General features: G+C 64.4%; 50 protein-coding genes and 1 pseudogene (2 of these 51 only partly in view). 30 read left to right on the top strand and 21 right to left on the bottom strand.

What is annotated here, in order from left to right; translation table 11 throughout:
* Positions 1–527: pseudogene (locus X268_RS29145) on the bottom strand (ABC transporter ATP-binding protein); its annotated part reaches 169 nt to the left of the window's first position; the annotation flags it as partial.
* A gap of 330 nt (positions 528–857) precedes the next feature.
* Between X268_RS29145 and X268_RS29140 the strand changes: the two are divergent.
* The 6 genes from X268_RS29140 (at position 858) to X268_RS29115 (ending at position 7650) form a co-directional block, all read left to right on the top strand.
* The gene (locus X268_RS29140; protein ID WP_128928130.1) at positions 858–1733 is read left to right on the top strand and encodes a branched-chain amino acid ABC transporter permease; all 876 of its coding nucleotides are present in this window, start codon (positions 858–860) and stop codon (positions 1731–1733) included.
* 5 nt (positions 1734–1738) lie between these two features.
* Positions 1739–2890: a branched-chain amino acid ABC transporter permease gene (locus X268_RS29135; RefSeq protein WP_128928129.1), complete on the top strand. Its 1152-nt coding sequence runs from the start codon at positions 1739–1741 to the stop codon at positions 2888–2890.
* Positions 2887–3645, top strand: coding sequence for an ABC transporter ATP-binding protein (locus tag X268_RS29130; protein WP_128928128.1), 759 nt, complete (start codon positions 2887–2889; stop codon positions 3643–3645). The genes X268_RS29135 and X268_RS29130 overlap by 4 nt, the downstream gene beginning before the upstream one ends.
* Positions 3646–3649: 4 nt before the next feature.
* Positions 3650–4438, top strand: coding sequence for an ABC transporter ATP-binding protein (locus X268_RS29125; protein ID WP_128928127.1), 789 nt, complete (start codon positions 3650–3652; stop codon positions 4436–4438).
* Positions 4439–4532: 94 nt separating this feature from the next.
* Positions 4533–6371 (top strand): AMP-dependent synthetase/ligase, encoded by a 1839-nt coding sequence (locus X268_RS29120; RefSeq protein WP_128928126.1) that lies wholly within the window; start codon positions 4533–4535, stop codon positions 6369–6371.
* Between the two features lie 79 nt (positions 6372–6450).
* Positions 6451–7650, top strand: coding sequence for an ABC transporter substrate-binding protein (locus tag X268_RS29115; protein WP_128928125.1), 1200 nt, complete (start codon positions 6451–6453; stop codon positions 7648–7650).
* 182 nt (positions 7651–7832) lie between these two features.
* Here the strand turns inward: X268_RS29115 and X268_RS29110 are convergent, their stop codons facing one another.
* Together X268_RS29110 and X268_RS29105 are read right to left on the bottom strand one after the other, a co-directional pair.
* Positions 7833–8951, bottom strand: coding sequence for a lysozyme inhibitor LprI family protein (locus X268_RS29110; protein WP_128928124.1), 1119 nt, complete (start codon positions 8949–8951; stop codon positions 7833–7835).
* A gap of 280 nt (positions 8952–9231) precedes the next feature.
* A complete protein-coding gene (locus tag X268_RS29105; RefSeq protein ID WP_128928123.1) occupies positions 9232–9960 on the bottom strand; it encodes a transglutaminase-like cysteine peptidase in 729 nt (242 codons plus the stop codon).
* A 737-nt stretch (positions 9961–10697) separates the two neighbouring features.
* Here X268_RS29105 and X268_RS29100 point away from each other — a divergent pair.
* Together X268_RS29100 and X268_RS29095 are read left to right on the top strand one after the other, a co-directional pair.
* The gene (locus tag X268_RS29100) at positions 10698–15650 is read left to right on the top strand and encodes a VCBS domain-containing protein (RefSeq protein WP_245477696.1); all 4953 of its coding nucleotides are present in this window, start codon (positions 10698–10700) and stop codon (positions 15648–15650) included.
* Positions 15651–15728: 78 nt separating this feature from the next.
* A complete protein-coding gene (locus tag X268_RS29095; RefSeq protein WP_128928121.1) occupies positions 15729–17960 on the top strand; it encodes a CHASE2 domain-containing protein in 2232 nt (743 codons plus the stop codon).
* A gap of 125 nt (positions 17961–18085) precedes the next feature.
* Here X268_RS29095 and X268_RS29090 read toward each other — a convergent pair whose 3' ends face one another.
* Entirely contained in the window at positions 18086–19681 is a 1596-nt protein-coding gene (locus tag X268_RS29090; protein ID WP_128928120.1) for an ABC transporter substrate-binding protein, read from the bottom strand.
* 199 nt (positions 19682–19880) lie between these two features.
* On the opposite strand from X268_RS29090, the gene X268_RS29085 reads away from it, so the two are divergent.
* The 13 genes from X268_RS29085 to X268_RS29020 all read left to right on the top strand — a co-directional run bounded on the left by X268_RS29085 (position 19881) and on the right by X268_RS29020 (position 33761).
* Positions 19881–21542, top strand: a complete 1662-nt coding sequence (locus X268_RS29085; RefSeq protein ID WP_128928119.1) for an ABC transporter substrate-binding protein — start codon at positions 19881–19883, stop codon at positions 21540–21542.
* Positions 21543–21729: 187 nt separating this feature from the next.
* Positions 21730–22683, top strand: a complete 954-nt coding sequence (locus tag X268_RS29080; protein ID WP_128928118.1) for an ABC transporter permease — start codon at positions 21730–21732, stop codon at positions 22681–22683.
* A gap of 3 nt (positions 22684–22686) precedes the next feature.
* Positions 22687–23589 carry an ABC transporter permease gene (locus tag X268_RS29075; RefSeq protein ID WP_128928117.1) on the top strand — a complete coding sequence of 301 codons (903 nt, stop codon included), beginning with the start codon at positions 22687–22689 and terminating at the stop codon, positions 23587–23589.
* A gap of 3 nt (positions 23590–23592) precedes the next feature.
* Positions 23593–24654, top strand: a complete 1062-nt coding sequence (locus tag X268_RS29070) for an ABC transporter ATP-binding protein (protein ID WP_164937979.1) — start codon at positions 23593–23595, stop codon at positions 24652–24654.
* Positions 24651–24848, top strand: coding sequence for a hypothetical protein (locus tag X268_RS29065; RefSeq protein WP_128928116.1), 198 nt, complete (start codon positions 24651–24653; stop codon positions 24846–24848). Before X268_RS29070 ends, X268_RS29065 begins: the two co-directional genes overlap by 4 nt.
* Positions 24845–26260, top strand: a complete 1416-nt coding sequence (locus X268_RS29060) for an amidase (protein WP_128928115.1) — start codon at positions 24845–24847, stop codon at positions 26258–26260. Before X268_RS29065 ends, X268_RS29060 begins: the two co-directional genes overlap by 4 nt.
* The gene (locus tag X268_RS29055) at positions 26257–27234 is read left to right on the top strand and encodes an ABC transporter ATP-binding protein (protein ID WP_128928114.1); all 978 of its coding nucleotides are present in this window, start codon (positions 26257–26259) and stop codon (positions 27232–27234) included. The genes X268_RS29060 and X268_RS29055 overlap by 4 nt, the downstream gene beginning before the upstream one ends.
* A gap of 108 nt (positions 27235–27342) precedes the next feature.
* Complete coding sequence (locus X268_RS29050; protein WP_128922300.1) at positions 27343–27612, top strand: GlsB/YeaQ/YmgE family stress response membrane protein; 270 nt, start codon at positions 27343–27345, stop codon at positions 27610–27612.
* Between the two features lie 363 nt (positions 27613–27975).
* Positions 27976–29724 (top strand): type I secretion system permease/ATPase, encoded by a 1749-nt coding sequence (locus X268_RS29040; protein WP_128928112.1) that lies wholly within the window; start codon positions 27976–27978, stop codon positions 29722–29724.
* Positions 29721–31055: an HlyD family type I secretion periplasmic adaptor subunit gene (locus X268_RS29035; protein WP_128928111.1), complete on the top strand. Its 1335-nt coding sequence runs from the start codon at positions 29721–29723 to the stop codon at positions 31053–31055. The genes X268_RS29040 and X268_RS29035 overlap by 4 nt, the downstream gene beginning before the upstream one ends.
* Positions 31056–31146: 91 nt before the next feature.
* Complete coding sequence (locus tag X268_RS29030) at positions 31147–32616, top strand: AMP nucleosidase (RefSeq protein WP_164937978.1); 1470 nt, start codon at positions 31147–31149, stop codon at positions 32614–32616.
* A gap of 118 nt (positions 32617–32734) precedes the next feature.
* Positions 32735–33349 carry a tetratricopeptide repeat protein gene (locus tag X268_RS29025; RefSeq protein WP_128928109.1) on the top strand — a complete coding sequence of 205 codons (615 nt, stop codon included), beginning with the start codon at positions 32735–32737 and terminating at the stop codon, positions 33347–33349.
* Positions 33350–33479: 130 nt separating this feature from the next.
* A complete protein-coding gene (locus X268_RS29020) occupies positions 33480–33761 on the top strand; it encodes a DUF1488 family protein (protein ID WP_128928108.1) in 282 nt (93 codons plus the stop codon).
* A 158-nt stretch (positions 33762–33919) separates the two neighbouring features.
* On the opposite strand, the gene X268_RS29015 is transcribed toward X268_RS29020, so the two are convergent.
* Positions 33920–34402, bottom strand: coding sequence for a CinA family protein (locus X268_RS29015; RefSeq protein ID WP_128928107.1), 483 nt, complete (start codon positions 34400–34402; stop codon positions 33920–33922).
* 142 nt (positions 34403–34544) lie between these two features.
* Between X268_RS29015 and X268_RS29010 the strand changes: the two genes are divergently transcribed.
* The 3 genes from X268_RS29010 to X268_RS29000 are packed head-to-tail and all read left to right on the top strand — an operon-like array spanning position 34545 to position 37151.
* Positions 34545–35603: an amidohydrolase family protein gene (locus X268_RS29010; RefSeq protein WP_128928106.1), complete on the top strand. Its 1059-nt coding sequence runs from the start codon at positions 34545–34547 to the stop codon at positions 35601–35603.
* A 25-nt stretch (positions 35604–35628) separates the two neighbouring features.
* Positions 35629–36738 (top strand): amidohydrolase family protein, encoded by a 1110-nt coding sequence (locus X268_RS29005; protein ID WP_128928105.1) that lies wholly within the window; start codon positions 35629–35631, stop codon positions 36736–36738.
* Positions 36738–37151 (top strand): Rieske (2Fe-2S) protein, encoded by a 414-nt coding sequence (locus X268_RS29000; protein ID WP_128928104.1) that lies wholly within the window; start codon positions 36738–36740, stop codon positions 37149–37151. Before X268_RS29005 ends, X268_RS29000 begins: the two co-directional genes overlap by 1 nt.
* 55 nt (positions 37152–37206) lie before the next feature.
* On the opposite strand, the gene tcuC is transcribed toward X268_RS29000, so the two are convergent.
* Entirely contained in the window at positions 37207–38556 is a 1350-nt protein-coding gene (gene tcuC / locus X268_RS28995; RefSeq protein ID WP_128928103.1) for an MFS transporter, read from the bottom strand.
* A 142-nt stretch (positions 38557–38698) separates the two neighbouring features.
* Positions 38699–39598, bottom strand: a complete 900-nt coding sequence (locus X268_RS28990; protein ID WP_128928102.1) for a transcriptional regulator GcvA — start codon at positions 39596–39598, stop codon at positions 38699–38701.
* Between the two features lie 110 nt (positions 39599–39708).
* Here X268_RS28990 and X268_RS28985 point away from each other — a divergent pair, with 110 nt between their 5' ends.
* A complete protein-coding gene (locus X268_RS28985) occupies positions 39709–39912 on the top strand; it encodes a DUF1127 domain-containing protein (protein WP_128928101.1) in 204 nt (67 codons plus the stop codon).
* A 67-nt stretch (positions 39913–39979) separates the two neighbouring features.
* Entirely contained in the window at positions 39980–40603 is a 624-nt protein-coding gene (locus X268_RS28980) for a GNAT family N-acetyltransferase (RefSeq protein ID WP_128928100.1), read from the top strand.
* Between the two features lie 73 nt (positions 40604–40676).
* On the opposite strand, the gene X268_RS28975 is transcribed toward X268_RS28980, so the two are convergent.
* From X268_RS28975 to X268_RS28960, 3 genes are all read right to left on the bottom strand, one after another.
* Positions 40677–41507, bottom strand: a complete 831-nt coding sequence (locus X268_RS28975) for an enoyl-CoA hydratase (RefSeq protein WP_128928099.1) — start codon at positions 41505–41507, stop codon at positions 40677–40679.
* 129 nt (positions 41508–41636) lie between these two features.
* Entirely contained in the window at positions 41637–42338 is a 702-nt protein-coding gene (locus X268_RS28965) for an SDR family NAD(P)-dependent oxidoreductase (RefSeq protein ID WP_128928098.1), read from the bottom strand.
* Between the two features lie 42 nt (positions 42339–42380).
* Positions 42381–42569 (bottom strand): hypothetical protein, encoded by a 189-nt coding sequence (locus tag X268_RS28960; protein WP_128928097.1) that lies wholly within the window; start codon positions 42567–42569, stop codon positions 42381–42383.
* Here X268_RS28960 and X268_RS28955 point away from each other — a divergent pair.
* Both X268_RS28955 and X268_RS28950 read left to right on the top strand, forming a co-directional pair.
* A complete protein-coding gene (locus tag X268_RS28955) occupies positions 42568–44352 on the top strand; it encodes an acyl-CoA dehydrogenase family protein (RefSeq protein WP_128928096.1) in 1785 nt (594 codons plus the stop codon). The two genes, X268_RS28960 and X268_RS28955, sit on opposite strands and share 2 nt — an antisense overlap.
* A gap of 75 nt (positions 44353–44427) precedes the next feature.
* Positions 44428–45516, top strand: coding sequence for a Zn-dependent alcohol dehydrogenase (locus X268_RS28950; RefSeq protein WP_128928095.1), 1089 nt, complete (start codon positions 44428–44430; stop codon positions 45514–45516).
* Positions 45517–45525: 9 nt separating this feature from the next.
* Here the strand turns inward: X268_RS28950 and X268_RS28945 are convergent, their stop codons facing one another.
* From X268_RS28945 to X268_RS28905, 9 genes are all read right to left on the bottom strand, one after another.
* Entirely contained in the window at positions 45526–46902 is a 1377-nt protein-coding gene (locus X268_RS28945) for a hypothetical protein (RefSeq protein ID WP_128928094.1), read from the bottom strand.
* A 316-nt stretch (positions 46903–47218) separates the two neighbouring features.
* Positions 47219–47572, bottom strand: a complete 354-nt coding sequence (locus X268_RS28940) for a nuclear transport factor 2 family protein (RefSeq protein WP_128928093.1) — start codon at positions 47570–47572, stop codon at positions 47219–47221.
* Positions 47573–47590: 18 nt separating this feature from the next.
* Complete coding sequence (locus tag X268_RS28935; RefSeq protein WP_128928092.1) at positions 47591–49063, bottom strand: amidase; 1473 nt, start codon at positions 49061–49063, stop codon at positions 47591–47593.
* Between the two features lie 253 nt (positions 49064–49316).
* Positions 49317–50288: an iron exporter MbfA gene (mbfA, locus tag X268_RS28930; protein ID WP_128928091.1), complete on the bottom strand. Its 972-nt coding sequence runs from the start codon at positions 50286–50288 to the stop codon at positions 49317–49319.
* Between the two features lie 67 nt (positions 50289–50355).
* On the bottom strand, positions 50356–51504 hold the full coding sequence (locus tag X268_RS28925; protein WP_128928090.1) for an alpha/beta hydrolase: 1149 nt from the start codon (positions 51502–51504) through the stop codon (positions 50356–50358).
* Positions 51505–51574: 70 nt separating this feature from the next.
* Positions 51575–52444, bottom strand: a complete 870-nt coding sequence (locus X268_RS28920) for an MBL fold metallo-hydrolase (RefSeq protein WP_128928089.1) — start codon at positions 52442–52444, stop codon at positions 51575–51577.
* A gap of 100 nt (positions 52445–52544) precedes the next feature.
* The gene (locus X268_RS28915; protein WP_128928088.1) at positions 52545–53156 is read right to left on the bottom strand and encodes a glutathione S-transferase family protein; all 612 of its coding nucleotides are present in this window, start codon (positions 53154–53156) and stop codon (positions 52545–52547) included.
* Positions 53157–53288: 132 nt separating this feature from the next.
* A complete protein-coding gene (locus X268_RS28910) occupies positions 53289–54131 on the bottom strand; it encodes a fumarylacetoacetate hydrolase family protein (protein ID WP_128928087.1) in 843 nt (280 codons plus the stop codon).
* An 84-nt stretch (positions 54132–54215) separates the two neighbouring features.
* Positions 54216–55064: an MBL fold metallo-hydrolase gene (locus X268_RS28905; RefSeq protein WP_164938199.1), complete on the bottom strand. Its 849-nt coding sequence runs from the start codon at positions 55062–55064 to the stop codon at positions 54216–54218.
* Positions 55065–55178: 114 nt separating this feature from the next.
* Between X268_RS28905 and X268_RS28900 the strand changes: the two genes are divergently transcribed.
* Complete coding sequence (locus X268_RS28900) at positions 55179–55655, top strand: DUF3775 domain-containing protein (RefSeq protein ID WP_128928086.1); 477 nt, start codon at positions 55179–55181, stop codon at positions 55653–55655.
* A gap of 44 nt (positions 55656–55699) precedes the next feature.
* On the opposite strand, the gene X268_RS28895 is transcribed toward X268_RS28900, so the two are convergent.
* Both X268_RS28895 and X268_RS28890 read right to left on the bottom strand, forming a co-directional pair.
* The gene (locus X268_RS28895; RefSeq protein ID WP_128928085.1) at positions 55700–56482 is read right to left on the bottom strand and encodes an SDR family oxidoreductase; all 783 of its coding nucleotides are present in this window, start codon (positions 56480–56482) and stop codon (positions 55700–55702) included.
* Between the two features lie 132 nt (positions 56483–56614).
* Complete coding sequence (locus X268_RS28890; RefSeq protein WP_128928084.1) at positions 56615–57127, bottom strand: CvpA family protein; 513 nt, start codon at positions 57125–57127, stop codon at positions 56615–56617.
* A gap of 108 nt (positions 57128–57235) precedes the next feature.
* On the opposite strand from X268_RS28890, the gene X268_RS28885 reads away from it, so the two are divergent.
* Positions 57236–57353, top strand: the 5' portion of a protein-coding gene (locus tag X268_RS28885) for an SDR family oxidoreductase (RefSeq protein ID WP_128928083.1). Its footprint extends 644 nt past the window's final position; only the first 118 of its 762 coding nucleotides appear in the window; the start codon lies at positions 57236–57238; the stop codon falls past the right edge of the window.

Below are 57353 nucleotides of genomic sequence, written 5' to 3'. Positions count from 1 at the left end.
GTGGTCATGATGACGGTGCCGCCGGCGCGGACCCGCTCGCCAAGCAGGCCCTTCACATGGCGGGCCGAGACGGCATCGAGCCCGGTCAGCGGCTCCTCGAGGATGATGAGGCGGGGATCGTGCACCAGCGCGCCGGCGAGCGCCACTTTCTGGCGCATGCCCTTGGAAAAGCCCTCGCAGCGCTCGTGCCGGTGCGGTGCGAGGCCGAGCGAATCGAGTAGGTCCTGCGCGGCCGGCTCCGAGACCGACGGCGCGATGCCCCACAAGCCGGCGACGAATTCGAGATATTCGAGCGGGGTCAGCTTGTCGTAGATCATCGGCTCGTCGGACACCCACGCCATCACCTGCTTGGCGGCGACCGGGTCTTGCAGCGCATCGATGCCGAAGATCGAGACGCTGCCGGCATCGGGGCGCAGCAGGCCCGCAACCATGCGCAAGCTGGTGGTCTTGCCGGCGCCGTTGGGACCCACCAGCGCGTAGAATTCGCCGGCGTGGATGGTGAGATCGAGGCTGTCGACCGCCAGACGGTCAAAACGCTTCGTTAACCCCTTAACTTCCAGCGCCGAGCTGTCCGGCTTCATGACGGTCACACCATCCGGTTTTGCATCGCCCTGCGACCATGACCCGAAGATGTTTCGGCACCGTGAATCGCGCTGGCGCAAATCCCGTCATCCGGATTGGACTAAAGGCAAGTCACCTTAACAAGTCACCGTTTGTTGACAGCGCTGGGCGGTTCAGGCTGAATTGGTTCCGGACAAATGGCGCTAACGCGGCGAAACGACTGCGTAGCGACTGGACACAAGATACGGCAAGGCGGTCGAAAAGAACCGCCGGTTGTATCGGGAGGACGCGCGTCAATGCTGGATTTCGTTCAGCAGCTGGTCAGCGGTGTCGCGCTCGGCTGCGTCTACGGCCTGATCGCGCTCGGCTTCGTGCTCGTCTACAAGGCCACCGAGGTCGTCAATTTCGCCCAGGGCGATCTGATGATGCTCGGCGGCTTCTTCGCCTTCACCTTCATCGGCATGATGGGTCTGAACTACTGGGTCGGCTTTGCCGGCGCGGTGACCGCGATGGCGCTGTTCGGCATGCTGGCGGAACGCGTGGTGGTGCGGCCGATCCTCGGCTATCCGCAATTCTCCGTCATCATGGCGACCATCGGCCTCGGTTATTTCCTGCGCTCGATCGCCGGCATGATCTGGGGCACCGACGATCTGAAGATCGAGACGCCGTTCAGCCAGGGCGTGCTCCGCATCGGGTCGCTGGTGCTCGCCTACGACAAGCTGTCGGTGATCGCGGCGACGATGATCCTGTGCACACTGCTCTGGCTGTTCTTCAACAAGACCACGCTCGGCACTGCGATGCGCGCCAGCTCCGAGAACATGCTCGCCGCCTATTACATGGGCATTCCGGTCAAGCGCGTGGTGTCGGTCGTCTGGGCGATCAGCGCGGCGGTCGCGACCTGTGCCGGCGTGCTGCTGGCGCCGATCACCTTCATTCATTCCAATGTCGGTCTCGTGCTTGGCCTGAAGGCGTTTCCGGCCGCGGTGCTCGGCGGCTTCGGCTCGATCCCGGGCGCCGTGGTCGGAGGCGTTCTGATCGGCGTGATCGAGAGCATGGCCGGCTTCTACCTGCCCGAGGGCTGGAAGGACGTCGCGCCCTATATCGTGCTGCTCACCGTGTTGCTGCTGAAGCCCGAAGGCCTGTTCGGCCACCACGTCCGCAAGAAGGTCTGAACGCCATGCGCTTCCTGTTCAAGACCGACTACGAGGACGACATCAAGCTGTTCCCGCATTCGGGCTATCTGGTCTCGTACGGCATCCTGCTCGCGCTGCTGCTGATCGCGCCCTATGTGCTCTCCAGCTATCTGATGAGCCAGCTGGTCTTCGTCTGCATCTATGCGACCGTCGGCGTCGCGCTGCTGATCCTCACGGGCTTTACCGGCCAGGCCTCCCTCGGGCATGCCGCGTTCCTCGCCATCGGCGCCTACACGGCGGCGTATTTGCAGAAATACAATGTGCCGTTCCCGGTCTACTTCCTCGCCGCCGGCGTCTTGACCGGCATCATCGGCGCGATGGTCGGCTTTCCCGCCCTGCGGCTGACCGGCATCTACCTCGTCATCGCCACCATCTCCTTTGCCCTGATCGTCGAGGAGATCCTGGCGCGCTGGGAGAGCGTCACCAACGGCAACGAGGGCATGCGGGTCAAGACGCTGTCGCTGCTCGGCGTCACGGTGCCGCGCGACAGCCCGACCTTCTATTATCTCTGCCTTGCCGTGCTGGTGCTGACCATCGTCGGCACGCTCAATCTGCTGCGCTCGCCGACCGGACGGGCCTTCGTCGCGATCCGCGACAGCGAGACCGCGGCGCGCAGCATGGGCGTCAACGTGGCGCTCTACAAGGTGAAGTCCTTTGCGATCTCGGCGGCGATCACCGGCTTTGCCGGCGTGCTGTTCGCGCACAAGCTCTCCTTCATCTCGCCGGAGATGTTCACGCTGCAGCTCTCGATCGAGTTCATCATCGTGATCCTGATCGGCGGCACGTTCAGCCTGCACGGTGCGGTGCTGGGCGCGATCTTCATCGTGATGATCGATCCGTTCTTGACCTATCTGAAGGACGACATGCCCGGCATGATCGCCGGTGTCGCGTCGACCTTCGGTGCCGGCCCGGCCGCCGCAGGAAGCATCAAGTCGAGCGTCGCGGCCTTCGCTTCGCTCAACGGCCTCAAGGGCGCGATCTACGGCATCATCATCGTGCTGTTCGTGCTGTTGGAGCCGCTCGGGCTGTACGGCCGCTGGCTCAAGATCAAGCTCTTCTTCCAGCTGTTCCCGCTCTACAAGCGCGCCACCTTCAAGCGGCAGAAGATCTACGTGAAGTCGGAGCGGAATCGATGAGCTATTTCCGCGCCGAGAACCTGTCGCTGCACTTCGGAGGCCTCAAGGCGGTCGACGCGGTGTCCTTCGCGGTCGAGAAGGGCGAGATCCTGTCGATCATCGGGCCGAACGGCGCGGGCAAGAGCTCGATCTTCAACCTGATCTCGCGGATCTACCGGCCGACTTCCGGGCGCATCTTCTTCGAGGATCAGGACATCACGGAAGAGCCGCCCTATGACATCGCCAAGCTCGGCATCGCACGGACCTTCCAGAACATCGAACTGTTCGAGAATGCGACCGTGCTCTCCAATCTCCTGGTCGGCCGCCATCGGCATTCGACCACGCAGCTGTGGCAGGAGCTCTTGTTCCTGCCGAGCGTGCGGGCCAACGAGAAGGTACACCGCCGCAGGGTCGAACAGGTGATCGAATTCCTCGATCTCGAACCCTATCGCGATAAGCTGATCTCCGGCCTGCCTTACGGCGTGCGCAAGGTGATCGAGCTGGCGCGCGCATTGTGCACGGAGCCGAAGCTGATCCTGCTCGACGAGCCGTCCTCCGGGCTCAATGTCGAGGAGACCGACGACATGTCGTTCTGGATCCGCGACATGAAGAGCGAGCTCGGCGTCACCGTGCTGATGGTCGAGCACGACATGTCGCTGGTCAATCGCGTCTCGGACCGCGTCATCGCACTGAACTACGGAAGGGTGCTGGCGATGGGGTCGCCCGCCGAAGTGCAGCAGCACCCCGACGTCGTCGCCGCGTATCTGGGAGCCTGACCCGATGGATGCCGCGACGATACCCGACGTCATCCTGAAACTCTCCAACATCGAGAGCTATTACGGGCCGATCATGGCGATCCGCGGCATCTCGCTGGAAGTGCCGCGCGGCCGCATCGTCACGCTGCTCGGGGCCAACGGCGCCGGCAAGACCACGGTGCTGAAGACCATCTCCGGCATTCTCGATCCGCAGAAGGGCTCGATCGAATTCCTGGGCAGGCCGATCCAGCGCATGGAGGCCGACCGGATCGTGCGGCTCGGCCTCAGCCATGTGCCGGAGGGGCGCGAGGTGTTCCCATTCCTCTCGGTGCGCGAGAACCTGATGATGGGCGCCTATCCGCGCAAGGACCGCGACGGCGTGGCGGAGGATCTCGAGCGGGTCTACGGCTATTTTCCCCGCCTGAAGGAACGGATCAACCAGCCGGCCGGCCAGCTCTCCGGCGGCGAGCAGCAGATGCTCGCGATCGGCCGCGCCCTGATGAACCGGCCGACGCTGCTCCTGCTCGACGAGCCCTCGCTCGGCCTGTCGCCACTGCTGGTGAAGGAGATCTTCACCATCATCCGCCGCGTCAACGAGGAGCAGGGCATGTCGATCCTGCTGGTCGAGCAGAACGCCAAGGTGGCGCTGGAGACGGCGCATTACGGCTATGTGCTGGAGATCGGCCGTATCGTGATGAACGACAGCTGCGACCGCTTGATGCATTCCCAGGACATCCAGGAGTTCTACCTTGGCGCCAAGGAAGCGGGCGCGCGCGGCGAGCGGCGCTGGAAAAAGAAGAAGACGTGGCGGTGAGGACAAGCTGGCAGTAAGATGAGATTGCCCATCCGCAAGCAAAGACCGCCGGCAAGGCAGGCAGCGGAGGGGACGCGACAAGGAGGAGAGGCGCATGGTCCGCCCTGCGGTGCTGACGGTCGCTGATACGATCGCAAAGAGCTTTTTGCGCGCCGCCGAGACGCGGGGCGACCGGCCGGCGATCCGCGAGAAGAAATTCGGCATCTGGCAGCCGACGAGCTGGCGCGAGTGGCTGGAGATCTCCAAGGAAGTTGCCTACGCGCTTCACGCGGTCGGCTTCAGGCCCGGCGACGTCGCCTCCATCGTCGCCAACGCCGTCCCGGAATGGGTTTATGCCGACATGGGCGTCCTGTGCGCCGGCGGCGTCTCCTCGGGCATCTATCCGACCGACGCATCGTCCCAGGTCGAATATCTCGTCAACGATTCTGGAACGAAGGTCATCTTCGCCGAGGACGAGGAGCAGCTCGACAAGATCCTCGCCTGCCGCGCCCGCTGCGCGAGCCTGCGGAAGATCATCGTGTTCGACATGGAGGGCCTCAGCGGCTTCTCCGACGACATGGTGATGTCGCTCGACGAGTTTCGCGCGCTCGGCCGCAATCACATGGTCGGCCGCGAGGCGCTGTGGCCGGAGATGATTGACAGCCGCAGCGCCGGCGATCTCGCCATCCTCGTCTATACGTCCGGCACGACCGGCCCGCCCAAGGGCGCCATGCACGCCAACCGCAGCGTCACCCACCAGATGCGGCACGCCAACGACTTCATCCCGGCGCGGGAGCACGAGGACCGCCTGATCTTCTTGCCGCTCTGCCACGTCGCCGAGCGCGTCGGCGGCTATTACATCTCGGTCGCGCTCGGCTCGGTGATGAACTTCGCCGAGAGCCCGGAGACGGTGCCGGACAATCTGCGCGAGGTGCAGCCGACGGTTTTCCTCGCGGTGCCGCGCATCTGGGAAAAATTCTACTCCGCCATCACCATCGCGCTCAAGGACGCGACGCCGCTGCAGCAATGGGTCTATCGCCGCGCCATCGAGATCGGCTACCGCATGGTCGATTGTCGGCTCGAGGGCAGGGCGCCGCCGCTGTCGTTGCGGATGGCCAATGCCATCGCCTACCGGGCCGCGTTCCGCAACATCCGCCGCATGATTGGGCTCGACCGCTGCCGCATCGCCTTCACCGGCGCGGCGCCGATCGCACCAGAGCTGATCCGCTGGTTTCTCGCGCTCGGCATCGATATGCACGAGCTCTACGGCCAGACCGAAAATTGCGGTGTCGCCACCATGATGCCGGCGGAACGGATCAAGCTCGGCTCGGTCGGCACCGCGGTGCCCTGGGGCGAGGTCATGCTGTCGCCCGACGGCGAGATCCTGATCAGGGGTGATTTCTTGTTCATGGGCTACCTCAACCAGCCGGAGAAGACCGCGGAGACGATCGATTCCCGCGGCTGGCTGCACACCGGCGACGTCGGCACCATCGACAACGAGGGCTTCGTCCGGATCACCGACCGGATGAAAGACATCATCATCACCTCCGGCGGCAAGAACATCACGCCGTCCGAGATCGAGAACCAGCTGAAATTCTCGCCCTATATCTCCGATGCCGTCGTGATCGGCGACAAGCGGCCGTATCTGACCTGCCTCATCATGATCGATCAGGAGAACGTCGAGAAATTCGCCCAGGATCACGACATTCCCTTCACCAATTATGCGAGCCTGTGCCGGGCAGTGGAGATCCAGGACCTGATCGGTCGCGAGATCGAGCAGGTCAATGGCAATTTTGCCCGCGTCGAGACCGTCAAGAAGTTCCACCTGATCGAGCGCCAGCTCACGCCGGAGGACGAGGAGCTGACGCCCACCATGAAGCTGAAGCGCGGCTTCGTGAACAAGCGCTACGCGGCCGAGATCGAAGCCATGTATCGCCAGCGCGCCGTGGCATGAGGTGCACAATATTTGAGAAGCGAGGGAGCGATGGCCCCCGCCCTTCGCGTAATACGGGCCTTTAGGAGAGGAGACGTCAATGTCGAAATCGTTCAGCGCATTCGGCCTTGCTGTGGGGGCCGTGGTGCTCACCTGCCTGCCGGCCGCAGCACAAACCAAGGTCACCAACGAGGGCATCTCGGCAAGCGAGATCGTCATCGGGACTCACCAGGATCTGTCGGGCCCGATCAAGGGTTGGGGCGTCCCAGTCTCCAACGGCATGAAGATGGCGGTCGAGGAGATCAACGCGGCCGGCGGCGTCAACGGCCGCAAGATCCGCCTGGTAATCGAGGACAGCGGCTATGATCCGAAGAAGGCCGTGCTGGCGTCGCAGAAGCTGATCGAGCGCGACAAGATCTTCGCCATGGTCGGAGCGATGGGATCGCCGACCGTGCTCGCCGCGCAGGACATCTTGCTCGACGCCGGCGTGCTGCAGCTGTTTCCGCTGACGGCGGCCGAGTTCACCTTCAAGTTCGATCCGGCCAAGCCGCAGGAGCGGCTCAAGTTCAACAACCTGCTGCCCTATGTCGAGAGCACGCGGGCGGCGCTGAAATACATGATGGAGTGGAAGAGCTTCAAGAAGCCCTGCATCATGCATCAGGACGACGAGTACGGAAAGAACGTGCTCGACGGCTTCAACCAGCAGCTCACGGCCATGAAGGTGCAGCCGGCCTCGATCACGAGCTATAAGCGAGGCGCCTCCGACTTCAGCGCGCAGGTCGCCAAGATGAAGTCCGACGGCTGCGACCTCGTCGTGCTCGGCGCTGTGCTGCGTGAGCCCATCGGCGCCATGACCGAGGCCAAGAAGCTCGGCTGGGACGTCACCTTCCTCGGCGCCACGCCCACCAATGTGATGGAAGTGCCGATGCTTGGCAAGGAGGCCGTCGAAGGCCTCTACGCCGCGAGCGGCTTCGAGATCCCCTATGAGGACACCGCGAAAGGCAAGGTCAAGGACTGGCTCGTCAACTACAAGAAGATGTTCGGCACCGACGCCAATACGCAGGCGATCATCGGCTACAATGCGATGATGACCTTCGCCTTCTACGCACAGAAGGCCGGCAAGGATCTTACGGGTCAGAAGATGCTGGACGCGCTGGAGTCGGGCGACAAGTTCCTCGACATCTTCAACTCGCCGCCGACGAAGTTCTCTAAGACCGACCACCTCGCCAACACCATCACCCAAGTGCAGCAGGTCAAGGGCGGTCGCTGGGTGCTGGTGAAGGACAATCTGATGTTCTGATCCCTCTTCGCCTCTCCCCGCTCGCGGGGAGAGGCCGGAATTTGCGGAAGCAAATTCCGGGTGAGGGTCACCCTCCGCGAGCCCGTCGCTCCGTCTTTGCGGAAGCAGCCCCTCGCCCCGGCCCTTTCAGCGCGAGCGAAGCTCGTCGCGCCGCCGTAAGAACGGGCAGAGGGAGAGGACACCTACGATCCCCCGCTCGCGGTGCCCGAATTCACCGGCGCCAGCTCGTCCTCCCGGCAGCGCCAGCCGTCGGCGGCTTTCACGAAAGCAAACGTGCGCTGGATTCGCAGTCGGCGCGTCACGTTGAAGGCTTCACCCGCGCGCTCCTTGTTGGCGGCGCCTGGCTGCGGACGGCCCGTCCTGGCGTCCCAGCAGGTGCCGGTGCAGCTTGAGGCGACCTTGCTGCACATGGTGAAAGGCGCCAGCACGGCCATCTCGATCTCGCCCGTGACCTGCGCCTCCTGCTCGGTCACCTGGCTGTCGAGCGCGTAGACGCGGTTGATGCGCAGGAAGTTGCCGCAGGAATTGGCCGCATGGATTCTCGCGGCGCAGAAATCGACGGCGTCGGTGTCGGGGATGCGGGCCGCGACCTGCCGGCCGAAAACCTTCTTGGGATCCCCCTTCGCCGCGCGGATCTCGTCGGCCTTGCGCTTCAAATGCTCGGCGAGGCAGTCCTCCGCGAATTCGAGCTCCTGCAGCGGCACGTTCTCCTTGCCCACGAGATTGCACTTGCGGTCACGCTCTCGGGTCCACCTCCCATATTCGGCGAAGGCAAAGCGCGCCGCGATCGGGTCCAGCTTGCCGATCAGGCCGAGCACCTGGCCATTCAGCTCCGTTTCGGCCAGCGCCAGCGACGGGTCCGCACAGATCAGCGCGCCCGCTGCGGTGTTGGCTGCCAGACAGTCGAAGTCGGGATCGCGCACGATTGCGGTGCGCTCCTCGGTCACCTTGAGCAGGCACGCTTTCACCCGGTCGAACTCGTCGGGGCGGATCGCGGTCTGCCCGACGATGCCGCAGCCGAGATTGCGCTGACGGACCCAGATCGCATTCTCCTCGATGGCCGGCAGGCGGTCCGGCAGGCGGGCGAGCCGCGCCTCGATCGCTGTGTTCAGCTTCTCGGCGGCGGCGGCGAGCGTGGCATCACCGCAGAACAATTGATTGCCGGGGTCGGGAATCCGCTGGCAGTTGTTCTTGGCAAACAGCGGCAGCCGGGCCGCGATGGAGGCTGGCTCGGATTGCGAAAAGCCCGGTGTTGCCGGCAACGCCAGCAGCGTAAGCACAGACAGCACGATGAATCGCATTCCCGTCGCCCCCGCATGGAAGGCGCCATGCTAAAGCATGATCCGGAAAAGCGCGAAGCGGTTTTCCGGAATGATCATGCGCAAACAACAACCTCAAGCGCGATGACGATTCATCTAGATCTCATCGCGCTTTAGCCGCCCGGAACGCATGGTGGAATGGGGTTGCGGCGGGTGTGACATCGGCAGGTCGGATCGAGCGCAGCGCAATCCGGGGCCGGTCTGAGTGCAGGGTTAAGTGGGAGGCCCGGATTTCGCTGCGCTCCATCCGGGCTGCAAGCAATCAACGCGCCTCTGCAGCCATCGAGAAACGCGCGGGTTCGTCGACATACTTCATCACCGCCGACTGGTAGAGCGCGAACAGCGGCTGGTAGCTCCGCGCGGCGTCGTCCTCGATCATCGCCATGCGGCGGTTGTCGAGCATCAGCCAATGGCCGTCGAGCCGTGCGGCGGCAACCGCATGCTCTTCGCCGGCCCTGACGTCGCGTACCACCACGATGCGGAGGTCCTCGGCGGCAATTCCCGCCAGCCGCAACGCGGCCAGCTTGGCAATGGCGTAGTCCTCGCAATCGCCGGCGCCGCTCGCGAAGGTCGCAAGCGGCGAGCTCCAGACGTCGTCGGTGCCGTCATTGGCGGCCCGGATGGCAAGGTTGATAGCGCGGTTGGTCTCGCCGAGCCGCGCGCGGCCTTCGCGGGCGCGAGCCTGGTCGACGATGGCGAGCAGCCTCAAGGCCGCAGGCGAAGCGCAATTGTCTCGGTCGCCGTCGCACAGAGCAAGCTGCACCATGTCGTCGTCGAGCCGCTCCTTCAGTGCCAGCCACTTCTGCCGCAGGCCACCGGACGAGATGGCGAAGGCGAACACGCCGAACGGCTCGGCAGATCTGCGCACGAGAACGCCTGCTCCCGGCGACAGCAGCGTGCCGGCGCGAAGCTCGGCGGCCGATCCGAGCAGGACCAATCCGCACAGGACAAGGATTGCGCGCCAAGCGCGCGAGCGAGCAGCGGTCTCCATCTGACATCCCTTTCCCGGGCTTCGTCAGGTCCCCCTCGACCTCGACGTGCCGGGCTTTGTTGCTTTCGTGGAGATAGTGCGAGACAGCCCGTATTGTTCTGCTTAACGCGCCCGGCAGGGCTTCCCAAATCCGGGAACAGGCTGAAACGGCGCTGCCCAAATTGCGTAAAATTTTACGGGCCAGGAGCTGTTCTGCCGTGAAATGGAGCCAAGTGCAGGCACAAGTTGTGGGGGTGCCGAATCCTGGACGTATGGCTAACGACCCCCATTTCATGGGGGTTCTGTTAGTTAGGTCACAGATTTAACTCCGTATTTGCCGCAGGATATTGCGGGGTCTCACCTAAAATAGATGCCGCAAGTATCCGTTTCATGGCTATACGCCAGGTTACTTTGGATGACTGGAAATGCATGAAACTAAGCCAGATTCAACTTCCGAATATCTACGATATTACTTTGGTTTCCCCGGAAAAGCCCTGCTCGTTCGGAGCTCCTGCCGCCAAGTGACGCGAAATCACACAAGCATTAGATGGTTTCGCTAAGGACTTGGTAATGCTATGCAAGCTTAGGCAGTCCATACTTACTTAAATTTTAACCCTTTTTACGGTGCCCGGTTGAATTACGCTGGCCAATTTGACGGCGCGATTGCTTTGGACGGCCTGGGTTCCCGCTCGCCCGCTGTTCCCCACGTCGAGTCGTTTACGGCGAAGGCGCATGGTCACGTCCCTGACGGCGCGTTCGTGGTTCCCGACCCCAGCCTGATCTTCAACGGCGAGTTCAAGCGCACAGGCCTCGATCTCGTGCTTTCGCACGAGGGCCACGAGTTCGTCGTTCACGATTATTTTCGGGGCGACAAGCGCGCGGCGCTCGCCTCGCCCGACGGCGCCCACCTCACCGGCGACGTCGTCGACGCGCTCACGGGCCATGTCCAGCTTGCGCAGGCCGCGCCCGGCGCTGCCGCGGCTCAGGTCATCGGCCACGTCACCAAGCTCGTGGGCAGCGCGACCGCGATCCGCAACGGCGTCTCGGTCATCCTGAACAACGGTGACAACGTCGAGAAGGGCGACGTGGTCTCGACCGGCGCCGATTCGACGCTCGGCATCACCTTCATCGACGGCACTGTGTTCGGCCTGTCCTCCAATGCGCGGATGGTGCTGAACGAGATGGTCTACGACCCCAACGGGTCGAGCAATTCCTCGCTGCTGAGCCTCGTCGCCGGCACCATCACCTTTGTCGCCGGCGAGACCGCCAAGCACGGCGACATGAAGATCGACACGCCGGTCGCCACCATGGGCATCCGCGGCACCGCGGTGCTCACCCAGATCAACTTCGTCGTTCCAGCCGGCGGCGGCGATCCGCAGCCGCAGGCGAGCTTCCAGGTGCTGGTCGAGCCGAACGGCACCACCGGCTCCTACATTCTGTTCGACAAAGTCACGCTGCTGCCGATCGCGACGGTCAACCAGGCCGGCCAGATGATCCAGATCAGCGGCGGCAACGTCTCGATTTCCAATGCGCTGATGTCGCCGGACGTGCAGAAGCTGATCACGGACGTGTTCACGCTGAAGTTCACCGACAACAACACCAACACCAAGCTGACCACGAACTTCACCGATACGCTCACGCCGATGAGTCAGGATCTGGTGTTCAAGTCGGGATCCGGTGCGGTCGCGGTCGCAACGTTCGTCAACCTCAATCCGCAGACATCGGACAAGACCAGCACGTCCACGCCGCCCATCGTGCGCATTCCCGGCCAGCCGATTGTGCAGAGCTTCGATGCCAGCGGCAACGTGAAGACGGCGTTCGCGTTGACCGAGCGTGCCGACACGACCGGCGATACGCATAGCGATACGATTTCCGGCCTGATCAGATTCGTCGATCAAAACCTTGGTGACCTGCCGACGGTGAGCATCAGCCTCGCCGAAGCGCCGAACTACGTCTACAAGGATGCCGGCCAGCACGACGTCACCGCTTCGCTTTCGGCGCTCCAGAAGCAGGATATCGCAGCGACCCAGATCCAGATCAGCGTCGTCCCCGACGCCGCCAACGCCAACAACGGCTCGGCGGGCTGGACCTACACGATTCCGGACAACGTGTTCGACTTCCTCGCGGCCGGCGAAACCCTGACGCTGACCTACATGGTCCGCGTCGATACCAATTTCGTCGTGAACCCCGAGTCCAAGGTCATCCCGATCACCATCACGATCACGGGCACGAACGACAAGCCCACCGTCGCGACGTCGGGCGGAACCGTCATCGAAAAGATCGGGACCGGCAACGAGGCGCTCGACACCATCACGGGCACGGTGACCTTCACCGACGTCGACCTGACGGACCGGCCGATCGTGAGCGCCGCGCTCTCGTCCAGCCAGCCGTTCAAATATCTCGATGCCCAAGGCAACGACATCACAGCGACGCTGACACCGCAGCAGCTCGCCGCGATCGCCGCCGTCGAGGTGCCGCTGACGGTGGTGCAGGGCGCGGGCAACGGCAATAACGGCTCCGCCACCCGGACCTATAGCGCGCCCGATCATCTGTTCGATTTCCTCGCCGAAGGGGAGAAGCTGATCCTCAATTACGTGGTGCAGGTCGACGACGGGCACGGCGGTATCGTCAGCACGTCGATCACCGTGTCCATCAACGGTGCGGACGTCAATGTCGAGGGCACCAACGACTTGCCGACGATCGTCGGGGACGACACCATTCCGGCAGGTGCGGTGACCGAGGATACGGCGGCCACGCTCACGGCCGGCGGCACCATTACGTTCAACGACCCCGATCTCACGGATACGCACACCGCGGGTTTCGTGCTGAAATCGACGACTTCGAGCGTGCATCTGCCCGGCTTCAGCGACGGCATCTCGCATATCGGCACGTTCGCGCTCCAACCGGTGATCGAAAGCCCGGGAGTGAGCTCCCGCGGGTCGGTCGGCTGGACCTTTACGATCGACGACAACGATCCGGTGCTGCAGTCGCTGGCCCAGGACCAGACCATCACGCAGGTTTACACCGTCACGATCGACGATCATCACGGTGGGACGGTCACCCAGGACGTCACGGTCACCATCACCGGCACCAACGATGCGCCGACTATCACGAGCGATGCCGCGGCGGCCAAGGGAACAGTGACCGAGGATAGCGGCGCGACGCTGACGGCCGGCGGCACGCTCGCAATTCAGGACCTCGACCTGATCGACACGCACACGGCGCAGGTCGCGTTCAAGTCGTCGACCTCGAGCGTACATCTGCCGGGCTTCGTCGACAACACCACGAAGATCGGCACCTTCACGATCGATCCGTCCGTGAGCGAATCCAGCAGCGACACCGACAACGGTGCGACGCTGGGCTGGCACTTCAGTCTCGCCGACAGCGATCCGGTGTTGCAGTCGCTGGCCGACGGCCAGACCATCACCCAGGTCTATACGGTTACGTTCACCGACAACCACGGCGCAACGGTCTCGCAGGATGTCACGGTCACGATCAAAGGGACCAATGACACGCCGACCATCACCAGCGGTGCTGCGGCCGCGGCCGGAGCCGTGACCGAGGACACTGGCCTCACCCTGGCGATCGGCGGCACGCTGGCGATCCAGGATCTCGACCTGATCGACACCCACACCGCACAGGCGGTGTTCAAGTCGGCGACCTCGAGCGCGCCTCTGCCGGGCTTCGGCGGCAACGCGCCGCTCGGGAGCTTCACGATCGATCCATCTGTGCTCGAATCCAGCACCGACACCAACAACCATGCGACACTGGGCTGGCACTTCAGCCTCGCCAACAGCAATCCGGTGTTGCAGTCGCTGGCCGACGGCCAGACCATCACCCAGGTCTACACCGTCACGTTCACCGACAATCACGGCGCGCACGTCTCGCAGGACGTGACCGTCACGATCAAGGGTGCCAACGACGCGCCGACGATCACCAGCAGCGCCGCGGATGCCGACGGAGCCGTGACCGAGGACGCCGGCGCAAGTTTGTCGACCGGCGGCACGTTGGCGATCCAGGATCTCGACCTGATCGACACCCATACCGCGCAGGCGGTGTTCAAGTCGGCGATCTCGAGCGCACCTCTGCCGGGCTTTGGCGGCAACGCGCCGCTCGGGACCTTCACGATCGATCCATCGGTGCTCGAATCCAGCACCGACACCAATAACGGTGCGACACTGGGCTGGCACTTCAGCCTCGCCAATAGCGATCCGGTGTTGCAGTCGCTGGCCGACGGCCAGACCATCACCCAGGTCTACACCGTCACGTTCACCGACAATCACGGCGCGCACGTCTCGCAGGACGTCACCGTCACGATCAAGGGGGCCAACGACGCGCCGACGATCACCAGCGGCATTGCCGCCGCTGCCGGGGCGGTGACCGAGGATGCAGGCGCGACGCTGTCGATTGACGGCACGCTGGCGATCCAAGATCTCGACCTGATCGACACCCATACCGCGCAGGCGGTGTTCAAGTCGGCCACCTCGAGCGCGCCTCTGCCGGGCTTTGGCGGCAACGCGCCGCTCGGGGCCTTCACGATCGATCCGTCGGTGCTCGAATCCAATGCCGACACCAATAACGGTGCGACGCTCGGCTGGCACTTCAGCCTCGACAACAGCAATCCGGTGTTGCAGTCGCTGGCTTACGGCCAGACCATTACCCAGGTCTACACCGTCACGTTCAGCGACAATCACGGCGCGCAAGTCTCGCAGGACGTGACCGTCACGATCAACGGTGCCAACGACGCGCCGACGCTCGCCGATCTCCACATCGGTCCGCTCTCCGATACCGCTGCTTGCGACACCTTCTCCGATCTCACCGGAACACTGGCGGGCCACGACGCCGATACCGGCGAGACGGCGACGCTGACCTATGCCGTCCTCGATGCGGCTCACAATTCGGCGACGACGGTCGGGGGATTGTACGGGACGCTGACGGTCAATCCCGACGGCAGCTACAGCTACGTTCCCAACGCCGCAGCGATCAACGCGCTGGCGGAAGGATCCTATGCGGATGTTTTTACCGTCCAGACCACGGACGCGCATGGCGCGACCGGTACGGCAACGCTTACGGTGGACGTGACGGGTGCGGACGAGGCGAACGCCGCTCCAGTGATCGACGTCGATCAGATCAGCGTTACGCAAGAGGGCGTCCAGGTCTTCGTTCACGGCATCACGGTCACAGACGCCGACGCTGCTGCCAATGAAACCTTCGCACTCACAGCGGCGGCGGATTCGGGCACATATGTGGAGCCTGCACCGACGTCAGATACCCTGGCGAGCATCAATTCAGCGCTCCAGGGGCTGACCTATACGGAGCCGAGCGAGGGCGGGCCTGCGACGGATAAGCTGGCGATCACTGTGACGGACAGCCACGGCGCAAGCGATACGGTCAACCTGATCTTCAACCTGACCGAACAAGGCCCGGTCACCCTCGCCAGCACGGACGGCAAGGACGTACTGTTCGGGACGGGCTATCAGGATCAATTCGTGTTTGCGGCCAATTCCAACCGCGACGTGATCCTGGATTTCACGCACAATCAGGACCATATCGATTTGTCGGCCGTCGTGACCACCGCCAGCGTGTCCGACTGGATGGCCCAGCATGTGACCGCATCGGGATCAGACACTCTGATCACGCTTGACGCGGCAAACACCATCCTTGTGAAGGGCGTCAGCCTTCAGGCAAGCGATTTCATCGTGCATTCCTGACGGGCTTGGGCGAGGTCGATCGTCTGCGTAGACGGTCGGAGCTGCCGCCCGCCGTCAAAGCGTGATATTCAACCAGCCATGAAACGTCTCAAGATCCTGCGGCGGTGGTTTGCGCGGAAGTTCGGCTTCGCGCGGCTGACGTGCCTTGCGTTGCTGGTCCTGTTCGCCGGCGCGCGGCTGTGGGCCCCGCCGCCGATCCAGGAATTGCGGCTGCGCACCTTCGACATGTTCCAGCTGATCGACCCGCGCCACAAGGCGGCGCGGCCGGTCGTCATCGTCGACATCGACGACAAGAGCCTGACGAGGCTCGGCCAATGGCCGTGGCCGCGGACGCGGATCGCCGATTTGATCCAGAGCCTGACAAATAATGGCGCGGTTGCGATCGGCTTCGACGTGGTCTTCTCCGAACCCGACCGGCTCAACCCGGATCAGGTTGCGAGCCAGATGCGCTACCTGGATGACGCCACCCGGGCCAAGCTGCGCGATCTGCCGAGCAACGATCAGATCCTCGCCGAGGCGATCAAGCGCTCCCGCGTGGTGCTGGGCGAGACGGGTCTGCCCGAGGTCCTGACCGAACTCGACAAGTCGCTTCCGTTCACGGGCGTGGCAACGATCGGCGAGGATGGCGCCGAACGCTTCCTGTTCGAATTTCCCGGCCTGTTGCGCAATGTGCCCGTCATCGAGAAGGTCGCGGCCGGTCGCGGCCTGTTCTCGATCAAGACCGAGCGCGACGGCCTGATCCGCCGCGTCCCTCTGATCATGCGCGCCCAAGGCAACATCATGGCCTCGCTCAGCCTCGAGATCCTGCGGGTCATTACCGGCACGCCAACCCTGCTGGTCCGCACGGACAAGGCCGGCATCAAGTCGATTCGCCTCAAGGGTTTGGAAATTCCGACCGACAAGAACGGCCAGCTCTGGATCCACTACGCCCGTCGAGATCCTTCGATTTATGTCTCGGCAGCCGACGTCCTCGACAACAGCGTGCCGCCGAACAAGATCGCCGGCAAGCTGGTGCTGGTCGGCACCTCCGCCGGTGGGTTGAACGACATTAAGACCACGCCGGTGTCCTCGACCATGCCCGGTGTCGAGATCCACGCCCAGGTGCTGGAGAGCGTGCTGAGCGGCGCGGTGGTTTCCCAGCCGAACAATGCAATCGTCACCGAGCTGCTCGCAGCACTCGTGATCGGCCTGTTGGTCATCGTCTTCACGCCGAATCTCGGGCCCGTGCGCCTCGTGCTTGCGGGCGCGATGTTCGCCGCCATTCTGGTCGGCGTGTCCTGGTTCTTCTATGCGCAGCACCGCTACCTCATCGATTTCACCTATCCGCTGCTGTCGACCACCGCGATCTATCTGACCCTGATCTTCGCCAGCTTCGTGCGCGAGCAGCGCCAGCGCGTGCAGATCCGCGGGCAGTTCGCGCAATACATGTCGCCGGTGCTGGTCGAGCAGCTCGTGCAATCGCCGGAGAAGCTCGTGCTCGGCGGCGAGGAGCGCGAGATGACGATCATGTTCTCCGACGTGCGCGGCTTTACCACGATCTCGGAGAGCTACAAGCACGACCCGCAAGGGCTGATCGCGCTGATGAACCGTTTCCTGACGCCGCTGACGGACGTGATCATCGAGCGCAAGGGCTACATTGACAAGTACATGGGCGACGCCATCATGGCGTTCTGGAACGCCCCGCTCGACGACGCCGAGCACGAGGTCAACGCCTGCGAGGCCGCGATCCAGATGCTCGAGAAGATCGATTTGGTGAACAAGGAGCGCGAGCAGGACGCGGCCGAGGGCGGCCACGTCTACATCCCGCTCAACGTCGGTATCGGGCTCAACACCGGTATCGGCGTGGTCGGCAACATGGGCTCCGACCTGAAGAAGAATTATTCGGTGCTCGGCGACAGCGTCAACCTGGCTTCACGCCTGGAAGGGCAGACCAAGGAATACGGTTTCCCGATCATCGTCGGCTCCCGGACGGCGCTCGCCGCCAAGGACAGGTTCGCGATCCTCGAGCTCGACTTCATCATGGTCAAGGGTAAGACCGAGCCGGAGGTGATCTACGCCATCGCCGGCCGCGAGGACGTGATGCATTCGGGCGCCTTCCAGCGCCTGCGCAACATCACCATCGAGATGCTCAGCTGCTATCGCAGCCGGGACTGGCAGGGCGCGCTGGATGCCATCGAGCGCGGCCGCCGCAGCGAGGACGCCGACACGCTGGAGAAGCTGTTCAAGCTCTATGAGGCGCGCATTAGGGATTTCCAGCTCAATCCGCCGCCGGAGGGCTGGACCGGAGCCTACGCGCTGCTGACGAAGTAGGCGTGCACCGCTTCCGTAGGGTGAGCAAAGGTGCAAAGCGCCGTGCCCACGTCTGCGCTTCATCGTCGTGACCCGGTGGGCACGCTACGCTTTGCCCACCCTCCGACAGCGGCGCCTGCCGTCCTTCACTCCATCCCGATCGTCGTCAGGTCCTGGAACCAGTGCTGGGCCTGCACGAACTGCTTGATCTTCGGCGACAATGCGTGCGGGTTGGTGTCGTGGACGACCCAGACCAGCGTGGCATCGTCGACGATCAGCGCATGGGCCTGCGCCAGCAGCTCGTCCTGCTTGGCACTGTCGAAGGTCTGCTTGGCCTCGTCGATCAGCGCATCGACCTTCGGGTTCTTGTAGCCGCCCCAGTTGACGCCGACAGGCGCGATCTGGCCGGAATGGAAGAAGCGGACGATGGCGTAGAGCGGGTCGGAGGTGACGTAGGCGATGTTGTTGGCGGTGATGCCGGCATTCATCTCGTCCGCCGCGCCCTTGCGCCAATGCGTATAGAGCGTCTCGAGCTCGACCACCTTGAAGTCGATGTCGATGCCGATCTCCTTGAAGCTCTGCTGCAGGAATTCATTCATCGGCAGCGACAGCATCTGGCCGGTGCCGCCCTGCGCGATGATGAAGGTGGCCTTCAGCGGCTTGGTCTTGGAGTAGCCGGCCTCCTCGACCAGCTTCTTGGCGGCGGCGAGATCATATTTCAGCTCGAAGCTCGGCTTGCCGAACCACGGGCTCGACGGATCGACCTGGCCCTTGGCTGGTTTGGCGAGGCCGTTCATCAAGCCGACCACGGCGTCGCGATCGATCGCGAGGTTCAGCGCCTTGCGCAGGCGGATGTCGGTCCAGGGCGAGCCCGGCAGCACGCTGAGATGATAATTCCAGACATGCGGCGTGACGTTGTCGACGAGCTTCATGCCGGCGGCTTTCAGCTGCGGCACGGCATCCGGCGCCGGCGTCTCGATCAGGTCGACCTGGCCCGCGAGCAGCGCATTGGTGCGTGTCAGCGCCTCCGGCATCGGCACCAGCACGATCTTGTCGGCCTTGGGAATGCGTTTCTTATTCCAGTAGTCCGGGTTCTTCGTGAGCTCGGCGAGCTCGCGCGGCACCAGCTTTGTCAGCTTGAACGGGCCCGTGCCGGAGGGCTGGCTTGCGAACTTGTCCCAATCCTTGCCGAGCTTGTCATACTGCGCGGGGCTCGACACCAGGAACCACAGCATCTGATAGGGAAAGAACGAGTCGACCGTCTTGGTGGTGATCTCCACCGTGAAGTCGTCGATCTTGGTGTAGCTCGCGACGGAGGGCAGGCGGGTCTTCACCTGCGCGCTCTGACGCTTGTCGAACTGCGGCGCCTTGTCGTTGAGCACCTTGTCCAGATTCCAGATCACCGCGTCGGCGTTGAATTCGCTGCCATCGTGAAATTTGACGCCCTTGCGAAGTGTGAAGCGCCATTTGGTCTTGTCGGCGTCATCCACCTTCCACTCGGTCGCGAGGCCCGGCACCAGCTTGCCGGGCCGGTCGGCGACGTCCATCTCCCAGGCCACCAGGGGGTCGTAGATCGTATAGGCCGTGAACTGATAGGCGCCGGCGCCGCGATCGGGTTGCCCCGTGGTCAGCGGGATATCCGCCATCGAGATGCCGTAGCGCACCACGGTTTCAGCACGCGCCGAGATTGCGGACGACGCCAGCGCAAGCACGGCGAGACAAATCGATAGACGAATACGCATGGTCCAAAGCTCCCAGGGGATTTCGGGATCAAACCTGCAATCTTGATGCCAGAATAGGCAGAGCTGCCCCTTCACCTTGCCGCGATCACAAGGACTTGTCGCCGCAGGGGCAATTTGCAGAAAAAGTTTCTCCTTGGCATAGCCATTGCATACGATTGCATCAAAATTAATCATCGAAAGCCGAAGAAGGATCGAGGCGATGCTTATCAAGAACAAGAAGACACGGGCGGCGCTGATCGCGCTCTTGGCGCTCGGCACTGCGGCGGCATGGCCGCGCGTGGCAGCTGCGGAAACGGTGCTGCGCATCGGCATGACCGCTGCCGATATTCCGCGCACGTTGGGCCAGCCTGATCAGGGTTTTGAAGGCAACCGCTTCACCGGCCTCACCATGTACGACGCGCTGACCGGCTGGGATCTATCCTCCGCCGACAAGGCGAGCACGGTAATCCCCGGCCTTGCCACCGAGTGGAAGGTCGACGATGCCGACAAGACCAAATGGGTCTTCAAGCTGCGCCCCGGCGTCACCTTCCATGACGGCTCGCCGTTCAACGCAGATGCCGTGGTGTGGAACGTCGAGAAGGTGCTGAAGCAGGATGCGCCGCAATTCGATGCCAGCCAGGTCGGCGTCACGGCGTCGCGCATGCCGACGCTGGCGTCGGCGAAGAAGATCGACGACATGACGGTCGAGCTCACCACCAAGGAGCCTGACAGCTTCCTGCCGATCAACCTCACCAATCTGTTCATGGCGAGCCCGGCGAAGTGGCAGCACTTCTATGACAAGGCGGAAGGCGCTGATGCCAAGGCGAAGTCGCAAGCCGCCTGGACCGCGTTCGCCAAGGACGCCGCGGGCACCGGCCCGTGGAAGATGGCGAGCTTCACCCCGCGCGAGCGGCTCGAGCTGGTCAAGAACGCGAACTATTGGGACAAGGCGCGCGTGCCCAAGATCGACAAGATGGTGCTGCTGCCGATGCCGGAAGCGAATGCGCGCACCGCGGCGCTGCTCTCGGGCCAGGTCGATTGGGTCGAGGCGCCGGCGCCGGACGCACTGCCCGAGCTCAAGCAGCGCGGCTTCAAGCTCTACGCCAACGAGCAGCCGCATGTCTGGCCGTGGCAGTTCTCGCGCATCGAGGGCTCGCCCTGGAACGATATCCGCGTGCGCAAGGCCGCCAATCTCTGCGTCGATCGCGAGGGCCTCAAGGACGGTCTGCTCGCAGGGCTGATGGTGCCCGCGACCGGCACCTTCGAGCCCGGCCATCCCTGGCGCGGCAAGCCGACTTTCGAGATCAAGTATGACAAGGTCGCTGCTCAGAAGCTGATGCAGGAGGCCGGCTTTGGTCCGAACAAGAAGCTGGTGGTGAAGACGCAGACCTCGGCCTCCGGCTCCGGTCAGATGCAGCCGCTGGCGATGAACGAATATCTGCAGCAGGCGCTCGCCGAATGCTATTTCGACGTGAAGCTCGATGTCATCGAATGGAATACGCTGTTCACCAACTGGCGTCGCGGCGCCAAGGACCCCAGCGCCAACGGCTCCAATGCGACCAACGTCACCTATGCGGCGATGGACCCGTTCTTCGCGCTGGTGCGCTTCCTGCAGTCGGGCATGGCCCCGCCGGTCTCGAACAATTGGGGTTTCATCAACGATCCCAAGTTCGACGAGCTGGTGAAGAAGGCGCGGCAGACCTTCGATCCCGCCGCGCGTGACGCCGCGCTCGCCGAGCTGCACGCAGCCTCCGTCGACGATGCCGCCTTCCTCTACGTCGCCCACGACGTCGGCCCGCGTGCGATGAGCCCGAAGGTGACCGGCGTCGTGCAGCCGAAGAGCTGGTTCATCGACTTCTCGCCGGTGTCGATCGCGCAGTAGTTTGCGCCGCGTACTCGCTGCACCCTCTCCCCTTGTGGGAGAGGGTGGCTTCGCGTTAGCGAAGCCGGGTCTCTGTCCGCGGAGAGACTCTCGCTCGCTTGAAATGACTGTCACCGCGGATAGAACCCCTCATCCGGCGCTTGCGCGCCACCTTCTCCCACAAGGGGAGAAGGAAGAAAGAAGACCCGTGCTCGCCTATACCGCCAGACGCATCGTCTATGTCGTTCCGATCGTCATCAGCGTCGCGCTGGTGTGTTTCCTGCTCGTGCACATCACGCCGGGCGATCCGCTCGTCGCCGTGCTGCCGGCCGATGCGTCGCAGGAGCTCGCGGCGCAGCTCCGTGCCGCCTACGGCTTCGACCGCCCGCTGCCGGTGCAGTTCGGGCTTTGGTTGCTCCGTGCCCTTCATGGCGACCTCGGCAATTCCATCGCGACGGGACGTCCCGTCCTCGCCGAGGTGATGCGCGCGGTCGGCAACACCGTCACGCTGGCGATCGCCGCCGCCATCATCGGCTTCACCATGGGCATTCTGCTCGGCCTGATCGCCGGCTATTTCCGCGAGACCTGGATCGACAAGGTCGCGACCTCCTTCGCCATCGCCGGCGTGTCCGTGCCGCATTACTGGCTCGGCATGGTGATGGTCATCATCTTCTCGGTGCAGCTGAACTGGCTGCCCGCGGTCGGTGCGGGCCCCAACGGCTCCAACTCCTGGGCCTGGGACTGGGCTCACCTGAAATATCTCGTGCTGCCGGCGATCACGACCTCGGTGATTCCCATGGGCATCGTCACCCGTACCGTGCGTGCGCTCACTGGCGATATCCTCAGTCAGGACTTCGTCGAGGCCTTGCGTGCAAAGGGCCTGCATGAGCGCGGCGTGTTCCGCCACGTCATCAAGAACGCTGCGCCGACCGCGCTCGCGGTGATGGGGCTCCAGCTCGGTTACATGCTGGGCGGCTCGATCCTGATCGAGACCGTGTTCTCCTGGCCGGGCTCGGGCTTCCTGCTCAACTCTGCGATCTTCCAGCGCGACCTGCCGCTGCTGCAGGGCACGATCCTGATCCTGGCGCTGTTCTTCGTCTTCCTCAATCTGCTGGTCGACATCGCCCAAGCCGCGATCGACCCGCGCATCAAGCGGGGCTAGCCGATGAGCGAGCTTCCGTTGTCCGCGACCGCCGATGCCGCGCTGCAGGCCGCGCCCGCGACCAAGGCGCGCGGCTATTGGGCGACCGTCGGCCGCCGCATCACGCGCGACAAGGTCAGCATGGCCTGTGCGCTCGTGCTGATCCTGATCTTCCTCTCCGCGATCCTCGCGCCGTGGCTGGGTCTCGAAGACCCCTATAAGGGCTCGATGATCCGCCGCCTCCGCCACATCGGCACGACAGGTTACCCGCTCGGCACCGACGAGCTCGGCCGCGACATGCTGGCGCGCCTCGTCTATGGCGGGCGGCTGTCGCTGGTCATCGGCATCTTGCCCGTCATCCTTGCCTTCTGCATCGGCACCTCGCTCGGCCTTGTCGCCGGCTATGTCGGCGGCAAGCTCAACACCGCGATCATGCGCACGGTCGACGTGTTCTACGCTTTCCCGTCCGTGCTGCTGGCGATCGCGATCTCCGGTGCGCTCGGCGCCGGCATTCTCAACTCCATCGTGTCGCTCACGGTCGTGTTCGTGCCACAGATTACCCGCGTCGCGGAGAGCGTCACCACGGGCGTGCGCAACATGGACTTCGTCGAGGCCGCGCGTGCCTCGGGCGCCGGGCCCTTCACCATCATGCGCGTGCACATCCTCGGCAACGTGCTCGGCGCGATCTTCGTCTATGCCACCAGCCTGATCTCGGTCTCGATGATCCTCGCCGCCGGTCTCTCCTTCCTCGGTCTCGGCACAAAACCGCCGGAGCCGGAATGGGGCCTGATGCTGAACACGCTCCGCACCGCGATCTACGTCAATCCCTGGGTCGCCGCGCTGCCGGGGGCGATGATCTTCGCGGTCTCGATCTGCTTCAATCTGCTCTCGGACGGCCTGCGCAGCGCCATGGACATCAGGAATTAGGCCATGAGCGAGAGCGACACTTCCGTTGAAATGCTGGAGCCGGTCGAGGACGTTGGCGGCGTCGCGCAGCCGTTGCTGCAGGTCAATGGTCTCACGAAGCACTTCCCGGTGCGCGGCGGCCTGTTTGCCGCCAAGCGCACCGTGCGCGCCGTCGACAACGTCACCTTCACTGTCGCCAAGGGCGAGACCGTCGGCATCGTCGGTGAATCCGGCTGCGGCAAGTCGACCACGGCGCGGCTATTGATGCATCTGATGCCGCGCGATACCGGCGACATCGTCTATGACGGCATGACCGTCGGGCAGGCGCTGAGCTTGCGCGAGCTGCGCCGCGGCATGCAAATGGTGTTTCAGGATTCCTACGCCTCGCTCAATCCACGCCTCACGATCGAGGAATCGATCGCCTTCGGTCCCAAGGTTCACGGCATGGCCGACGGCGCGGCGCGCGCGCTGGCGCGCGAGCTGCTTGGCAAGGTCGGCCTGCGCCCGGAAAACTTCGCCAATCGCTATCCGCACGAGATCTCCGGCGGCCAGCGCCAGCGCGTCAACATTGCGCGGGCGCTGGCGCTGTCGCCGCGGCTGGTGATCCTGGATGAGGCCGTCTCCGCGCTGGACAAATCGGTCGAGGCGCAGGTGCTGAACCTGCTGGCCGATCTCAAGCGCGAGTTCGGTCTGACCTATCTCTTCATCAGCCATGACCTCAACGTCGTGCGCTACATCTCGGACCGCGTGCTGGTGATGTATCTCGGCGAGGTCGTCGAGCTCGGTCCGGTCGACCAGGTCTGGGACAGTCCTGCGCATCCCTACACCCGGGCACTGCTGGCTGCGATGCCGTCCTCCGACCCTGATCGCCGCACCGAAAAGCCGCCGATCACGGGCGATCCGCCCAATCCGATCGATCCGCCGTCCGGCTGCCGCTTCCACACCCGTTGTCCGTTTGCGGAGCCGCTCTGCGCAAATGCGACACCAAAGCTCACTGCGCTGGATAAGATGGGCCACGAGGCTGCGTGCTACATGGCGATACCGGGTTCTGGCCATAGCCGTGCGCCCAGGGAGAAGACCACATGACGAGACCGACACCGAAAGAGATCAAGCCGATCGCGCTGGTTGCGGGCGTGCCCGTGGACGACGAGATCGCAACCCGCATCTCCAATGCCATCGGCCCTGCGTTCGAAGGCTTTGCCGCCATCGCCGGCACGCTGCCGTTCGACCTCGAGCCCGCCGGCTATGTGCTTGTGCAGACGCAGAAGGTGTCGAAATGAGCCATGAGCCCGCCTTGATGACGCTGACCGAGGTCGCGCGCGCGATCGCGACGAAGCAGCTGTCCTCCCATGAGGTGACGCGTGCGGCGCTGCATCGCATTGCGCAGTGGCAGCCGCACCTCAACGCCTTCATGTCGATTGAGTCCGAGGCGGCTTTGAAGGCTGCGGAAGCTGCCGACGCCGAGCTCGCCAAGGGCAATGTCCGTGGTCCGCTGCACGGCGTGCCGCTCGCGCACAAGGACATGTATTACGACGCCGGCCATGTCGCGACCTGCGGCTCGCTGATCCGCCGCGATTTCGTGCCGACCGTGACGTCGACGGCGCTGCAGCGGCTGAAGGACGCCGGCCAGGTCCGGCTCGGCACGCTGCACCTTGCAGAGTTCGCCTATGGTCCGACCGGCCACAACGCCCATTACGGCCCGGTGCGCAATCCCTGGAATGTCGCCCATATCACCGGCGGCTCGTCGTCGGGCTCCGGCTCGGCGGTCGCCGCGCGCCTGACCTATGCGGCGCTCGGCTCGGACACCGGCGGCTCGATCCGCATGCCCGCGCATTTCTGCGGTGTCACGGGACTCAAGACCACGGTCGGCCGCGTCAGCCGCGCGGGCGCGATGCCGCTGTCGCAATCGCTCGACACCGTCGGCCCGCTCGCCCGCACTGCCGAGGATTGCGCGCTGTTGCTGGCGCTGATGGCCGGCCCGGATCCCGCCGATTCCACCTGCAGCCACGAACCGCTGTCGGACTATGTCGGCGCGACGAAAGGCTCGCTGAAGGGCCTCAAGATCGGCGTGCCTGCGTCCTTCTATGTCGATGATCTCGACGCTGAGGTCGCGCGCGTGCTCGACGAGACCATCGCGGTGCTCAAGCGCGAGGGCGCCGACATCGTCAAGGTCGAGCTGCCGGATCAGCGGCAATTGTCTTCGGCGAGCCAGCTCGTGCTCGCCGCGGAAGCTGCCGCCTTCCACAAGCGCTGGTTGATCGAGCGGCCGCAGGATTACGGCGCGCAGGTGCTGATGCGGCTGCAGAACGGCCTCGCCGTTCCCGCCATCACCTATCTGGAGGCGATGCGCTGGCGCGGGCCGGCGCTCGCGGCCCACAATGCCGCAACGGCAGGCGTCGATGCGGGGATCGCGCCGGCCTCGCCGGTGCCGGCGCCGACAATCGAGGAGAGCGATGTCGGCGGCGGCCCGAACGCGCCGGCGATGGTGCAGCGGCTGACGCTGTTCACCCGTCCGGTGAACTTCCTCGGCCTGCCCTCGCTCACAGTGCCTTCCGGCTTCACCCGAAGTGGCCTGCCGGTCGGCATGCAGCTGATCGGCCGCTCCTTCGATGAAGCGACCCTCCTCACCATCGGCGCCGCCTTCCAGCGCGTCACCGATTATCACGATCGATTGCCGAAACTGCCGTCATGACCAAACTCGTCGAGATCTCGGGCCTCAACATCCGCTTCACCGGCGAGCGCACGGTCTATGCCGTGAACGACCTCAGCCTGTCGCTGGGCAATAGCGAGGTGCTGGGCCTGCTCGGCGAGTCCGGTTCGGGCAAGAGCGTGACGCTGCGTGCCTTGATGCGGCTGTTGCCGAAGAAGCGCACGCAGATCACAGGGACGGTCAATGTGATGGGACAGGACGTGCTCGCCATGAACGACGAGCAGCTGTCGTCCTTCCGCGGCCAGACCGTCTCGATGATCTTCCAGGAGCCGGCGCTTGCGCTCGACCCGGTCTACACCATCGGCGCGCAGATCGCCGAAAGCGTGGTGCGCCACGAAGGCAAGAGTTTTGCGGAAGGGCGCGCGCGGGCGCTGGAAATGCTCGAGGTCGTGCGCATCCCCTCCGCCAAGCGGCGGCTGGACGCCTATCCGCACGAGATGTCCGGCGGCATGCGTCAGCGCGCAATGATCGCACTGGCGCTGGCCTGCCGGCCAAAGATCTTGCTCGCGGACGAGCCGACCACGGCGCTCGATGCCACCGTGCAGATCCAGATCCTGCTGCTGCTGCGCGAGCTGCAGCGCGAGTTCGGCATGTCCGTGATCTTCGTCACTCACGACATCGGCGTCGCCATCGAGATCTGCGACCGCGTCGCAGTGATGTATGCCGGCCAGATCGTCGAGCAGGGCAGCTTGCGCGACATCGTCCGCACTCCGGTGCACCCCTATGCCAAGGGCCTGCTTGCCTCCACCATCCACGGCGCTAAGCGGGGACAGCGCCTCGAGACCATCCCGGGCACGCCGCCCTCGCTGGCCGAAAAGCCCCACAACTGCTCCTTCGCCCCGCGCTGCAAGCTCGCCGAGCCGCGTTGCCTGGAGCAACTGCCTGCCAATGTGGAGGTCGGACCGGGCCGGGCGGCCAGATGCGTGCTCGCGGAGCCCGTCACGGCGGCGTCATAGTTTCGGATGCGTTGAACCAAGCGCGCGGCAACGCTCATCAGCACCCATTCACACCCCATTCATGCCGGTTCCCGTTCCATGCTCCGTTCACGGAAAGGGACCTCACCGATGTACATTTCCAACGAAGGACTGCTCGTCATCCTGTTCGTCGGCCTCGTCGCCGGCTGGCTCGCGGGCAAGATCGTGCGGGGTGCCGGGTTCGGCATCATCGGCGACATCGTGATCGGCATCTGCGGTGCGCTGGTGGCGAGCCTCCTGTTTCCGAAGCTCGGCATCCGCCTCGGCACGGGCCTGGTCTCCGAGATCGTCTATTCTGCCATCGGAGCGGTCATCCTGCTGCTGGTGGTGCGGCTGGTGCGTGGCGGCGGCCGGCTGTAGGGCATTTTCGGTTCTGATTGAATCAGAACCGAAGCTCTAGCTTCTTGTTTTGACGCGTTTTCTTCACGCGAACCGGTGTCCACTTCGCTCGAAAACGCTCTGGGAGCCGCCCGGTTCGTACGATCGGAACTCGCCGCCTTGCCAGAACTGGGGAGGGTCGGCGTCTCAGCACCAAAAAGCCGCAAAGACTGTGAAATACCGGACTTGCGTATGGGAGCATCACGGGTAGATGTGGCCCATCAGGGTTCTGGAGAACCCGGCCCGCGTTGGACGCCGCGCCAACATGATGTTAATCCGGGGCGAGTAGCCTGAATTGCCCGTGAAATCAGGGGCTTTGGCCCCCACCTGAAAGAGATCAGACTGATGGCAGCCGGTCCCGGCGTCCGCCGTTCAGAGCTCGGTGACGCCTTGCGCGCATGTCGCACGGCGTTTGTCGGCGTCGGCTTGATGAGCTGCATGATCAACCTGCTCTATCTGACCGGGTCGATCTTCATGCTGGAGGTCTACGACCGGGTGCTGCCGAGCCGCAGCGTCCCGACCCTGGTCGGCCTGATCATCCTCGCCAGCTTCCTCTACATGGCGCAGGGCGTGCTCGACATGATCCGCAACCGGATCCTGGGGCGGATCGGCACCGCGCTCGATGAGGCCCTCAACAAGCGCGTGTTCGACACCATCGTGCGCCTGCCGCTCCTGGTCGGCAACCGCAACGAAGGTCTGCAGCCGCTGCGCGATCTCGACAATGTCCGCTCCTTCCTCGGCGGCATGGGCCCGAGTGCCTTCTTCGACCTGCCCTGGCTGCCGCTGTACCTCGCCATCTGTTTCGCCTTCCACGTCATGATCGGCGTCACCGCATTGGTCGGCGCCTTCATCCTGGTCGGGCTGACGCTGGTCACCGAGTTCATGTCGCGCCAGCCGGCGAAGGAGGCGATGGGCCTTGCCGCCCAGCGCAACGATCTCGCCCAGGCCAGCCGCCGTAACGCCGAAGTCATGGTGTCCATGGGCATGGCCGGCCGGATGAACCAGCGTTGGAGCGAGGCCAACGAGCGATATCTCGCCGGCAATCAGCGCGCCAGCGACGTCGCCGGCGGCTTAGGGGCGGTTGCAAAGGTGCTGCGCATGATGCTGCAATCGGCCGTGCTCGCGGTCGGCGCCTATCTCGTCATCCACCAGGAGGCGACCGCCGGCATCATCATCGCCGGTTCGATCCTCTCCGCCCGCGCGCTGGCGCCCGTCGATCTCGCCATTGCGCATTGGAAATCCTTCGTCGCCGCACGCCAGAGCTGGCAGCGCCTCACGCGCCTGCTGGAGCAGATCCCGGCGCAGACCATTCCGACCCAGTTGCAGGCGCCCTCGAGCCGGCTCTCGGTCGAAGGCGTCGCCATGGTGCCGCCGGGCGACCAGCGTCTCATCGTGCAGGACATCAGCTTCGCGCTCGCCGCGGGCAACGGCCTCGGCGTGATCGGCCCGAGCGGCTCGGGCAAGTCGTCGCTGATCCGCGCGCTGGTCGGGGTCTGGCAGCCGGTGCGCGGCAAGGTGCGGCTCGACGGCGCGGCGCTCGATCAATGGTCCTCCGACATGCTCGGCCGGCACATCGGCTATCTGCCGCAGGACGTCGAATTGTTCGGCGGCACCATCGCGCAGAACATCAGCCGGTTCGATCCCGAGGCCACGTCCGAGAGCATTATCGCGGCGGCAAAGCAAGCCGGCGTGCACGAGATGATCATCAAGATGCGCGAGGGCTACAATACGCAAGTCGGCGAGCAGGGCGCTGCGCTGTCCGCTGGCCAAGCGCAGCGTGTGGCGCTGGCGCGCGCGCTCTACGGCAACCCCTTCCTGATCGTCCTCGACGAGCCCAACTCCAATCTCGACACCGAAGGCGATGAGGCGCTGACGCGTGCCGTCCGCTCGGCGCGCGAGCGCGGCGCCATCGTCGTCGTGGTGGCGCACCGTCCGATCGGCGTCGAGGCGGTCGACCAGATCCTGGTGCTGCGCGACGGCCGCATGCAGGCGTTCGGTCCGAAGGAGCAGGTGCTCGCCCAGGTGCTGCAGCCGCGTGTGACGCCGCCGGCACCGATCAAAATCGTCAGCGAGGGCGGAGTAGCAAAGCCATGAGCACGATGGCCATCGGCGGCCCGAAGCCTGCCGCGAAGAAGACCGTGCGCGAATCCATCAAGTTTCACCTGCTGCTCGGGCTTGGCATCGTGCTGGTCCTGGCGGTCGGTCTCGGCGGCTGGGCCTCGACCGTGCTGATCTCGGGCGCGCTGATCGCGCCGGGCCAGATCGTGGTCGAATCCAACGTCAAGAAGGTGCAGCATCCGACCGGCGGCGTGGTCGGCGAGGTCCGCGCCCGCGACGGCGACCTGGTCAAGTCCGGCGACATCGTGGTGCGGCTCCACGACACCGTCACCAGGGCCAACCTTGCCATCGTCACCAAGAATCTCGACGCCGCTCAGGCGCGTGCGGCGCGATTGCAGGCCGAGCAGCGCGGTGTCGACAAGATCGAGTTTCCGCAAGCCCTGCTCGAGCGCGCCAGCGATCCCGACGTCAAGCTGCTGCTCTCCGCCGAAACCAAGCTGTTCGACGTCCGCGTCAACGGTCGCACCGGGCAGAAGGCGCAGCTGCGCGAGCGCATCACGCAGCTCAACGAGGAAATCGCGGGTCTCAGCGCCCAGGAGAAGGCCAAGGACCAGGAGATCGCGCTGGTGCAGAACGAGCTCACCGGCGTGCGCGAGCTCTACGACAAGCGTCTGGTGCAGATCTCGCGCCTGACCCAGCTCGAGCGCGACTCGGCGCGCCTCAACGGCGAGCGCGCGCAGTACATCGCCTCGCGTGCCCAGGCCAAGGGCAAGATCACCGAGACCGAGCTGCAGATCATCCAGGTCGACAAGGATGTGGTCAGCGAGGTCTCCAAGGATCTGCGCGAGACCAACGACAAGATCGGGGAGCTGATCGAGCGCAAGGTCGCGGCCGAAGACCAGCTTCGCCGGGTCGATATCCGTGCGCCGCAAGACGGCATGGTGCTGCAGTCGACGGTGCACACGGTCGGCGGCGTCGTCACCGCCGGCGACACCTTGATGCTGATCGTGCCGCAGGCGGACGATCTCCAGGTCGAGGCCAAGGTCAATCCGGTCGACATCGACAAGCTCCAGATCGGCCAGAAGACGCTGCTGCGTCTCTCCGCGTTCAACCAGCGCACCACGCCCGAGCTCAACGGCCTCGTCAGCCGCGTCTCCCCCGACGTCACCACCGACCAGCGCACCGGCCAGAGCTACTACACCATCCGCGTCTCGATGCCGGCCGAAGAAGTCGCCCGTCTCGGCGACGTCAAGCTGATCCCCGGTATGCCCGTGGAAGCGTTCGTCCAGACCGGCGATCGCACCATGCTGTCCTACCTGATGAAGCCGCTGCACGACCAGCTGATGCGCGCGTTCCGCGAGAAGTAACGCGCGAAAGCGCGTCATCTTACCTCGCAATGACGACTTGGCTGTCAGTTTGCTATACTGCGATGGCAAACAGCAACACGGCGGTCGAACCATGCAATCTCCTCCCTCCATCGCCACCGAATCCTTCTCCGACGCGTCGCTCGCCGTTGCCCGCCTCGAAGAAATCTACGAGCGCAACACCAAGTTCCTGCGGGACCGGTTCGAGGCCTATGTTGGCGGCGAGGCGATCACGACGCGGGTGCGTGCCTATTATCCCTTCGTACGCATCACGACCGCGACGCATGCGCGGCTGGATTCGCGGCTCGCCTACGGTTTCGTCGCCGGGCCCGGCGTGCATGAGACCAGCGTGACGCGGCCGGATCTGTTCCGGAGCTATCTCGTCGAGCAGATCGGATTGCTGCTCCAGAATCACGGCGTGCCCGTCGAGATCGGCGAGTCCAATGAGCCGATCCCGATTCACTTCGCCTACCGCCGCGACATCAATATCGAGGCGGCCATCACCACCAGCGAGAACTCGCCGGTGACGCGATCGCTGCGCGATGCGTTCGACGTGCCTGACCTCGCCACCATGGACGACGCCATCGCCGACGGCACCTTCGAGCTGCGGCCCGGCGCGCCCGAGCCGCTGTCGCTGTTTCGCGCCGCCCGCGTCGACTACTCGCTGCGCCGGCTCTATCACTATACCGGCACCGATCCCGAATATTTCCAGAACTTCGTGATCTTCACCAACTACCAGTTTTATGTCGACGCCTTCGCGCAGCTCTCTCAGCAGCGGCTGCAGTTGGGTGAGGCCGGCCTCGACGCCTTTGTCGCGCCGGGCAATGTCATCACGCGCAGCGGCGGCACCACCAGCGGCACCGCGCCGGTGCGCGGGCCGCAGATGCCGGCCTTCCATCTGGTCGCACCCGACTATCGCGGCATCACGTTGATCAACATCGGCACCGGTCCCTCCAACGCGCGCAACGTCACCGACCACGTCGCCGTGCTGCGCCCGCATGCCTGGCTGATGCTCGGTCACTGCGCCGGCCTGCGCAACACGCAGCGGCTCGGCGATTACGTGCTCGCGCACGGCTATGTGCGCGAGGACCACGTGCTCGACCGCGAGCTGCCGCTGTGGGTGCCGATACCGGCGCTCGCCGAGATGCAGGTCGCGCTCGAGGAGGCGGTCGAGGACGTCACGGGGCTCGAAGGCTTCGAGCTCAAGCGTCTGATGCGCACCGGGACGGTGGCGAGCGTCGACAACCGCAATTGGGAGATCTCCGGACCTGGGGTGATCCGCCGCCTGTCACAGTCGCGCGCGGTTGCGCTCGACATGGAATCGGCCGCGATCGCCGCCAACGGCTACCGCTTCCGCGTGCCCTACGGCACCCTGTTGTGCGTCTCCGACAAGCCGCTGCACGGCGAGATCAAGCTTGCGGGCATGGCCAGCGAATTCTACCGCCGCCGCGTCGGCCAGCATCTCGAGATCGGCCTCAAGGCGCTGGAGCGTCTCAAGCAGCAGGAATCGGAGCGGCTGCATTCGCGAAAGCTCCGCAGCTTCGCCGAGGTGGCCTTCCAATAAAGGTCACCGGAGCTGCCGTACGAATGCTGGTGCCTCCGCAAGCGCAGCGTCCCGGAATAATGCTGCCGAGGCAGGGTTATCAATTCGTCCGGGGCCGCTTGAAACAGTAGAGGCAGACATGATCGCAGCGATGATCAGACGCGCCGTATTGGGTGCATTCGCGGCCGCCCTGTTGAGCTCGCCGGCATTTGCCGCCGGCGGAGGCGGGGGGGGCGGAGGAGGGGGCGGCGTCAGTTCCACCGATCCGTACGCCGGGGCCTATTCGGATCAGAAGCCGCAGCCGGCCTATCCGAAACGCCCGGGTGCCAAGGCGAGCCAGAAAGGCAAGAAGCCGAACAACCAGTCCGGCATCGGCGATCCCGCATTCGCGGCCGGCTATCGCATGGCCTATGACACCATCTATGAGCGCAACGACTATGCGGCCGCGATCGCGCAACTGAGGTCGCTCGGGCATGACGACCATCCGAACGTCGCCAACCTCATCGGCTACTCCTATCGCAAGCTCGGTGATTACGAGCAGTCGCAGCTCTGGTATGAGCGCGCATTGAAGGCGGACCCGAACCACGTGCTGACGTGGCAATATTACGGCCTGTGGCAGCTGGAGCGCGGCAATCGCGAGCAGGCGCTCTATCACCTCGAGCGCATCGCATCCATTTGCGGGACGAATTGCGAGGAGTATCGATCGTTGGCCGCGGCGCTCGACAGGCCGACCGGCACGGCGCTCGTCTATTGAAGCCGGAGAGCAGCGCTTCATCGAGACGCCCTACCGAGGGGCTTCGGATGCCTGCGATGTCCATGCGCGGATAGTGACAAGGCGTCAGATTTTCAGCATTGTCCCGTTCGGGGACGAACGGGATAATTGGATGCCGCTGACGCGCGACAAGATCATCGGCCACGATCTCGAACGGCTGGCGTTTCGCTTCACCATGCTGAACGACGACGAGGTCGTGCAGTGCCAGATCAGCGACGCCGCGATGGATGAGCTCGCCGGTATGCAGGGAACCGAAAGCAGCGCGCGGCAGGCGCAGTTCCTGTCGCTGCGCGAGACCATCGAGCGGATCGCGTCAGATCTCTACGACGAAGCACCGCGGTTTCAGGGCTATGTGGTGCGGATCTTCATGCGGCATTTGGGAAGGCGAGATTGAAGTGGGCCGCGGGTACAAATCTCTCACCGTCACCCTGAGGTGGCCGCTTCTTCAGCGGCCCTCGAAGGGCGACGGCCCGGCAGCATCTCGGCCGTCCATCCTTCGAGGCTCGCCACCTGGCGCGCTGCGCCACGTGTTTCGCACCTCAGGATGACGGATCACCCCTCCAGCTTCCTCAGCAACAATTTCAGCGCCGTCGCTGCGAACATTTGCATGTTGCCGAAGCGGTCATTGTCACTCGTCTCCAGCGTCATCACCTCTGACGCGGGTCCCGCAACCGCCATGCAGCTGTGGCCGGCGGCATCGCCATAGCGGTTGCCGGTGGGGCCGGCTGCGCCGGTCTCGGACAGCCCCCAGTCGCTGTCGAAGCGCGTTCGCATCCGCTCGGCCAGCAGTCGCGCGTAAGGCTCCGACGAGGACCGAAAGCCCTTCATTCCTTCGTCCGAAATATCCATCAGCACGCGCCTGGCATCGCGGGTATAGACCACCGCGCCGCCGAGGAAATAGGCGGATGCGCCGGGCACCGCAAGCAGGCTGGCCGCGATCAGGCCGCCGGCGGAGGATTCGGCCACCGCAATGGTCTGCTTGCGCGCGATCAGTTTGGCGGCGACCTGTTCCGCAATGCCGACGAGCTCTTTCATTTCGTAACCTCTCATTCCTTCGCAACCGAGCTCAGCCTTCCTAGCATATGGCAGGACGCTTGGCCGAGTTGCGGGCGGCGGGCAGGCCTGCTTCAATGGCGGGGGAAAGACCAGACATACGAGGAAACGTGAAGGAGACGTGATGGCGTCCCTGATCGCCGGCGGCGTGGATTGCGATGTGCATCCGGCCGTGCCGCATCTGACCAGCCTGCTGCCGTACCTGAACGACTATTGGCGCGATCAGGTGACGACCCGCGGCATGGTCGATCTTATCTCGCAATCCTATCCGCAGAATTCGCCGATCACGGCGCGGCCCGACTGGCGCCCCGAGAGCGGCAAGCCCGGCGAGAGCCTGACGGACATGCAGCGTCACGTGCTCGATGGCTTCAAGCTCGACTATGCCATCTGCAACCCGCTCTACGGTGTGCAGATGGTGTTTTCGGAAGACATGCAGGCCGCTTTCTGCCGCGCGCTGAACGATTGGCTGGCAAAGGAATGGCTCGACCGCGACGCGCGGCTGCGCGGCTCGATCGTGATCCCGACGCAGAGTGTCGAGAAGGCCGTCGCCGAGATCGAGCGCTGCGCGCAGGACCAGCGCTTCGTTCAGGTGCTGATGCTGGTCATGGGCGACACGCCGCTCGGCAAGCGCGCGCTGTGGCCGATCTATGAAGCCGCGGAACGACTGAATCTGCCGGTCGGCGTCCACGCCGGTTCCGCCTATCACAATCCCCCGACCGCCGTGGGGTGGGGTTCCTATCACATCGAGGACTATGTCGGTCAGGCCCAGGCGTTCCAGACCCAGCTCACCAGCCTGATCGTCGAGGGCGTGTTCGCCAAATATCCGCGCCTGAAAATGGTGCTGCTGGAGTCGGGCGTCTCCTGGATCTCGCCTTATCTCTGGCGGCTGCACAAATTCTGGCGCGGGGTGCGGATGGAGACGCCGTGGGTGGATCGCGCGCCGCTGGACATTGTGCGCAGCAACATCCGTTTCTCGTTACAGCCATTTGATGCGCCGCCGAACGAGGCGACATTAAATCGCCTGTTTGATCATATGCAGTCCGACGAATTGGTCCTATTCTCCACGGACTATCCGCACTGGCAGTTCGACGGCCAGGACGCGCTGCCCGAAGGTCTGTCCCCCGATCTCGTGCGCAAGATCATGATCGACAATCCGCATGCAACCTATCCCCGCCTGACATGAGCCCGCTGCCAAAGGAGGCAAGGCGATGAACATCCAGTTCCGCGAGAACCAAGAAGCCGCTTCCCCGCTGACCGTCAAAACCGCAATCGCGGACTGCGACATCCACCCGGCGCGCGCCGCCCGCACCGAGCTCTATCCCTACCTCGCCAAACGCTGGCAGCATCATCTCGAAGTCTACGGCGTCCATGCCTATCAGGGCATGATGGAAGGCCCGCCCTATCCGAAGGCCCAGCCCAATGCCTCGCGCCGCGATGCCTGGCCGCCGGAAGGGGGACCGCAGGGCTCCTCGCTGTCCTTCATGCAGAAGCAGCTGCTCGATCCCAACAACGTGCAGCTGGGCGTGCTCAATCCGCTGGGCACCGGGCAGGGCATCCGCAATCACGAGCTCTCGGCCGCTCTGTGCTCGGCGATCAACGACTGGCAGATCGACAAATGGACCAGCAAGGACAAGCGGTTGAAGGCCTCGATCGTGGTCGGCAATGAGGACGGGCTGTCGGCCGCTGCCGAAATCCGCGAGCGCGCCGGCGACAAGAATTTCGTGCAGGTGCTGCTGCTCAGCCGCAACGTCGAGCCGCTCGGCCAGCGCCGCTATTGGCCGATCTACCAGGCCGCGGAAGAAGCGGGGCTCCCGGTCGGCGTTCACGCTTTCGGGTTCGGCGGTAACCCGATCACGCCGTCGGGCTGGCCGTCTTATTACATCGAGGAGATGGTCGGGCATTCGCAGTGCCAGCAATCGGCGCTGGCGAGTCTGGTTTTGGAGGGAGTGTTCGAGCGCTTCCCGAAACTGAAGATGGTGATGATCGAGGCCGGCTTCGGCTGGGCGCCGTCGCTCTGCTGGCGGCTCGACAAGGCCTGGCAGCGCCTGCGCAGCGAGGTGCCGCATGTGAAGCGGCCGCCGTCGGAATATATCCGCGAGCAGGTGTGGTGGACGACGCAGCCGATGGAGGATCCGGAGCGGCGGGAGGATCTGTTCGACGTGATCAACTGGATCGGCTGGGACCGTCTGCTGTTCGCCACCGACTATCCGCATTGGGACTATGACGAGCCGTCGCGCGTCTTGCCGGCCGGCGTCAGCGAAGCCAATCGCGAGGCGTTCTATCTCGGCAACGCGAAGAAATTGTACGGCGTTTGCTGATGGCAAGACACGTCATCGCGCCGGTCGACGAGCTTCCGCCGGGCACGCGAAAATTTCTGGAGATCGATGGGCGGCCGATCGCCGTCTTCAACATCAAGGGCGAATATTTCGGCCTGATGAATCGCTGCCCGCATCAGGGCGCGGCGCTGTGCGAGGGGCCGCTGATCGGGCTCGCGCAGTCGAAGGATCCCGGCGAGATCGAATACACCAAGCTCGGCGAGATCATCCGCTGCCCCTGGCACGGCTGGGAGTTCGACATCCGCACCGGCCAATCCTATTGCGATCCCCGTCGTTTCCGCGTCAAGGCCTATCCGGCCCATGTCGAGCCCGGCGCCAGTGTGGTGAAGGGACCGTATGTCGCCGAGACGATTCCCGTGAAGGTCGAGAGCGACTACGTGGTGGTGGAGCTGTAGCCTCCGTCGTCATTCCGGGCTCGCCTCTTCGAGGCGCCCCGGAATGACACCCGCCTCAATGCCCCGCTACCGGCTCCGGCACCGCATCATAGGTCGGCACCGCATCATAGGTCGGCACCGCCTTGCCACCGCCGCGATACACCGTCGAGGCCGCGATGATGCCGAGCAGTGCTGCGAACATCAGCCAGAAGCCGGGCGAAGCCTTGTCGCCGGTGCGCTCGATCAGCCAGGTCGAGGCGAACGGGGTGAATGTGCCGAACAGGGCGGCGGCGAGCGCGAAGGCGAGCGAGAAGCAGGTGGTGCGCACATGCGCCGGCACGATCTCGACCAGCGCGCCCAGCATGGTGCCGCTGTAGACGCCGAAATAGAACGAGAACATCATCTCGACCGCGAGCAGCTTGCCGAAGGTCGGCGCCGCCACCAGCCAGTGCAGCGCCGGATAAGCGGTGACGAGCGAAAGGCTCGCGATGACGAGCAGCACCGGCTTGCGGCCGATGCGGTCGGACAGCGCGCCGCCGACCGGATTCCAGATGAAATTGGTGACGGCGACCAGCAATGTGACCAGCAACGCGTCCTGCGTCGACAGCTTCAGGACGGTCTTGCCGAAGGTCGGGGTGTACACCGTGACGAAGTAGAACGTCGTCGTGGTCAGGATCGCGATCATCATGCCGAGCACGACGATGCGCCAGTTGGCGAGCGCGGAGGCGAACACCTCGCGAGCAGTCGGATGCTTCTTCATGGCGAGGAAGGCCGGCGTCTCCTCCAGCGTCCGCCGCAGCACGAAGATCAGGGGAATGATGAGGCAACCGACGAAGAATGGAATGCGCCAGCCCCAAGCGGCGACGGTGTCGGCCGGCATCACTTCGGACAGCAGGTAGCCGAGGATCGAGGCGACGAAGATCGCGACCTGCTGGCTCGACGACTGGAACGAGGTGTAGAAGCCGCGATTGCCGGGCGTCGAGATTTCGGCCAGATACACCGACACGCCGCCAAGCTCGACGCCGGCGGAGAAGCCTTGCAGCAGGCGGCCGATCAGCACGATGATCGGCGCGGCGATGCCGATGGTCGCATAGCTCGGGCATAATGCGATCACGACGGTGCCGAACGCCATGATGCCGAGCGTGACGATCAGGCCCTGGCGGCGGCCGATGCGGTCGATATAGGCCCCGAGCACGATGGCGCCGACCGGACGCATCAAGGCGCCGAGCCAGAACACGCCGAAGGTGTTGAGCAGCGACGCCGTCTCGTTGCTGGACGGGAAGAACGCCTTGCCGATCGCGGCGGCATAGAAGCCGAACAGGAAGAAGTCGAACTGCTCGAGGAAATTGCCGCTCGTGGCACGCAGGATCGCACCGATGCGCGACTTGATTGCGGGCGAATTAGTTGAGGTGGCTGGTCCAGCCATGGCGTTGCTCCCCTTCAAGACGTGGCCGGACCGGGACCCATTCACGGCAAGGCGACAGGTTGATGCTGCGACAATCTGTCACACCCCTTCCCGCGCGAGGCGGGGCGAGTCAATCCGTTTTGCGGAAGAAGCTGCTGATTCTTCAGGCTTTATTTTGCGTTGCAGCAATCAGCCATTGGCGGAACGCCGCCAGCTTTGGCGGCTCCCGATGGCCTTCCGGGGCGACTAGGTAGAAGCCGGCGTCCGTGGGCAGCGCGATCTTGAAGGGCACCACGAGCCGGCCCTTCGCAATGTCGTCGCGGACATAGGATGTCCGTCCCATCGCGACGCCGATGCCGTCGATCGCGGCCTGGATGGTCATGAAGATCATGTCGAAGGTGATGCCGGGATGCCGCGCGATGTCGGCCGGCAGGCCGGCCGCGGTGAGCCATAGCCGCCAGTCGTCGCTGTTGGCGTTCGAGGTGTGCAGCAATGCGTGGCTACGCAGATCTTCCGGCCGGCGCAGCGGCTTGTCGCCGCGCAGCAGCGAAGGACTGCACACCGGAAACAACTCATCCGCCATCAGCCAGTCGGCGCGCAGGCCCGGCCACTGGCCGCGGCCGTAGCGGATCGCAGCGTCGACATTGTCGCGCTGGAAGTCGACCAGGCTGGTGGAGGTGGTGATGCGGACATCGATGCCGGGATGTTGCTCCTGGAAACCCGCCAGCCGCGGCAGCAGCCATTTTGCGGCGAGCGAGGCCAGCGTCGAGACCGTCAGCACCTTGTCGTCGTCCTTGCGCAACAGCCGGTCGGTCGCCAGGCGCAGGTCGTTGAAGGCGGCGCGGACGCCCGGGAGGTAGTCGCGCGCCTCCGGCGTCAGCGCCAGCGCGCGGTTTTGCCGGATGAACAGGCGGATACCGAGCTCCTCCTCGAGCCTTCGGATCTGATGGCTGATCGCGGTCTGCGTCACGTTCAGCTCGGCGGCCGCCAGCGTGAAGCTGAGGTGGCGCGCAGCGGCCTCGAACGCCCGCAATCCGTTCAGGGACGGCAATCTGGCAGTCATTTGGCAGCAGGATACATGACGTTATTTCATGCGAAAAGGTACAAATTGTCGTTTGTCGCGGTGCAATAAGAAGCAGATATTCGCGGTCAAGTTAGCTCCAGGAGCTGAAAATGTCCACTTTGACCCACAACTCGATGACAAATCATCATGCGCCAGGGCTGATCGAGCAGATCGGCGAGACGCTTCACCTGTGGCATGAGCGCTACCGGACCCGGCGCGAGCTCACGCAATGGACCGCGCGCGATCTCCACGACGTCGGACTGTCCTGGTCCGATATCGCCTTTGAAGCCGACAAACCCTTCTGGCGGGCCTGATTGGCCGCCAGGCCGGCGCCGCCTGACCTCAGGGGCGCCGGCGGTCCCTTTCCGTATGGCATGTGTCATGAGCACTCTTCGCCTCGAAGACCTGAAGCAATATTCGGACGCACTGCGCACCCGGCACGGCGAGGCGCTCAATGTCCGTTTCGTCGAGCCGCGCGACACCGACGAGCTGCAGCACTATTTCCGCTCGCTCTCGACCCGCTCTCGCTACAACCGGTTCTTCGGCGCCATCAGCGAATTGCCGAAGGGCCTGCTGCACGATTTCCTCGAGGTGGGCGAGCGCGATCGCTTCACGATCGTGGCGACCATGATGATCGACGGCTTCGAGACCATCGTGGCCGAAGCGCGCTACGCGCTGCATGCGGAAACCGCGACGCTCGAATTCGGCCTGTCGGTCGACGACCGCTGGCAGGGCCATGGCATCGCCACCGCGCTGATGAAGAATCTCGAATGCCGCGCGGCCGCGCTTCGAGCCGAGCACATGTTCGGCGACACGCTGCGCTCCAATGAGGCCATGGTCTCGCTCGCACGCAAGTCCGGCTTCGCCTTCGTCAATCATCCCGACGATTGGAAGCTGGTGCGCTTCGACAAGGAGATCGCGGTCGCACCGCGAGACATTCCCTGCGCGAGCTGGCGCCTCGCCGCCCTTTCCCGTCAGGCCGAACGCCCCTCAGCCTCGGCCTGACACACTGCAAGCCCGGCCTGGTCACCCAGCGCCGGGCATTTTTTTGCGCTTGGTCCGGGTTACAGACCAACGTCTACTTCCCGGTAAAAACCGCCTTGCGCTTCTCGATGAAGGCCTGCACGGCCTCCTTGTGGTCGGCGGTCGTGGTCAGGCGCCCCAGCCGCTCGGCCTCATGGTCGCGCGCGGTCTCGAAGTCGAACAGCACGGCCTCGTCGAGATTGTCCTTCATGTATCGCAGCGCAAGGCGCGGGCCTTCGGCGAGCGACCTTGCCAAGGCGAAAGCTTCGGCCTGCAGCTTGTCGTCAGGCACGACGCGGTTGACGAGGCCGATCGCTTCGGCGCGCGTGGCGTCGACGCGATCGCCGGTGAACATCAATTCGCGCGCCCGCGCGGTGCCGACGAGGCGCGTCAGCAACCAGGCGATGCCGTAATCGCCCGACAGCGCGATGCGGGCATAGCCGGTGGCAACGAAGGCCGATTGCGCGGCGATGCGGATGTCGCAGGCCATGGCGATGGCAAGCCCGGCGCCGACCGCCGGGCCGGGCAGCGCGGCGATGGTCGGCTTGCGTACCGACACCAGCGCGCCGGTCAGCAGCCGCTGCCGCTCCTGGAGGTCGGCGATGCGGTCGTCCAGCGACATTTCCAGCTTCTTCGGGTCGCGATGCGCGCCCATGCCCTTGACGTTGCCGCCGGCACAGAAAGCTTCGCCCGCGCCGGTGAGCAGCAGCGCGCCGACCTCGGGGTTCTCGCCGCAGCTCCGGATCATGCTGCGCAGGGCCGGCGTCAGCGCGTCCGACAGCGAGTTGCGCGCTTCCGGCCGGTTCAGCGTGATGATCGCGACGCGGTCGCGGATGACGCAGAGGAGCTCGTTGGTGCCGGTATCGATGGTGGTTCCGCTGGTCATGTCGCCTTCCCATTTTGTTGTCGTTCCGGGGCGATGCGAAGCATCGAACCCGGAATCTCGAGATTCTCAGGTGCGCAACTGCGCACCATAGTTCGGTCCTGCGGACCGCCCCGGAATGACGAACTCAATTCAAAACTTCTCCACCCAGGGCCGCAGCTCCAGCTCCCAGCTCCAGGCGCTGCGCGGCTGCTGCAACACGTTCCAATAGCTCAGCGCAATCGCATCAGGATCGAGCATCGAATCGGGCTTGTCCGCCGCTTCCGCGCGGGCCGCGCTGCGGATGCCGCCGTCGATCACGAAATGCGCGACGTGGATGCCCTGCGGCGACAATTCGCGCGCCAGGCTCTGCGCCAGTCCGCGCAGCGCGAACTTGCCCATCGCGAACGAGGCCGATTGCGCATAGCCCTTGACGCTGGCCGAAGCGCCGGTGAACAGGATCGCGCCGTGCCTGTTCGGCAGCATGCGTTTTGCGGCCTGCTGCGCCACCAGGAAGCCGCCATAGGCGCTGACTGCGATCGCATTGGCGACGTCGGCCGGGACGAGATCGACGAACGGCCCGCGCGTCCGGCCGCTGGCGTTGTAGACGACGAGATCGGGCGAGCCGATCTCGCGCTCGACCAGCCCGAACAGGCGCTCGACCTCGTCAGGCTCGGTGGCGTTGCAGGCATAGGCCTTCGCGCCGGTCTCGCTGCAGAGCGCGCCGAGCTTCTCGATCTTCCGCGCAGCCAGCGCAACGCGAATGCCTTGGGCGGCAAGCAAGCGCGCCAATGACGCGCTCAGTCCTTCGCCGGCGCCGACGATGAGGGCGATCTTGTATTTGGGATGTTCCATGGCGGGTCTCTCGGAAACAGGGAGCCGTTGATCTATGCACGCCTACGCGAACAACCAGCCGGCGCGATCAAAATTCCGCAGAGCGAATTGCTCCATCACGGCGATCATGCCTCCCTGACAATTTGCGGCTTTATCGCGCTTCCTGACTGGAGCATGATCGACATCATTCAACGCGGCAAGCGCCAAATCAGCGCAAATGTCCGCAGGGCGGAAACGATAGAGGACGATCATGCACAAGCCGGCCACAGCACAGCCGAAGAACGCCGCGGCCGAGCCATCCGGCCTGCTCGCGCCCGACACCACCGGCATGAATTTCTATCGCGCCGATCCGGCGCTCACGGATCTGCTCCGCATCCATCTGCCGGAGAAGCTGTTCCGCCATATCGAGCCGCATCTCGATCGCCTCGGTGAGCTCGCCGGCGGCCGTCTCGACGAGTGCGCGCGGCTCGCCGATCGGCACACGCCGGTGCTGCATCAGCGCGACAAGTTCGGCCGCGACGTGCAATGGATCGAATATCACCCGGCCTATCGCGAGCTGGAGAACGCCGCGTTCGGCGAGTTCGGTATCCATGCGCTGTCGATCCGCAAGGGTATCATGGGCTGGCCGGACAAATACCCTGTTGTCGCCAAGCACGCCTTCACCTTCCTGTTCAACCAGACCGAATTCGGCATGGGCTGCCCGATCAACGTCACCGACGGCTGCGCCAAGCTCCTGGCGAATTTCGGCAGCGAGGCACTGAAGGCGAAATATCTCGATGGCCTGACCTCGACCGACATGAGCAAGCTCACCCAGGGCGGCCAATTCATGACAGAGAAGGAGGGCGGCTCTGACGTCGGCACGCTGACCACGCGCGCGGTGCAGGAGGGCGACCATTGGCGTCTCTACGGCGAAAAATGGTTCTGCTCGAACGCCGATGCGAAAGTCGTGATGCTGCTTGCGCGGCCTGAAGGCGCCGGCCCCGGCACGCGCGGCGTTGGCCTGTTCCTGATGCCGCGGTTCCTCGACGACGGCGCGCAGAATCACTACCGGATCGTGCGCCTCAAGGACAAGCTCGGCACGCGCTCGATGGCGTCAGGGGAGATCAAGCTGGAAGGTGCGATCGCCTATGCGGTCGGCAAGCTCGACCGCGGCTTCGTGCAGATGGCCGAGATGGTGAACTCGTCGCGGCTCTCCAACGGCGTCAAATCCACCGCGCTGATGCGCCGCGCCTATCATGACGCGATGACGGTGGCGACCAACCGCGTGGTGTTCGGCAACCGCATCATCGCCCTGCCGCTCGGTCGCCGCCAGATGCTGAAGATCATGCTGCCGGTCGAGCAGGCGTTGTCGATGAGCTTCCTCACCGCGGACGCGCTCGACCGCGCCGAAGCCGGCAGCCAGGATGCCGCGGCGCTGCTGCGCATCCTCACGCCCACGTTGAAATTCCGCGCCACCCGTGATGCTCGAAAGGTCTGCGGCGATGCGCTCGAGATGCGCGGCGGCATCGGCTATGTCGAGGAGTTCGCCACGCCCCGTCTGTTGCGCGATGCGCATCTCGGTTCGGTCTGGGAAGGCACCGGCAACATCGTCGCGATCGATGCGCTCCGCCGCGCGGTCGGCCGCCATGGCGCGGAGTCCGCGCTCGCGGCCGATCTGCACGCCCGGCTCGACGACAGTGCCTCCGTGCCGCAGCCCTGGCGCGATCATCTGCGCGGCCTCACCGATCGCGCCGTCGGATTCGCGCGCGAGGTCGCGGCCAAGTCGGAGAACGAGGCCGATGCGCGCCGCGCCACGAGCGTGCTCTATCACGTTGCCAGCGCAGTCGCGCTCGCCTGGGAAGGGCATCGCATCCATGAGATGCGCGGCGATGCACGTCGGCTGCTGCTGTCGCGGCTCGTGGGCGACCACCGCGTATCGCCGAGCGATCCGTTCCGGCTCACGGAAAATCCGGCGCAAGCCAAGATTGCTGCGCTGCTGCTCGGCGATCGCGCAGCCGGCATGAGCGAGGTTGGCGAACTGGTTCTGGCAGCATAGGCTCGGTCTTCACCTCTCCCGCAGGGAGAGGTGACGTTCGCACGCAACGAAAATCAGAACAACGAGGAAACACCGATGAAGGCCGCCGTCCTCTATGAAGTCAATAAGCCGCTCGTCATCGAGGATATCAGCCTGCCGAAGCCGGGGCCGCGCGAGGTCCTGATCCGCACGGCGGTCGCCGGACTCTGCCACTCCGACCTGCACTTCATGGAAGGCCTCTATCCGCATCCGCTGCCGGCGGTGCTCGGGCACGAATCCGCTGGAATCGTCGAACAGGTCGGCTCGGATGTCACTTACGTCAAGCCGGGCGATCACGTCGTCACGTGCCTGTCGGTGTTCTGCGGCACCTGCGAGAACTGCACCACAGGCCGCACCGTGCTCTGCACCGACACCACGGTGAAGATGCTGCCGGGGGCCTCGAACCGGATGCAGTGGTCGAAGCCCGAAAAGCTGCACCAGTTCCTCAATCTCTCGTCCTTTGCCGAGCAGATGCTGGTGCACGAGAACGCGATCGTCAAAATCCGTAAGGAGATGCCGCTCGATCTTGCCGCGCTGATCGGCTGCGGCGTCATCACCGGCTATGGCGCGGTGGTGAACACCGCGAAGGTGACGGCGGGCGAGACCGTGGCGGTGATCGGCTGCGGCGGCGTCGGCATGGCCGCGATCAACGGCGCACAGATCGCGGGCGCCGGCCGCATCATCGCCATCGACACCAATCCGGCGAAGCTCCAGCTCGCAACCAAGTGGGGGGCGACCGACATCATCAACCCCGCCGATGGCGACGTGGTGAAGCAGGTCCGCGACCTCACCAATGGCGGCGTGCATCATTCCTTCGAGGTGCTCGGTCGCAAGGAGACCGCCGAGCAGGCGTTCGGCATGCTCGCCTCCGGCGGCACCGCGACCATCGTCGGCATGATCCCGTTCGGCCAGAAGATCGAGCTGCACGGCTTCGATTTCCTGCGCGAGCGCAGGATCCAGGGCTCCTCGATGGGCTCCAACCATTTCCGCGTCGACATGCCGCGCCTGGTCGATTTCTATCTGCGTGGCCGGCTGCACCTGGAGGACTGGATCTCGGCCAAGCTGAAGCTGTCCGAGATCAACGAGGGCTTTGCCAACATGAAGGCCGGCAAGACGCTGCGCAGCGTGATCGTGTTCGACAGCTAGCAGATGATGTCAATGCGACGGGACCGGACCGTCGCTCGAGGCGCAGCGCGACTCCTTGACGAGCAGCAGCGTCATGAGCGCAGCAAGGCCGGCGGCGAGCATATAGGCAGGCGATATGTTCAGGCCGGCGCCGGCGAACAGCAAATAAGAGAACAATCCTGCCGTCGACGCGGCGAAGCCAAGCCAGGCCAATCTCGGAAGGCGATATCCACGTTCGCCCTGGCGGAGGTCGAGCATGAGGTAGAACGCCAGAAAGGTGTTGCAGAGCGCCGCCGGCAACAGGCCCATGACGATGTCGCTCTCGAATGCGAGATAGGATAGCACGCCGTCGACCTGGGCGATCACCGCGAACGGCAGATAGCGCAGGTTGACGCAGGCCAGGGCGATGCTCGCAAGTTCGAACCCATAGAAATAGCGCTCGTGCATCTTGGGAAGCAGGTACGGCATCAGAATGAGCGACGCGCACGCGACGAGCAGAATGAACTCCGGCCCGGTCCGCCTGGACTGTGCGATGAAGATCGAGAGGGCAAGCCCGCTCGCTGCCGCGAGCACGAGGCCAATGGCGACTCCGGTTGTGTACGGCGTTCCTCCTGCGAACACCCAGATGTTCGCTGCATTCATGGTCAGGTGATGATACATGTTGGCCTGGCCGAGATAGACGCCGAGCACGGAGACCAGTGATCGGCCTGCAACGAGGACCGGAATGGCGATGATCGCGTAGACTCCTGGAATGGCGGCAAGCCACGCCAGGTGAATCTTGCGGCGCAAGATCATGCCGAGCACGAACGGTCCCAGGAACACGCCCTGGGCTTTGACCGAGCAGGCGACCGCGAATGGCAGAACGCCGTTTCGGTTGCGCATGAACATCGCCACCGACAGCAGGGCAAAGAAGGTCCAGATCGCATCGGCCTGCCCCCACATTGCGCCGTTGAAGAGCACCGTCGGTGCCAGCCAGATCGCGCAGAAGGCTACGGACGCGCGCAATGGCACCCTCGTCGCTCGCCAGACCATCCGGGCGACGACGATCGCGCAGCCGAGCTCGAAGATTGCCGAAAGCGCCTTCACCAGGGAAAGCGGCTGCGCGAGTCCGTCGAAGCGGGTCGCAATCAGCAGGAGATAGCTGTAAAATGGCGAGTAGTTGGTGAAAGTCTCGGCCAGCCCACCGATGCCGTGATCCCGGGCAAAGGCATACCACGGCATCAGGAACTGGAATGTATCGGCATTGGTGTGCTCCCGGGCGAGGTAACGGAGTGCTACGCCCGCAAATCCACACGCCAGCATGAGGACGATGGGAATGCGCCATCTCTCGGCGGGGAGCGATTGGTCTGGATTGACGCGATGAGAGGGCTCGCGGAGCGCGCCTATCTCGATTGGTTTGTTTGTCACGCAATCACTCTTGCTGGATTTGAGCGTACCCTTCGCCAGGCTCGCAAGCATTCCGAGCTTCGCCGCCCGTCGCCGTGACCTCCTCGCGGTCGAAGCCCCTGACGGCCTTTCGCGACTTGCAGTTCTGACGGGCGAACAATTGCCAGCTGTATAAATCTTGGATGCGCAGCTCGCACATTGTCCGGGAAAACATTGTTTGGTTAGCGATTGCTTTACGGGCGGCCATCGAAATGACCTGGCAAAATCCGACGCCCGCCGCCAGCGCTAAGCTCCGGCGTCGACCTCTCCCCGCTGTTTGCGGGAGGGGCAAAAAACCTCACCGCGACACGTGCGCCGACACTGCGAGCCACTTGCCGTTCTGCTTTGCCCAGCAATCGGTATAGCGGCCCGTGGCCTGCTGTCCGTCCGCCGTGGTGTAGCTCGTCGCGGCGTGGATGATGGCGAAGTCGCCCATGATGCGGATGACGACGTCATGCGCGTGCAGATTGCGAATCGCGATCGGCCGCGCCGTCTGCTCCAGGAAGGCCGCGCGGTCGATCAGCGTCTTGTCGGGATTGGAGCAGTAGAACTCCGGCGCCAGGATTTCGTCGAATCGCTTGACGTCGCAGTTCTGCACGGAGGCGACGTAGTCGCGATTGAGTGCGGTGAGCTCTTCCAGGTCCTGACTCATGACACTCGCTCCCCGCCGCTAGTCGTTGAACATTGGCGGCGGCACGAAGCCGCCGAATTCGCGCTCGATCAGCTCGGCGAGCTTGAGCGGCGTGCGGTCCTCGAGGAAGGGGCCGATGATCTGGACGCCGACCGGCAGGCCGTCCTTCGACAGGCCGAGCGGAACGGCCGTGGCCGGCAGGCCCGTCAGCGTGGCGATGCCGGGCCAGGCAAGCTGGTCCGGATAGGCATGGTCCTTGCCGTCGATATTGATCCGGCGCTTCTCTTGCTCCGGTGAATGATCGTGCGGATAGGCGGGAGTCGGCATGATCGGGCAGATCACCGCATCGAATGTCCTGAACAATTGCCGCCACTGCGCGCGCAGCCCGGCGCGCGCGCCCTCGTCGAACACCCAGGCCTGATGGGTGCTGGTCATGCCGCGCAGCCGCTCCGCGGCAAGGCTCTTGTCGTCGGGTGAGAGCTGCGCCGCGCCGGCCCGGGCCCCGGCGAGAATGTCGGGTGCAAAGAAGGCGCCCAGAAAGCCCATCAGCATGCGCATGTAGAGGCGCGAGGCTTCGCCGAAGTCAGGAAACAGTGGGCTTTCGCGCGCGACGCTCGCGCCGAGGCTCGTCAATTGCCCGGCCAGCTTCTCGATCGCGCCGCGGATCTCGGCATTTGCAGGCAGCAATGGATGGCTGTCGATCACCAGCAGGCGGAAATCCTTTAGCCGGGCGTGGCGCGCGTCGGGCAGCGCGAGCTTGTATCCGACGCCAAGGTCCAGCGGATCGGGGCCGGCCATCACGTCCAGCAGCAGCGTGAGATCGGCTGCGCTACGGGCCATCGGCCCGATCACCGCCATGTCGCGTTCCATCGGAATCGCCGGAAATGGCGGCGGCGTATGGCCGCGCGTGGGGCAGAGATTGTAGGTCGGCTTGTGCGCGTAGACGCCGCAATGGAACGCCGGCACGCGCAGCGAACCGCCAATGTCGGACCCGAGCGAGAGCGGACCGTAGCCGGCCGCAAGCGCTGCCGACGAGCCGCCCGATGAGCCGCCGGGCGTGCGGCCGAGGTCGTACGGATTGTTCGTCGTGCCGTAGATGTCGTTGTAGCTCTGCCAGTCTCCCAACCCGACGGGAACGTTGGTCTTGCCGACAATGACACCGCCGGCGTGCTTCACCCGGCTGATCGAGAGCGCATCCTCTGCCGGCCTGAAATCCTTCTGCGGGAGCCAGCCCCAGGTCGTCGGCAGGCCGGCGACGTTGTAGGATTCCTTCACCGTGACCGGCAGGCCGAGCAAGGGCTTGCGCTCGCCGCGCGCCAGGGCGGCGTCCGCATCGCGCGCTGCGCCGAGCGCGCGGTCAAAATCGCGCACGCAGATCGCGTTGACCTTGCCGTCGTGCCGCTCGATGCGATCGATCGCATCCTGCGCGAGCTCGAGCGCGGAGACCTTCTTCGCGGTCAATGCGGCCGACAGCTCGACCGCACTCTTGAAACTCCATTCCGACCTGGCCACGGCGCTTTCTCCTGTTCTTGTTGTCGAAGGATGATGCGCAGTTTGGCCGAATGCTGCAACGATTGTTTGATCGCGATTGATGTGCTGCTGGCTGTCAGCGGGGCCGCCAACCAATAAAGTCTGTGTCATCGCCCGGCTCGACCGGGCGATCCAGTACGCCGTGGCGATTATGGTGAGAGCGGGCTCGCCGACGCAGGTCTCCGGAATACTGGATCGCCCGCTTTCGCGGGCGATGACACCGTGGGTAGGGTAGCTACGCCGCCCCGATTAGGATCCCCACCGCGAGCACGATCGCGCCGCCGAGCACGATCTGGAACACCGCCTGCAGGAACGGCGTGTCCATGTAGCGCGAGCGGATGAAGGCGATCGCCCACAATTCGAAGAACACCACGACGCAGGCGATCGCCGTCGCGATCCAGAACGCGTTGGCCCAACGATCCGGCACGAGATAGGGCGCGGTGTGGCCGAGCCCGCCGAGCGTCGTCATCGCGCCGCAGGTGACGCCGCGCAGCCAGGGCGAGCCGCGCCCCGTCAGCGAGCCGTCGTCGGACAATGCTTCGGCAAAGCCCATGCTGATGCCCGCGCCGATCGAGGCGGCAAGGCCGACCAGGAACGTCTGCCAGTTCTGGTGGGTGGCGAAGGCCGCGGCGAACAGTGGCGCCAGCGTCGAGACCGAGCCGTCCATCAGGCCGGCGAGGCCCGGCTGCACATATTGCAGCACGAACATCCGCCGGCGCGTGCGGTCCTCCTCGGCGCGCACGTCGGGCTTCAGGATCTCGTCGGTCAGCCTGGCGGCGGTGTGCTCATGGCTTTTCTCGGCCTCGGCGAGGTCGCCGAGCAGCCGGCGCACGTTGACGTCCTCGGCCTGCTCGGCAGCCTTCGCATAGAAGCGCTCCGCCTCGAGCTCCATGGTCTCGACTTCCCGGCGGATCGTGTCGAGCGGCAGGTTCTTGGTCAGCCAGATCGGGCGGCGGCGCAGAAAGCCCTTGACGTCCTCGCGGCGGATCGGAGGCAAGTGCTGGCCGAAGCGCTGCTCGTACAGCTCCAGCAGCATATGGCGATGGCCGCGCTCCTCCTCCGCCATCTGCTCGAACAGCTTGGCCGAGTCCGGGTAGCGTTCCTTCAGATCCTCCGCGAAGGTCATGTAGATGCGGCTGTCCTCCTCCTCGGAGGAGATCGCGACAGCCAGCACCTCGCGCTCGGTCAGTTCGGCAAACGTCTTCACGGCGGTCCTGTCACATCAGTTTAGAATTGTTCTAAATGATATAGGGCGCCGCGGTTTCCGGGTCAAATCAGGCTGTGCCGGCCTTTGCGAGAAAGTCGAGCAGCAACCGGCTGACCTCAGCCGGCTGCTCCTGCTGCACCCAATGACCGGCACCGTCGACGAGGTGGCAGCCGAGCATCTTCGTGCAGCCGCGCCCCTGCATCGCCTCGAACACGCCGGGGCGTTGATAAGTGCCCCAATCCTGCTTGCCCGAGATGAAGCAGGAGGGCACGTCGATGCTGCGGCCAGAGAACAGCTGCATCTCGCTGTTCAGCATGCCCGAGGTGCCATAGCGATACCATTGCAGCCCGCCCTGGAAACCGGTGCGGCCATATTCGGCGCTGTAATAGGCGAGCTCGCTGTCCGGCAGCCATCGGTTTGCGGCGATCGCGGCGGGCGAGGGCATTTCCTTCGCGACCGTCTCCGCCATGGTCTCGCCGGCGTCCATCACGTAATAGGTCGGCAGCTTTGCAAGTTCGGCCGCGGACCATGACTTGAGCGGATACGGTTTGTTGTCGGTCCAGTCCGCACTCTTGTGGTGATAATAGGCACGCAGGAAATCATGCACGCCCTGTGACGCCTGCTGCATGTCGGCATTGGCTTCGCGTGTCGAATAGTACCATTGATAGTGCTTGCGCGGCCGCGGCAGCGCGGCGAGCTCGCGATGCACGGGGTCCTCGACCGCAGGCTTGGCCGCCGCTTCGATCGTGCCAAACGGCAGTGGCGGCGCTCCGCCGAACGGCGCGCTCATCAGCGCCACCGAACGAAACACGTCGGGTCTTATCAGCGCGCACCAGGCCGCGACCGGGCTGCCGAAATCATGTCCGACGACATCGACCTGCCTGTAGCCGAACGCCGACACCAAAGCGAGCGCATCGCGCACGAGGTTGAGAAGCGAGAACGGCGCGAGGTCGCCGTCGTAATCCGCACGCCATCCCGTGGTGCGGCCATAGCCGCGCTGGTCCGGCGCGATCACGTGATAACCGGCGGCGGCGAGCGTGGGCATCACCTTGCGCCAGGAGAAGGCAAGCTCCGGAAAACCGTGCAGCAGAAGGATGCAGGCCCGACCCTTGGTCTCGAAGCCCGCCTCCAGCACGTGCATCCGCAAGCCGTTGATACCGTCGACATAACGCGAGCGGATGCCGGCGGGCAGGGGAATGTCGGGGAGTGATGTCATCATTTCCTCCGTCGTAGGTGTCTCTCACCCTCCAGGGGAGTACGGGAGTTCGCGATGCAACCGCGTTACATCAAACCGACTCACACACGAACGCATTGCCCTTGCGCCTGATCTTCCCCACCGACGGCGAAGGGAAATGAGCCGTGCAGCACAGCGTGTCGGTGTCGCAATAGCGCTCCAGGAAGCCGCGGCGCGTCGTTGCGGCCCTGGCCGGATCGACGTCGAACTTGATCGACAGCTCCGGGTAGAGCGTCTGCAAGGGCGAGTGCATGAGATCGCCCGAGAATACGGCGTCGTCCTTGCCGCGCCCCATGGTGATGGCGATATGGCCCGGCGTGTGACCGGGTGTCGGCAGGATGCGGACATGGTCGCCGATCTGATGGTCGTTGCCGACGAGCTCGTGCCTGTTAGCCTCGACCACCGGCAGCACGCTGTCGGCGAAAGGCGGGACTTCCGCCTTCGCATTCTGCGCGGTCCAATGGTCGAATTCCTGCCTGGCGAAGACGTAGCGTGCCTTCGGGAAGGTCGGCACCCAGCGGCCATTCTCCAGCCGCGTGTTCCAGCCGACATGATCGACATGCAGATGGGTGCACATCACGAAGTCGATATCCTCAACCGAGAAACCGGCGGCACCCAGAGCACGCAAGTAAGTGTCGTCGGTCTTCATGTTCCATTTCGGCCGATTGGGCCGGGGCTTGTCGTTGCCGATGCAGCTGTCGACCAGGATGGTGTGGTGCGGCGTCTTCACCACGTAGGACTGGAAGCACAGCAGCAGCACGTCCTGCTCGTCCAGCGCCTTGGCTTCACGCATCCACGCCCGGTTCTCAGCCAGCACCTCCGCCGTCAATCCCGGCAGCATCTCCAGCGCCGGGACGAACGAGGTCTCCTGCTCGATGACGCGATGGATGGTGAGATCGCCGACCGAGAATTTCAGGCTCATGGGAACTCCCGCGATTACAGCATGATCCGGAAAAGTGTGCAGCGGTTTTCCGACAAGATCATGCTCAAACAACAAGCTAAAGCGCGACGATTGTCGCGCTTTAGCTGGCCGGCGGCACCGACACCTTCACGGACGGCCGCTCCAGCATCTTCTGGTGGAAGGCATCGAGCTTCGGATAGGCCTTGCGCCAGCCGCAATCGGCGAAGCGGAAGTCGGCATAGCCGAGCACGCAAACGAGCCCGATTTGCGAGATGTCGAACGGGCCGTTCAGAACCTCGGGCATGTTCTCGAAGCGCGCCATGCCGGTCCAGGCCCTGTTCCAGTGGTCGTCCGACCAGGCCTGCCATTGCAGGCCCTGCGGCCGCACCATCTTCTCGTAGCGGCACAGCAGCATGGAATCGAGCATGCCGTTGATCAGGGAGTGGTTGGTCTTGGCCTTCCAGCGCCGCGGACCGTAATCCGGAATCAGGCTGCCGCCGGCCATCTCGTTGAGATATTCGACGATGACATAGGAATCCAGGATCACGTCGCCGTCATCGGTGATCAGAACCGGCAGCTTCTTCAGCGGCGTGATCTTCGAATAGTCCTCGTTGGCCGTGCCCGGCGCGACCGTTGCCGGCGTGAGCTCGATCTTGTCGATCAGCCCGAGCTCGATCGCGGCAATCCGCACCTTGCGGGCAAAGGGCGAGGCGGGGGAGAAGGTGAGCTTCATTCTGGATCCTTGTTGTCATTCCGGGGCGATGCGAAGCATCGAACCCCGGTGCGCACTTGCGAACCTGAGAATCTCGAGATCCCGGGTCCAGCGCTGACGCGCCGTCCCGGAATGACGAAGAGGCAATCGCGCCTACGCCGCGATGATCTCCTGGCGCTGCTCGCCGAGACCCTCGATGCCGAGCGTGACGACGTCGCCGACATTGAGGAAGGTCGGCGGCTTCATGCCGAGGCCGACGCCGGGCGGGGTGCCGGTCGTGATGACGTCGCCGGGCAGCAGCGTCATGAACTGCGAGACATAGGAGATGCACTTGGCCATGGAGAAGATCATGGTCTTGGTCGAGCCGGTCTGGCGGCGCTGACCGTTGACGTCCAGCCACATCGACAGGTTCTGCACGTCCTTGATCTCGTCCTTGGTCGCGAGCCACGGTCCGAGCGGGCCGAACGTGTCGTGCGATTTGCCCTTGGTCCACTGTCCCAGGCGCTCGATCTGGAAGGCGCGCTCGGAGACGTCATTGCAGACGCAATAGCCGGCGACATGGTTCAGCGCGTCGGCTTCCGAGACGTACTTGGCGCGGGTGCCGATGATGGCGGCGATCTCGACCTCCCAGTCGAGCTTGGTCGAGCCGCGCGGCTTTTCCACCGCATCGTTCGGGCCGGACAGCGAGGTGTTCGCCTTCATGAAAATGATCGGCTCGCTCGGGATGTCGGCGCCGGTCTCCTTGGCATGGTCGGAGTAGTTGAGGCCGATCGCGACGAATTTCGAGATGCCGGTGACGGGCGCGCCGAACCGCGGCTTGCCGGAGACCGCGGGCAGCGAGGCGGGATCGAGGCTTGCCAGCTTCTTCAGGCTTTCAGGCGAATAAGCCTCGCCCGTGAGGTCCTTCACATGCGCGGACAGGTCGCGCAACTGTCCGGATTTGTCGATCAGGCCGGGCTTTTCCGCACCCTTCTCACCGTAACGAACAAGCTTCATTCTCGTTTCTCCCTAGCAATGGACCGATCGGTTAACAGCTTCATGGAACAGGGCGGCGGGAAATTCAACCGCCGAAAACAGAGGTCACCCCAGCGCCATAAACCGGAACGCGTCCCCATCCCGCTTGATATGCCCGGCCGAAAAGTGCCCGCCGATCACGAGCGTCGGGGTGTCGGCAAAGCGGCCGAACAGCGCCGCCCTCGTCGCGGCAGATTGCGCCTGGTCGGAATCCGCGGTCGAGGACCAGTCGAGATGCGCCATCTGGCAGGGATGATGGGCGACGTCGCCGGTGAGCAGGCCCTGCTCGCCGTCCGATTGGATCAGGATGCTCATATGGCCGGGGCTGTGGCCCGGGGTCGGAATCATGCTGACCTCCTCGCAGAGCCGGTGGTCGCTCGCGATCAGCTCGGCCCTGCCGGCATCGACGATCGGCTTGACGGAATCATCGAACACCGCCGCCTTGTCCGGCTCCGTCGAATGGTCGCGCCAATGCTCGTATTCGGTTTTGCAGAAGACGTAGCGCGCCTTGGGAAACGTGGGCACCCATTTGCCGTCGACCAGCTTCGTATTCCAGCCGACATGATCGACATGGAGATGCGTGCACAGCACGGTGTCGATGCTGTCAGGGGCAAAGCCGGCCGCAATCATCGTCTCGAGAAATGGCGTGCTGCGATTATTCCAGGTCGGCACGTTGCGGCCCTGCTTGTCGTTGCCGAGCCCGGTGTCGACCACGATCCGGCGCGTCGGCGTCTCCACCACCAGCGAATGGATCGACATCTTCAGCCGGCCTTCTTCGGTGGCGAAATGCGGGATCAACCAGGGCAGCTTCTGGATCTCGGCGTGGCCCGCGAGCGGAAGGATGAAGCGGGTCGAGCCGACCGTCTCCAATTCTACGACCTGAGTGATTTTGACCCTTCCCACCTTCCACTGCATCCGGCACCTTCCCATGTTCTTGTTCTGGCGCCGAAACATGCGCACTTTCCGCATCTTGGCGCAATGGATCATCTGACGCGATGCGGCGTTATCGCGGGAACCGGAGGAGGAGCCATGCCAGAGCTTGCAATATCCGCTGAAAAGGTCGCCTTCATCATCGAGAAGGCGCGCGAATTCGACGTCAAGGAAGGGGATTCCGATCCGGATTCCGGCTCGAACCCGAGCGATGACGATGCGCTCGACGTTCTCGAGGATGGCGGCTCCGATCCTGTCGTCCAGGAGCTCGGAAGCTTCATGATCGCCTTGAACGAGGACGAGCAGATCGATCTCGTCGCGCTGACCTGGCTTGGTCGCGGCGACGGCACGATCGACGATTGGGACGATCTGCGCGCCCGCGCGGTGGAGGCGAGGAGCGAGTATCGCAGCCCGCGCCGTGAAACCGTGCACTATCTGCTCGGCGAGCCCATGCTGGGCGACCTGCTCGCGGACGCGCTCGACGCATTCGGCATCGACTGGACCGACGAGCGCACCCCCGCCGATTCCTCCGGCCCGAGCCAGCAGGACGAGGACGAGCCGACCAAGCAGCGGTGAGGCGAAGAGCGCCCTCCCCGCAAGAGCGGGGAGAGCGAGATGCGTTACAGCGTCCCCGGGAACGCACCGCCATCGAGCAGAATGTTCTGCCCGGTGATGAAGCCGGCCTTGGCGCCGCACAGGAAGGCGCAGGCATAGCCGAACTCGTCGGGCTGGCCGAAGCGGCCGGCGGGGGTGAGCTTGGCGCGCTCGGCCAGGATCTGCTCCGGCGTCACGCCGCGCTTGTCGGCCTCGGCCTTGGCGGTGCCGGTGAGACGGTCGGTCTCGAACGGGCCCGGCAGCAGGCCGTTGATGGTGACGTTGTTGATCACCGTCTTGCGCGACAGGCCGGCGATGAAGCCGGTGAGGCCGGCGCGCGCGCCGTTGGAGAGGCCGAGAATGTCGATCGGCGCCTTCACCGCGGCCGAGGTGATATTGACGATGCGGCCGAACTTGCGCGCCATCATGCCGTCCACGGTGGCCTTGATCAGCTCGATCGGGGTCAGCATGTTGGCGTCGATCGCCTTGATCCAGTCGTCGCGGGTCCAGTTGCGGAAGTCGCCGGGCGGCGGGCCGCCGGCATTGTTGATCAGGATGTCGGGCTCGGGGCACGCCTTCAGCACGGCTTCGCGGCCCGCCGGCGTCGTGATGTCGCCGACGATCTCGGTGACCTTCACGCTCGGATAGGCTTTCCGGATCTCGTCGGCCGTCTTCTTCAGCGCTTCGGCGCCGCGCGCGGTCAGCGTGACGTCGACGCCGGCCTCCGCCAGCGCGATGGCGCAGGCACGGCCGAGGCCCTTGCTGGATGCGCAGACGATGGCGCGGCGACCTTTGATCCCAAGATCCACTGTTTCACTCCCATAAATGTCAGGCAGGTTTTGGATGCCGCTATTCTAGCCAACCTCGACGCCGCTGATAAGGCATCGGCTCGCACCAAAATGCATGCGCCTCGCCGCTAGCGATGCAAATGCGGCTGAGCTCTAGATGCGCCGCTCCTGCTTGAGACGCTCGATCGCGGCGGCCGCCTCCGGCGGTAGCGATTTGAAGCCCATCTGCCCGACGGTCGAGAACAGCGGCCGCAGATGCGAGCCGGCGAGAAACGGCGGCTGTCGGTTGGCCGGCACGATCTTGTCGAATACCAGGACCAGCGTGGTGGCGACGAGGCCGACCCTGATGGCGCCGAGCGCGGCGCCGCCGAGCCGGTCGCCGATGCCGGCTTCGCCGATGGTGTCGTTCAGCGCGATGCGGCCGATATGTCCGAACAGCATCCCGACCACGACGAAGATGCCGAACAACCAGATCCAGTTCTGCAGCAGCGGCGAATTCGGGTCGCCTGCAATCTGCGGCACGATCAGCGGCATCAGCGCAACCGCAATCGGCGCGGCGACAAGATAGGCGAGGATGGTCATGGCGCTGCGCAGCAGCCCCGTCCGGAAACCGAAGCCGATCGCGATGGCGAGCGCGGCATAGACGGCGAGATCGAAACTGTTCATGAGCAAAACCCTGCCTCGACGGAGCGAATGAACGCCGGACCGGTCATTCCGGTTTCAGATCGATAAAATCGTCTGTATTGATGGCTCCAAGAATCCAGGGATACGCGCATGTCAGACCTATTCGACGTCAGTAAAGAAACCATCCTCGTCACCGGCGCAAGCCAGGGCCTGGGGCGGCAGTTTGCCCGGGTGCTGGCGGCCCATGGCGCGGCCGTGGCGCTCGCGG

Origin of the sequence: Bradyrhizobium guangxiense, from assembly GCF_004114915.1 — a bacterium.
In the GTDB taxonomy this organism is placed as follows: domain Bacteria; phylum Pseudomonadota; class Alphaproteobacteria; order Rhizobiales; family Xanthobacteraceae; genus Bradyrhizobium; species Bradyrhizobium guangxiense.
Note: the sequence above shows the minus strand (reverse complement) of the source record. Positions and strands in the feature narration are given on the sequence as shown.

Bases quoted from the DNA above. Each gene is read 5' to 3' on its own strand.
- X268_RS29140 (WP_128928130.1), top strand. From the start codon at position 858: ATGCTGGATTTCGTTCAGCAGCTGGTCAGCGGTGTCGCGCTCGGCTGC.
- X268_RS29135 (WP_128928129.1), top strand. From the start codon at position 1,739: ATGCGCTTCCTGTTCAAGACCGACTACGAGGACGACATCAAGCTGTTC.
- X268_RS29130 (WP_128928128.1), top strand. From the start codon at position 2,887: ATGAGCTATTTCCGCGCCGAGAACCTGTCGCTGCACTTCGGAGGCCTC.
- X268_RS29125 (WP_128928127.1), top strand. From the start codon at position 3,650: ATGGATGCCGCGACGATACCCGACGTCATCCTGAAACTCTCCAACATC.
- X268_RS29120 (WP_128928126.1), top strand. From the start codon at position 4,533: ATGGTCCGCCCTGCGGTGCTGACGGTCGCTGATACGATCGCAAAGAGC.
- X268_RS29115 (WP_128928125.1), top strand. From the start codon at position 6,451: ATGTCGAAATCGTTCAGCGCATTCGGCCTTGCTGTGGGGGCCGTGGTG.
- X268_RS29110 (WP_128928124.1), bottom strand. From the start codon at position 8,951: ATGCGATTCATCGTGCTGTCTGTGCTTACGCTGCTGGCGTTGCCGGCA.
- X268_RS29105 (WP_128928123.1), bottom strand. From the start codon at position 9,960: ATGGAGACCGCTGCTCGCTCGCGCGCTTGGCGCGCAATCCTTGTCCTG.
- X268_RS29095 (WP_128928121.1), top strand. From the start codon at position 15,729: ATGAAACGTCTCAAGATCCTGCGGCGGTGGTTTGCGCGGAAGTTCGGC.
- X268_RS29090 (WP_128928120.1), bottom strand. From the start codon at position 19,681: ATGCGTATTCGTCTATCGATTTGTCTCGCCGTGCTTGCGCTGGCGTCG.
- X268_RS29085 (WP_128928119.1), top strand. From the start codon at position 19,881: ATGCTTATCAAGAACAAGAAGACACGGGCGGCGCTGATCGCGCTCTTG.
- X268_RS29075 (WP_128928117.1), top strand. From the start codon at position 22,687: ATGAGCGAGCTTCCGTTGTCCGCGACCGCCGATGCCGCGCTGCAGGCC.
- X268_RS29070 (WP_164937979.1), top strand. From the start codon at position 23,593: ATGAGCGAGAGCGACACTTCCGTTGAAATGCTGGAGCCGGTCGAGGAC.
- X268_RS29065 (WP_128928116.1), top strand. From the start codon at position 24,651: ATGACGAGACCGACACCGAAAGAGATCAAGCCGATCGCGCTGGTTGCG.
- X268_RS29060 (WP_128928115.1), top strand. From the start codon at position 24,845: ATGAGCCATGAGCCCGCCTTGATGACGCTGACCGAGGTCGCGCGCGCG.
- X268_RS29055 (WP_128928114.1), top strand. From the start codon at position 26,257: ATGACCAAACTCGTCGAGATCTCGGGCCTCAACATCCGCTTCACCGGC.
- X268_RS29050 (WP_128922300.1), top strand. From the start codon at position 27,343: ATGTACATTTCCAACGAAGGACTGCTCGTCATCCTGTTCGTCGGCCTC.
- X268_RS29040 (WP_128928112.1), top strand. From the start codon at position 27,976: ATGGCAGCCGGTCCCGGCGTCCGCCGTTCAGAGCTCGGTGACGCCTTG.
- X268_RS29035 (WP_128928111.1), top strand. From the start codon at position 29,721: ATGAGCACGATGGCCATCGGCGGCCCGAAGCCTGCCGCGAAGAAGACC.
- X268_RS29030 (WP_164937978.1), top strand. From the start codon at position 31,147: ATGCAATCTCCTCCCTCCATCGCCACCGAATCCTTCTCCGACGCGTCG.
- X268_RS29025 (WP_128928109.1), top strand. From the start codon at position 32,735: ATGATCGCAGCGATGATCAGACGCGCCGTATTGGGTGCATTCGCGGCC.
- X268_RS29020 (WP_128928108.1), top strand. From the start codon at position 33,480: ATGCCGCTGACGCGCGACAAGATCATCGGCCACGATCTCGAACGGCTG.
- X268_RS29015 (WP_128928107.1), bottom strand. From the start codon at position 34,402: ATGAAAGAGCTCGTCGGCATTGCGGAACAGGTCGCCGCCAAACTGATC.
- X268_RS29010 (WP_128928106.1), top strand. From the start codon at position 34,545: ATGGCGTCCCTGATCGCCGGCGGCGTGGATTGCGATGTGCATCCGGCC.
- X268_RS29005 (WP_128928105.1), top strand. From the start codon at position 35,629: ATGAACATCCAGTTCCGCGAGAACCAAGAAGCCGCTTCCCCGCTGACC.
- X268_RS29000 (WP_128928104.1), top strand. From the start codon at position 36,738: ATGGCAAGACACGTCATCGCGCCGGTCGACGAGCTTCCGCCGGGCACG.
- tcuC (WP_128928103.1), bottom strand. From the start codon at position 38,556: ATGGCTGGACCAGCCACCTCAACTAATTCGCCCGCAATCAAGTCGCGC.
- X268_RS28990 (WP_128928102.1), bottom strand. From the start codon at position 39,598: ATGACTGCCAGATTGCCGTCCCTGAACGGATTGCGGGCGTTCGAGGCC.
- X268_RS28985 (WP_128928101.1), top strand. From the start codon at position 39,709: ATGTCCACTTTGACCCACAACTCGATGACAAATCATCATGCGCCAGGG.
- X268_RS28980 (WP_128928100.1), top strand. From the start codon at position 39,980: ATGAGCACTCTTCGCCTCGAAGACCTGAAGCAATATTCGGACGCACTG.
- X268_RS28975 (WP_128928099.1), bottom strand. From the start codon at position 41,507: ATGACCAGCGGAACCACCATCGATACCGGCACCAACGAGCTCCTCTGC.
- X268_RS28965 (WP_128928098.1), bottom strand. From the start codon at position 42,338: ATGGAACATCCCAAATACAAGATCGCCCTCATCGTCGGCGCCGGCGAA.
- X268_RS28955 (WP_128928096.1), top strand. From the start codon at position 42,568: ATGCACAAGCCGGCCACAGCACAGCCGAAGAACGCCGCGGCCGAGCCA.
- X268_RS28960 (WP_128928097.1), bottom strand. From the start codon at position 42,569: ATGATCGTCCTCTATCGTTTCCGCCCTGCGGACATTTGCGCTGATTTG.
- X268_RS28950 (WP_128928095.1), top strand. From the start codon at position 44,428: ATGAAGGCCGCCGTCCTCTATGAAGTCAATAAGCCGCTCGTCATCGAG.
- X268_RS28940 (WP_128928093.1), bottom strand. From the start codon at position 47,572: ATGAGTCAGGACCTGGAAGAGCTCACCGCACTCAATCGCGACTACGTC.
- X268_RS28925 (WP_128928090.1), bottom strand. From the start codon at position 51,504: ATGACATCACTCCCCGACATTCCCCTGCCCGCCGGCATCCGCTCGCGT.
- X268_RS28920 (WP_128928089.1), bottom strand. From the start codon at position 52,444: ATGAGCCTGAAATTCTCGGTCGGCGATCTCACCATCCATCGCGTCATC.
- X268_RS28915 (WP_128928088.1), bottom strand. From the start codon at position 53,156: ATGAAGCTCACCTTCTCCCCCGCCTCGCCCTTTGCCCGCAAGGTGCGG.
- X268_RS28910 (WP_128928087.1), bottom strand. From the start codon at position 54,131: ATGAAGCTTGTTCGTTACGGTGAGAAGGGTGCGGAAAAGCCCGGCCTG.
- X268_RS28905 (WP_164938199.1), bottom strand. From the start codon at position 55,064: ATGCAGTGGAAGGTGGGAAGGGTCAAAATCACTCAGGTCGTAGAATTG.
- X268_RS28900 (WP_128928086.1), top strand. From the start codon at position 55,179: ATGCCAGAGCTTGCAATATCCGCTGAAAAGGTCGCCTTCATCATCGAG.
- X268_RS28890 (WP_128928084.1), bottom strand. From the start codon at position 57,127: ATGAACAGTTTCGATCTCGCCGTCTATGCCGCGCTCGCCATCGCGATC.